At 52.9% G+C, this 56,541-nt stretch carries 55 protein-coding genes and 1 tRNA gene (1 of these 56 running past the window's edge); 25 read left to right on the top strand and 31 right to left on the bottom strand.

What is annotated here, in order from left to right; genetic code table 11:
• The 5 genes from ACMYSO_RS16145 to rpsF all read right to left on the bottom strand — a co-directional run.
• Positions 1 to 859: the 5' portion of a DMT family transporter gene (locus tag ACMYSO_RS16145; RefSeq protein ID WP_434665906.1), read on the bottom strand. 92 nt of this gene lie to the left of the window's left edge; only the first 859 of its 951 coding nucleotides appear in the window; the start codon lies at positions 857 to 859; the stop codon falls past the left edge of the window.
• 152 nt (positions 860 to 1,011) lie between these two features.
• Positions 1,012 to 1,461, bottom strand: coding sequence for a 50S ribosomal protein L9 (rplI, locus tag ACMYSO_RS16140; protein WP_041143727.1), 450 nt, complete (start codon positions 1,459 to 1,461; stop codon positions 1,012 to 1,014).
• Between the two features lie 39 nt (positions 1,462 to 1,500).
• Positions 1,501 to 1,728 (bottom strand): 30S ribosomal protein S18, encoded by a 228-nt coding sequence (rpsR, locus tag ACMYSO_RS16135; protein WP_002210155.1) that lies wholly within the window; start codon positions 1,726 to 1,728, stop codon positions 1,501 to 1,503.
• A 4-nt stretch (positions 1,729 to 1,732) separates the two neighbouring features.
• Positions 1,733 to 2,047 (bottom strand): primosomal replication protein N, encoded by a 315-nt coding sequence (gene priB / locus ACMYSO_RS16130; RefSeq protein WP_041143726.1) that lies wholly within the window; start codon positions 2,045 to 2,047, stop codon positions 1,733 to 1,735.
• Positions 2,048 to 2,052: 5 nt separating this feature from the next.
• Positions 2,053 to 2,448, bottom strand: coding sequence for a 30S ribosomal protein S6 (gene rpsF / locus ACMYSO_RS16125; RefSeq protein ID WP_004098001.1), 396 nt, complete (start codon positions 2,446 to 2,448; stop codon positions 2,053 to 2,055).
• Positions 2,449 to 2,795: 347 nt separating this feature from the next.
• Between rpsF and ACMYSO_RS16120 the strand changes: the two genes are divergently transcribed.
• Positions 2,796 to 3,071, top strand: coding sequence for a DUF1471 domain-containing protein (locus ACMYSO_RS16120; protein WP_123757859.1), 276 nt, complete (start codon positions 2,796 to 2,798; stop codon positions 3,069 to 3,071).
• Positions 3,072 to 3,220: 149 nt separating this feature from the next.
• On the opposite strand, the gene yjfP is transcribed toward ACMYSO_RS16120, so the two are convergent.
• Positions 3,221 to 3,928 (bottom strand): esterase, encoded by a 708-nt coding sequence (gene yjfP / locus ACMYSO_RS16115; RefSeq protein ID WP_434665905.1) that lies wholly within the window; start codon positions 3,926 to 3,928, stop codon positions 3,221 to 3,223.
• A gap of 208 nt (positions 3,929 to 4,136) precedes the next feature.
• Between yjfP and bsmA the strand changes: the two genes are divergently transcribed.
• Entirely contained in the window at positions 4,137 to 4,445 is a 309-nt protein-coding gene (gene bsmA / locus ACMYSO_RS16110; RefSeq protein ID WP_222618205.1) for a biofilm peroxide resistance protein BsmA, read from the top strand.
• 137 nt (positions 4,446 to 4,582) lie between these two features.
• Entirely contained in the window at positions 4,583 to 4,858 is a 276-nt protein-coding gene (yjfN, locus tag ACMYSO_RS16105) for a DUF1471 family protease activator YjfN (RefSeq protein WP_174509889.1), read from the top strand.
• On the opposite strand, the gene ACMYSO_RS16100 is transcribed toward yjfN, so the two are convergent.
• The 6 genes from ACMYSO_RS16100 to ACMYSO_RS16075 form a co-directional block, all read right to left on the bottom strand.
• Positions 4,849 to 6,486 carry an isovaleryl-CoA dehydrogenase gene (locus ACMYSO_RS16100; protein WP_434665904.1) on the bottom strand — a complete coding sequence of 546 codons (1,638 nt, stop codon included), beginning with the start codon at positions 6,484 to 6,486 and terminating at the stop codon, positions 4,849 to 4,851. The two genes, yjfN and ACMYSO_RS16100, sit on opposite strands and share 10 nt — an antisense overlap.
• Positions 6,487 to 6,616: 130 nt before the next feature.
• Positions 6,617 to 7,348 (bottom strand): 23S rRNA (guanosine(2251)-2'-O)-methyltransferase RlmB, encoded by a 732-nt coding sequence (rlmB, locus tag ACMYSO_RS16095; RefSeq protein ID WP_123757853.1) that lies wholly within the window; start codon positions 7,346 to 7,348, stop codon positions 6,617 to 6,619.
• A 78-nt stretch (positions 7,349 to 7,426) separates the two neighbouring features.
• Positions 7,427 to 9,871 carry a ribonuclease R gene (gene rnr, locus ACMYSO_RS16090; RefSeq protein ID WP_434665901.1) on the bottom strand — a complete coding sequence of 815 codons (2,445 nt, stop codon included), beginning with the start codon at positions 9,869 to 9,871 and terminating at the stop codon, positions 7,427 to 7,429.
• Positions 9,872 to 9,909: 38 nt separating this feature from the next.
• Positions 9,910 to 10,335, bottom strand: coding sequence for a nitric oxide-sensing transcriptional repressor NsrR (gene nsrR / locus ACMYSO_RS16085; RefSeq protein WP_123757981.1), 426 nt, complete (start codon positions 10,333 to 10,335; stop codon positions 9,910 to 9,912).
• A gap of 218 nt (positions 10,336 to 10,553) precedes the next feature.
• Entirely contained in the window at positions 10,554 to 11,852 is a 1,299-nt protein-coding gene (locus tag ACMYSO_RS16080) for an adenylosuccinate synthase (protein WP_434665898.1), read from the bottom strand.
• Positions 11,853 to 11,954: 102 nt separating this feature from the next.
• Positions 11,955 to 12,152, bottom strand: coding sequence for a DUF2065 domain-containing protein (locus ACMYSO_RS16075; RefSeq protein ID WP_434586655.1), 198 nt, complete (start codon positions 12,150 to 12,152; stop codon positions 11,955 to 11,957).
• Between the two features lie 230 nt (positions 12,153 to 12,382).
• Between ACMYSO_RS16075 and ACMYSO_RS16070 the strand changes: the two genes are divergently transcribed.
• Positions 12,383 to 12,673, top strand: a complete 291-nt coding sequence (locus ACMYSO_RS16070) for a hypothetical protein (protein WP_434665895.1) — start codon at positions 12,383 to 12,385, stop codon at positions 12,671 to 12,673.
• 61 nt (positions 12,674 to 12,734) lie between these two features.
• On the opposite strand, the gene hflC is transcribed toward ACMYSO_RS16070, so the two are convergent.
• From hflC to nnr, 9 genes are all read right to left on the bottom strand, one after another.
• Complete coding sequence (gene hflC / locus ACMYSO_RS16065; protein WP_434586658.1) at positions 12,735 to 13,739, bottom strand: protease modulator HflC; 1,005 nt, start codon at positions 13,737 to 13,739, stop codon at positions 12,735 to 12,737.
• Positions 13,740 to 13,741: 2 nt separating this feature from the next.
• Positions 13,742 to 14,998, bottom strand: a complete 1,257-nt coding sequence (gene hflK, locus ACMYSO_RS16060) for an FtsH protease activity modulator HflK (RefSeq protein WP_123757848.1) — start codon at positions 14,996 to 14,998, stop codon at positions 13,742 to 13,744.
• 65 nt (positions 14,999 to 15,063) lie between these two features.
• On the bottom strand, positions 15,064 to 16,344 hold the full coding sequence (hflX, locus tag ACMYSO_RS16055) for a ribosome rescue GTPase HflX (protein WP_434665894.1): 1,281 nt from the start codon (positions 16,342 to 16,344) through the stop codon (positions 15,064 to 15,066).
• Positions 16,345 to 16,585: 241 nt separating this feature from the next.
• Positions 16,586 to 16,894: an RNA chaperone Hfq gene (gene hfq / locus ACMYSO_RS16050; RefSeq protein WP_004857035.1), complete on the bottom strand. Its 309-nt coding sequence runs from the start codon at positions 16,892 to 16,894 to the stop codon at positions 16,586 to 16,588.
• Positions 16,895 to 16,986: 92 nt separating this feature from the next.
• On the bottom strand, positions 16,987 to 17,937 hold the full coding sequence (gene miaA, locus ACMYSO_RS16045; protein ID WP_434586661.1) for a tRNA (adenosine(37)-N6)-dimethylallyltransferase MiaA: 951 nt from the start codon (positions 17,935 to 17,937) through the stop codon (positions 16,987 to 16,989).
• A complete protein-coding gene (mutL, locus tag ACMYSO_RS16040; RefSeq protein WP_434665891.1) occupies positions 17,930 to 19,798 on the bottom strand; it encodes a DNA mismatch repair endonuclease MutL in 1,869 nt (622 codons plus the stop codon). Before mutL ends, miaA begins: the two co-directional genes overlap by 8 nt.
• Positions 19,799 to 19,808: 10 nt before the next feature.
• Positions 19,809 to 21,140, bottom strand: coding sequence for an N-acetylmuramoyl-L-alanine amidase AmiB (amiB, locus tag ACMYSO_RS16035; RefSeq protein ID WP_434665889.1), 1,332 nt, complete (start codon positions 21,138 to 21,140; stop codon positions 19,809 to 19,811).
• 11 nt (positions 21,141 to 21,151) lie between these two features.
• Positions 21,152 to 21,610: a tRNA (adenosine(37)-N6)-threonylcarbamoyltransferase complex ATPase subunit type 1 TsaE gene (tsaE, locus tag ACMYSO_RS16030; protein ID WP_434665886.1), complete on the bottom strand. Its 459-nt coding sequence runs from the start codon at positions 21,608 to 21,610 to the stop codon at positions 21,152 to 21,154.
• Positions 21,582 to 23,114: a bifunctional ADP-dependent NAD(P)H-hydrate dehydratase/NAD(P)H-hydrate epimerase gene (gene nnr / locus ACMYSO_RS16025; RefSeq protein WP_434665885.1), complete on the bottom strand. Its 1,533-nt coding sequence runs from the start codon at positions 23,112 to 23,114 to the stop codon at positions 21,582 to 21,584. The genes tsaE and nnr overlap by 29 nt, the downstream gene beginning before the upstream one ends.
• A 13-nt stretch (positions 23,115 to 23,127) precedes the next feature.
• On the opposite strand from nnr, the gene queG reads away from it, so the two are divergent.
• Positions 23,128 to 24,267: a tRNA epoxyqueuosine(34) reductase QueG gene (gene queG, locus ACMYSO_RS16020; RefSeq protein WP_434665882.1), complete on the top strand. Its 1,140-nt coding sequence runs from the start codon at positions 23,128 to 23,130 to the stop codon at positions 24,265 to 24,267.
• Between the two features lie 270 nt (positions 24,268 to 24,537).
• On the opposite strand, the gene ACMYSO_RS16015 is transcribed toward queG, so the two are convergent.
• Positions 24,538 to 24,613 (bottom strand) — tRNA-Gly (locus tag ACMYSO_RS16015).
• 295 nt (positions 24,614 to 24,908) lie between these two features.
• On the opposite strand from ACMYSO_RS16015, the gene ACMYSO_RS16010 reads away from it, so the two are divergent.
• The gene (locus tag ACMYSO_RS16010) at positions 24,909 to 25,640 is read left to right on the top strand and encodes an arginine ABC transporter substrate-binding protein (protein WP_434665879.1); all 732 of its coding nucleotides are present in this window, start codon (positions 24,909 to 24,911) and stop codon (positions 25,638 to 25,640) included.
• A gap of 38 nt (positions 25,641 to 25,678) precedes the next feature.
• Here ACMYSO_RS16010 and orn read toward each other — a convergent pair whose 3' ends face one another.
• Positions 25,679 to 26,224, bottom strand: coding sequence for an oligoribonuclease (orn, locus tag ACMYSO_RS16005; RefSeq protein WP_123757839.1), 546 nt, complete (start codon positions 26,222 to 26,224; stop codon positions 25,679 to 25,681).
• Positions 26,225 to 26,384: 160 nt separating this feature from the next.
• Between orn and rsgA the strand changes: the two genes are divergently transcribed.
• From rsgA to mscM, 3 genes are all read left to right on the top strand, one after another.
• Positions 26,385 to 27,446, top strand: a complete 1,062-nt coding sequence (rsgA, locus tag ACMYSO_RS16000) for a small ribosomal subunit biogenesis GTPase RsgA (protein WP_434586670.1) — start codon at positions 26,385 to 26,387, stop codon at positions 27,444 to 27,446.
• A gap of 96 nt (positions 27,447 to 27,542) precedes the next feature.
• A complete protein-coding gene (asd, locus tag ACMYSO_RS15995) occupies positions 27,543 to 28,469 on the top strand; it encodes an archaetidylserine decarboxylase (RefSeq protein ID WP_434665876.1) in 927 nt (308 codons plus the stop codon).
• A 23-nt stretch (positions 28,470 to 28,492) separates the two neighbouring features.
• On the top strand, positions 28,493 to 31,819 hold the full coding sequence (gene mscM / locus ACMYSO_RS15990) for a miniconductance mechanosensitive channel MscM (protein WP_434665874.1): 3,327 nt from the start codon (positions 28,493 to 28,495) through the stop codon (positions 31,817 to 31,819).
• A gap of 15 nt (positions 31,820 to 31,834) precedes the next feature.
• On the opposite strand, the gene ACMYSO_RS15985 is transcribed toward mscM, so the two are convergent.
• On the bottom strand, positions 31,835 to 32,815 hold the full coding sequence (locus ACMYSO_RS15985) for a LacI family DNA-binding transcriptional regulator (protein ID WP_434665871.1): 981 nt from the start codon (positions 32,813 to 32,815) through the stop codon (positions 31,835 to 31,837).
• Between the two features lie 254 nt (positions 32,816 to 33,069).
• Between ACMYSO_RS15985 and ACMYSO_RS15980 the strand changes: the two genes are divergently transcribed.
• Both ACMYSO_RS15980 and ACMYSO_RS15975 read left to right on the top strand, forming a co-directional pair.
• A complete protein-coding gene (locus ACMYSO_RS15980) occupies positions 33,070 to 34,308 on the top strand; it encodes an oligosaccharide MFS transporter (protein ID WP_434665868.1) in 1,239 nt (412 codons plus the stop codon).
• Between the two features lie 21 nt (positions 34,309 to 34,329).
• The gene (locus ACMYSO_RS15975; protein ID WP_434665865.1) at positions 34,330 to 36,429 is read left to right on the top strand and encodes an alpha-galactosidase; all 2,100 of its coding nucleotides are present in this window, start codon (positions 34,330 to 34,332) and stop codon (positions 36,427 to 36,429) included.
• An 84-nt stretch (positions 36,430 to 36,513) separates the two neighbouring features.
• Here ACMYSO_RS15975 and epmA read toward each other — a convergent pair whose 3' ends face one another.
• Complete coding sequence (gene epmA, locus ACMYSO_RS15970; RefSeq protein ID WP_123757831.1) at positions 36,514 to 37,491, bottom strand: elongation factor P--(R)-beta-lysine ligase; 978 nt, start codon at positions 37,489 to 37,491, stop codon at positions 36,514 to 36,516.
• 276 nt (positions 37,492 to 37,767) lie between these two features.
• Here epmA and frdA point away from each other — a divergent pair, with 276 nt between their 5' ends.
• The 5 genes from frdA (at position 37,768) to ACMYSO_RS15945 (ending at position 41,704) form a co-directional block, all read left to right on the top strand.
• Positions 37,768 to 39,558: a fumarate reductase (quinol) flavoprotein subunit gene (frdA, locus tag ACMYSO_RS15965; RefSeq protein WP_434665863.1), complete on the top strand. Its 1,791-nt coding sequence runs from the start codon at positions 37,768 to 37,770 to the stop codon at positions 39,556 to 39,558.
• Positions 39,551 to 40,285, top strand: coding sequence for a fumarate reductase iron-sulfur protein (gene frdB, locus ACMYSO_RS15960; protein WP_434665860.1), 735 nt, complete (start codon positions 39,551 to 39,553; stop codon positions 40,283 to 40,285). Before frdA ends, frdB begins: the two co-directional genes overlap by 8 nt.
• Before the next feature lie 10 nt (positions 40,286 to 40,295).
• A complete protein-coding gene (frdC, locus tag ACMYSO_RS15955; protein ID WP_174509932.1) occupies positions 40,296 to 40,691 on the top strand; it encodes a fumarate reductase subunit FrdC in 396 nt (131 codons plus the stop codon).
• A 10-nt stretch (positions 40,692 to 40,701) separates the two neighbouring features.
• Positions 40,702 to 41,061: a fumarate reductase subunit FrdD gene (gene frdD, locus ACMYSO_RS15950; RefSeq protein WP_004856982.1), complete on the top strand. Its 360-nt coding sequence runs from the start codon at positions 40,702 to 40,704 to the stop codon at positions 41,059 to 41,061.
• 112 nt (positions 41,062 to 41,173) lie between these two features.
• A complete protein-coding gene (locus ACMYSO_RS15945; protein ID WP_434665857.1) occupies positions 41,174 to 41,704 on the top strand; it encodes a lipocalin family protein in 531 nt (176 codons plus the stop codon).
• Here ACMYSO_RS15945 and sugE read toward each other — a convergent pair whose 3' ends face one another.
• The 4 genes from sugE to efp all read right to left on the bottom strand — a co-directional run bounded on the left by sugE (position 41,705) and on the right by efp (position 43,270).
• Positions 41,705 to 42,022, bottom strand: coding sequence for a quaternary ammonium compound efflux SMR transporter SugE (sugE, locus tag ACMYSO_RS15940; protein WP_434665855.1), 318 nt, complete (start codon positions 42,020 to 42,022; stop codon positions 41,705 to 41,707). It abuts the gene before it with no gap.
• A 140-nt stretch (positions 42,023 to 42,162) separates the two neighbouring features.
• Positions 42,163 to 42,309: a lipoprotein toxin entericidin B gene (gene ecnB, locus ACMYSO_RS15935; RefSeq protein ID WP_004097935.1), complete on the bottom strand. Its 147-nt coding sequence runs from the start codon at positions 42,307 to 42,309 to the stop codon at positions 42,163 to 42,165.
• A 171-nt stretch (positions 42,310 to 42,480) separates the two neighbouring features.
• The gene (locus tag ACMYSO_RS15930; RefSeq protein ID WP_154145071.1) at positions 42,481 to 42,612 is read right to left on the bottom strand and encodes an entericidin A/B family lipoprotein; all 132 of its coding nucleotides are present in this window, start codon (positions 42,610 to 42,612) and stop codon (positions 42,481 to 42,483) included.
• A 91-nt stretch (positions 42,613 to 42,703) separates the two neighbouring features.
• Positions 42,704 to 43,270, bottom strand: a complete 567-nt coding sequence (gene efp / locus ACMYSO_RS15925) for an elongation factor P (RefSeq protein WP_434586684.1) — start codon at positions 43,268 to 43,270, stop codon at positions 42,704 to 42,706.
• Positions 43,271 to 43,310: 40 nt separating this feature from the next.
• On the opposite strand from efp, the gene epmB reads away from it, so the two are divergent.
• Positions 43,311 to 44,339 (top strand): EF-P beta-lysylation protein EpmB, encoded by a 1,029-nt coding sequence (gene epmB / locus ACMYSO_RS15920; RefSeq protein WP_434665853.1) that lies wholly within the window; start codon positions 43,311 to 43,313, stop codon positions 44,337 to 44,339.
• Positions 44,340 to 44,489: 150 nt separating this feature from the next.
• On the opposite strand, the gene ACMYSO_RS15915 is transcribed toward epmB, so the two are convergent.
• Positions 44,490 to 45,071, bottom strand: a complete 582-nt coding sequence (locus ACMYSO_RS15915) for a winged helix-turn-helix domain-containing protein (RefSeq protein WP_434665851.1) — start codon at positions 45,069 to 45,071, stop codon at positions 44,490 to 44,492.
• A 502-nt stretch (positions 45,072 to 45,573) separates the two neighbouring features.
• Here ACMYSO_RS15915 and ACMYSO_RS15910 point away from each other — a divergent pair.
• From ACMYSO_RS15910 to yjeJ, 8 genes are all read left to right on the top strand, one after another.
• Positions 45,574 to 46,134 (top strand): fimbrial protein, encoded by a 561-nt coding sequence (locus ACMYSO_RS15910; RefSeq protein ID WP_434665850.1) that lies wholly within the window; start codon positions 45,574 to 45,576, stop codon positions 46,132 to 46,134.
• 54 nt (positions 46,135 to 46,188) lie between these two features.
• Positions 46,189 to 46,881, top strand: a complete 693-nt coding sequence (locus ACMYSO_RS15905) for a fimbrial biogenesis chaperone (protein WP_434665848.1) — start codon at positions 46,189 to 46,191, stop codon at positions 46,879 to 46,881.
• Between the two features lie 33 nt (positions 46,882 to 46,914).
• Positions 46,915 to 49,461 (top strand): fimbria/pilus outer membrane usher protein, encoded by a 2,547-nt coding sequence (locus tag ACMYSO_RS15900; RefSeq protein WP_434665845.1) that lies wholly within the window; start codon positions 46,915 to 46,917, stop codon positions 49,459 to 49,461.
• A 19-nt stretch (positions 49,462 to 49,480) separates the two neighbouring features.
• Positions 49,481 to 50,509: a fimbrial protein gene (locus ACMYSO_RS15895; protein WP_434665842.1), complete on the top strand. Its 1,029-nt coding sequence runs from the start codon at positions 49,481 to 49,483 to the stop codon at positions 50,507 to 50,509.
• 781 nt (positions 50,510 to 51,290) lie between these two features.
• Positions 51,291 to 51,665 carry a hypothetical protein gene (locus ACMYSO_RS15890; RefSeq protein ID WP_434665839.1) on the top strand — a complete coding sequence of 125 codons (375 nt, stop codon included), beginning with the start codon at positions 51,291 to 51,293 and terminating at the stop codon, positions 51,663 to 51,665.
• Between the two features lie 98 nt (positions 51,666 to 51,763).
• Positions 51,764 to 53,050, top strand: coding sequence for an HlyD family secretion protein (locus ACMYSO_RS15885; RefSeq protein WP_434665837.1), 1,287 nt, complete (start codon positions 51,764 to 51,766; stop codon positions 53,048 to 53,050).
• Positions 53,043 to 55,166, top strand: coding sequence for a peptidase domain-containing ABC transporter (locus ACMYSO_RS15880; RefSeq protein WP_434665834.1), 2,124 nt, complete (start codon positions 53,043 to 53,045; stop codon positions 55,164 to 55,166). The genes ACMYSO_RS15885 and ACMYSO_RS15880 overlap by 8 nt, the downstream gene beginning before the upstream one ends.
• Positions 55,167 to 55,189: 23 nt before the next feature.
• Complete coding sequence (yjeJ, locus tag ACMYSO_RS15875) at positions 55,190 to 56,059, top strand: YjeJ family protein (protein WP_434665832.1); 870 nt, start codon at positions 55,190 to 55,192, stop codon at positions 56,057 to 56,059.
• Between the two features lie 49 nt (positions 56,060 to 56,108).
• Here the strand turns inward: yjeJ and ACMYSO_RS15870 are convergent, their stop codons facing one another.
• Entirely contained in the window at positions 56,109 to 56,462 is a 354-nt protein-coding gene (locus ACMYSO_RS15870; protein ID WP_434665831.1) for a DUF4156 domain-containing protein, read from the bottom strand.
• Positions 56,463 to 56,541: the final 79 nt, after the last annotated feature.

Raw genomic sequence — 56,541 nt, 5'->3', positions numbered from 1 at the left:
ATTTCATCTCAAAGATGTTCTCACCGAGAAATATCGCTGACAGCACGGTTCCGGCAACCGGGATCACAAAGTTAAACGGTGCAATCATACTGACGCGATTGTGCTTGAGTAATACGCTCCATACCGCAAAAGCCACGGATGAGAGTAGTGTCAGATAAGCGAGCACCAGCAGTGCCGTGGTGCTGTGAATCACCAGCTCGCCACCGGTAAAGTAACCCCCTGCCAGCAACACCAGACCGCCAAACGCCAGCTGCCAGCCGGTCATCACCGTAGGATCGACCGTTTGCGAAATACGCTTCCCGTACAGCGTCGCCGCCGACAGAATAAACGCTGCCAGCACCACAAAGCCATCACCCTGCCAGACAAAGCTAAAATCGCTCAGCGAATGGCTAAAGTTCACCAGCATCACGCCGGTAAAGCCGAGAATACAGCCGATGGCTTTGTTGTAGCTCAGTTTGTCGTTCTGATAGATAAAGTGCGCCAGCAAAACGCTAAAGAAGGTCCCGGTGGCGTTCATAATCGAACCCTTCACGCCGGTGGTAAACGCCAGCCCGATGTAGAAGAAAATGTACTGCAGGGAGGTTTGCGTTACGCCAAGTATCGCCAGTTGTGCACATTGCCGGGGATTCAGGCGCGCAACCGGTTTTCGTTGTGCCAGGGCAAAGAGCAATAACAGCAGCCCGGCAAACAGGAAACGGTAGCCTGCAAAGACCAGTTTTGACGGCACATCATCGGTGGCGATATGAAACAGTTCATAGCCGCTTTTTATTGCCGGATAAGAGCTTCCCCACAATAAGCAACACAGGGTTGCACAGGCGTAAGCCACTTTTTTACGGGAAAAAACTGAGGGGGCATCCATTCGCGTCACCAATAATAAAATAGCGTTTTATTTTATTATCCAGAAAGCGCGCAGAATAGCTACCATACAAGGAAAAGATTGTTCAAAGTCGTGATGCAGAAAAGCAAAACGCCGGCACAAGGCCGGCGTCTCGACGCGAACTCAGTAATAAATTACTCAGCTACAACGTTAACAACCAGTTTCGCGAATACTTCGCTGTGAACCTGGAAGTCCACTTCGTGCTCACCGGTGGTGCGCAGAACGCCGTTCGGCAGACGAACTTCGCTCTTAGCGACGGCAACGCCAGCTGCAGTTACAGCGTCAGCGATGTCGCGGGTACCGATGGAACCGAACAGTTTACCTTCGTCGCCTGATTTAGACGCGATGGTAACGTTGCCCAGTGCATTGATTGCTTCAGCACGTGCGTTAGCAGCTGCCAGAACGTCAGCCAGTTTGGCTTCCAGTTCTGCGCGGCGCGCTTCGAAGAATTCAACGTTTTTCTTGGTAGCAGGAACAGCTTTACCCTGCGGTACCAGGAAGTTACGAGCATAACCCGCTTTAACGTTAACCTGATCACCCAGGCTACCCAGGTTTGCTACTTTATCAAGCAGAATAACTTGCATTACCTTATCCTCTTAAAGTCGTTAATAGACAGCGGCCGATTACTGATGACGATCAGTGTATGGCAGCAGGGACAGGTAGCGAGCGCGCTTGATGCAGCGAGCCAGCTGACGCTGGTATTTTGCACGAGTACCGGTGATACGGCTCGGGACAATTTTACCGCTTTCGGTAATGTAGTTTTTCAGCGTAGCGATGTCTTTGTAATCAATCTCTACAACGCCTTCCGCGGTGAAACGGCAGAACTTGCGACGACGGAAATAACGTGCCATTTGGCTAGTCTCCAGAATCTATCAATTCAATCTGCTCGGCATGCAGAACCATTTTGCTCAGGCCGTTCTTTGCCTTGTGGCAAGAAATGAACCCCCGAACGATGACTGCACTACCGACCGTTATACTGTGAGTAATGGCCTGGTTTTGGTGTCCGCTAATAATAACGGGCATTTGGCACCATGCCTGCCGGTGAAAACCGGCTTCCTCCTGCACTGAACGATGCTCAAGCACGAACTGGCAGTGTGGAATTCCTGACGGGCTGACCTTACGAATTGGCGTCCTGCATATTATGCCAGACAGCTCCAGACGATTGGTCATCAGGATTACTCTTCAGAATCCCCAGCTTCGGAATCATCTGCGGTTTCGTTTGCGAAATCTTCGCGACGCTCACGGCGCTCGTCTTTCGCTTTAACCATCGGAGATGCTTCGGTAACAGCGTGCTTAGTACGCATTACCATGCTGCGGATAACGGCGTCGTTGAAGCGGAAGTTTGTTTCCAGCTCATCGATCGCTTCCTGCGGGGCTTCAACGTTCAGCAGAACGTAGTGAGCTTTGTGCAGTTTGTTGATCGGGTAAGCCAGCTGACGGCGGCCCCAGTCTTCCAGACGGTGGATCGTACCTTCTGCTGCAGTGATTGCACCAGTGTAACGTTCGATCATACCCGGAACCTGTTCGCTCTGGTCAGGATGGACCATAAAAACGATTTCGTAATGACGCATCGAATTGCTCCTTACGGATTATTCAGCCTCCTGTCTGGGTCAGCCGCGGCCCATGGAGGCAAGGAACGTGGTTAAAGGGCGGCTGAAAAATTGACGCGTCATAATACGTACGAAAGCCAATTAAGACAAGCAAATTGCGCAAATAATTCGCACTATCCGCAAAGCCGTATTAAGTCAGTGATTTAAAATTAATCAACAACGGTAGCGACGTTTTTTTGAACAACTCCATCAGAAATGGTCGCGATGCCCCGACAGCCAGAGATTACACTTAAGTCAAAGCCATCGATAACCCAAGAGGACCCCGGATTAACGCCAGCATGGCCGACAGAACGTCAGGAGCGTAGAGTATGAAAAACATCATCATTGCTGCATTGGCTGCCGTATTACTGAGCGCAAGCGCGCAGGCAGCCATCAAGATCGATGGGCGCCAGGCACGGAATATGGACGATGTGCAGAGCCTGGGCGTTATCTATATCAACCATAATATGGCGACTGAACAAGAGGCCGATCAGGCACTGAATCAGTTGAGCGATGCGCGAGGCGCAAAATACTTCCAGCCAATCCTGATTCACGAACCGGAAAGCAACGGTCTGATACATGCAGAAGCGGCAATTTACCGCTAACCCCTCTGAATCTTTGACTTCGCCCCGCCACAAGGGCGAAGTCTTAATGCGATTAATAATTATATTATTTATGACTTACCAGCATCACCGTGGCCTGATTTAATCCCCTTTTAATCGCATGATTTCCGGAGTCATTCATGGTTTCGCGCTTACAAATGGCGCTGGAAAAACGCCACCGTTGCCGTTAACGCCTCTGGCGTGATCCGGTGGCCCACGCCTTTCTGCCAGACGCAGGTCAGATCTGCGCTGTGCTGAAGCGCCTGCTGCAAGCGGAACGTCCCTTCAGGGGGGACAATATCGTCCTCCTCACCGTGCCACAGCAGCAGCGGTCTGTCAGCCACCGCGCTGAGATCGTGGTCAACGTCCCATTCAGCTAGCTGCTCAGTATCAAATTCCGGAGACGGAAACAGGCTCTGCGAGAGAGAAGTAAAATAGCCGGAGCCCATCAGACAGGCCACGCTTTTTAGCTCCCGATGATGGGTCATGATCCCCAGCGCCGCCATTCCGCCCATCGACGCCCCACCGACACCCAGCCGTTCACCCTCGACCCAGCCCTGTTCGAAAACCGCCTCGCGCAGCGCCGGAAACTCGCTAAAGCTTTGCAGCAGAATCGGCCAGAAACGCTGCATCCGCCCGCGTTCATCCCCATCGTAACGCGCACCATGATCTGCGGCATCGGGCATGATAACCCGAAAACCAGCTTCCGCCAGCGCTACGGCAAAGTAGCTATATACCCACTTCGAGGAGGTAAAACCATGATAAAATATGATGCAGGGCAACGGTTTATCCAGTGCGTCCTGCGGGCAGGCGTGCAGCACTTCTCCCCCCGCGAGGTGGCGTATTTCGAGAGCAATCATTGACCATCTCCTTTCACTAAGGGGCGATATACCCAAGACAGGTATATTCACCAGGAAACCAGGTTCACGATGATTCATAATGTTGAGAACCAGATTACGCTTTCACGATATTTTCATTCGAAATTCGCGTCCGAGATAACACTTCGGGAACATTCCCCGGAAATGACATTCAGGCTACCACTACACTATGAATATCAGGAAACGAGATATGGTTATGCGTAGGTTTACACCGTGGTTGCTGGTTCTCGCCTTAACTGGCTGTAGTGCCCTACAGGGAACGCCAGAAGCGCCGCCACCCGCAACCGACCATCCGCAAGAGATCCAGCGTAATCAGACGCAGGGTCTACAGAAGATAGGGACAGTGAGCGTATTACTGTATGGCTCACCGATGGATGTAGAAGCTGCGCTAAAAGTCAAAGCAGAGACAGCGAAAGCGGATTACTACGTCATCATTATGATTGATGACACCATGGTTCCCGGCCAGTGGTATTCGCAGGCGATTTTATACCGTAAGTAACGGTTGAAATTTAACCCAGATTTACACTGCTTTGCATCCATTCACGTTCTCCTGTGCATAATAACGTTCAGCCAGCCATACCCTGGCAGAACGTTAGCAACGGACTGCCCTCAGGACTACGTGAAATGGAGCTGACGATGAAACGATCTTTTACCCTACCCAGTCTGCTGCTGAGCGCAGCAACTGCCAATACCACGGCACAATCAGCGGAATTCGCCAGTGCAGATTGCGTCACTGGCCTGAATGAAATTGGCCTGATTTCCGTGAACAATATTGCCGGCAGCCAGCAGGACGTTGAACACGCCATCGCCGTGAAGGCCGATGAGCAAGGCGCGTCGTGGTACCGCATCGTCCAGATGTACGAAGAGCAGCAGCCGGATAACTGGCGGGTACAGGCGATTCTCTACGCCTGAGGTGCCTGGCGCCCTCGTCCCATCGCACGGAGCAATAAATCATCCAGCGTCGGCGCATCCAGACGCATACCGCCGCGCGTGTCGAGCATCATACGGCACCAGGCTTCCGCCAGCGGCGGTGAGGCGTAACGCAGCATCTGCGCCCCGACACCGAGCATATAAACCAGACGGGTAATCTCTCTGCCTTGCTCTTCGGTGGGCCGCCGTAACAGCTGTTGCAGCTGCCGCCAGGCGCGGTCAAAATGACGATTCTGCCCTTTCACTTCCGCACACTCTGCCGCCAGCAGCTCCTGCGCCGCGGGGTGCTTACTCAGCACCCGCATCACGTCCAGGCACATAATATTGCCGGAGCCTTCCCAGATGCTGTTGACCGGCATTTCGCGATACAGGCGCGGTAGCTCACTCTCTTCGCAATAGCCAATACCGCCCAGCACTTCCATCGCCTCCGCAACGAACGGCATCCCGGCTTTACAGATGGCAAACTTCGCCGCCGGCGTCCACAACCGGGCCCACAGCACCTCATTAACGTCATCACGGCCATCCCATGCCCGCGCCAGACGGAACAGAAAGGCGGTTTGCCCCTCCAGACGCAGCGCCATTTGACCCAGCACCTGACGCATCATCGGCTGATCGACCAGGTGTTTCCCGAAGGCCTGACGTTGCAGCGCATGATACAGCGCCACCGAGTACGCCCGGCGCATTAAGGCGTGGCTACCCAGCGCACAGTCAAAACGGGTCAGACCGCCCATTTTCAGGATCTGCCGCACACCATCGCCTTCGTCGCCAACCAGCCAGCCATGAGCCTCAAAAAGCTCCACTTCGCTGCTGGCATTAGAACGATTTCCCAACTTATCTTTTAGCCGTTCAAGGTGCAGCGCATTACGCTGCCCATCGGGAAGCAGGCGGGGCACGAAAAAGCAGGAGAGGCCTTCCGGCGCCTGAGCCAGCACCAGATGCGCATCGCTTTGCGGAACCGAGAAAAACCACTTATGTCCAGTCAGAAGATAAAAACCTTCCGCCGTTTTGTCTGCCCGGGTGGTGTTAACCAGAACATCAGATCCCCCCTGCTTTTCCGTCATTCCCATGCCAATCAACACCCCACGTTTCTGCGGGCCTGGGGCAAGATGCGGATCGTAGCGATCGCTTAACAGCGGTGACAACCAGTCGCTGAACGGTTCAGGCACGGCCCTCTGCAACAGCGGCGTGGCGGCGAACGTCATGGTTATCGGGCACAGCGTTCCCGCTTCCACCTGAGCATGGAGCAAAAAGCGGGCGGCACGCGCGACAAACGCCCCGGTTCGGGCCTCGTCCTGCCAGGCAAGGTTATGGACCTGGTTGGCACACAGCCCCTGCATCAGCAGGTGCCAGGCGGGGTGAAAGCGGACATCATCCAGCCGGTTGCCGCAGGCATCGTAGCGGAGCAACTCCGGCGGGTTGCTGTTCGCCAGTCTCCCCAGCTCCAGCGATTCCGCAGTCCCCAACTGCTGGCCGATGCTGGCCAGTAAATCGCTATCCCATCCCGCCCCTTCGCGGCCTACCGCTTCGCGCAGGGCGGTATCTGACAGGAACAGGTTGCTATTGCACAGCGGCGTGGGTTGGTTAAAGACGGTATGCGTCTGCCAGTGCATGGTGTATCCCTCCCTCAATGGCGTTGCCATTAAGTATGGTCACCCTGGACCAACCTCGCCCGCGAAAGCAGTCACAAAAAAGCCATCCCGAGGGATGGCTTTGCGTTTTGCTGTTAGCAGATCAATGTGTTTAGCTACGTTGACGCACCGCTTCAAACAGGCAAATACCGGTCGCTACCGAGACGTTCAATGAAGAAACGCTGCCGGCCATCGGGATGCTGATCAGCTCATCGCAATGTTCGCGAGTCAGACGACGCATGCCTTCACCTTCTGCGCCCATCACCAGTGCCATCGGGCCGGTCATTTTGCTCTGGAACAGCGTGTGGTCAGCCTCACCAGCGGTCCCGACAATCCAGACGTTCTCTTCTTGCAATAAACGCATAGTACGTGCCAGGTTTGTCACGCGGATAAGTGGAACATTCTCCGCCGCGCCACAGGCAACTTTTTTCGCCGTCGCGTTGAGCTGTGCAGAGCGGTCTCTCGGCACAATCACCGCATGAACGCCGGCAGCATCAGCGCTACGCAGGCAGGCGCCCAGGTTGTGCGGGTCGGTGACGCCATCCAGAATCAGCAGGAACGGCTGATCGAGGGAGGCCAGCAGATCAGGCAGATCGTTCTCCTGATACTGCCGTCCCGGTTTCACGCGGGCGATGATCCCCTGATGTACTGCACCTTCGCTTTTCTCGTCAAGGAACTGACGGTTAGCGACCTGAATCACCACACCCTGCGCTTCCAGGGCGTGAATCAACGGCAGCAGACGTTTATCTTCACGGCCTTTCAGAATATAAACTTCCTGAAAACGCTCTGGAGCGCGTTCAAGCAGGGCCTGCACCGCGTGGATGCCGTAAATCATTTCACTCATTGATGTACTCGTTACGTGTTGGTATTGCCGTTACGGCTTTGCAGACCGGGCGCCCCGGCCTGCAACATTGATCGATGCTTATTCAGCGACTTTTTTCTTTGCCGCGCGTTTCGCCTTGGTCGCCGCCGCGATTTTCTGCGTCTTGGCTGACGGCTTTTTAGCGGCCTTGTCTTTCTTCGCTTTCGCCGGCTTCGGTTTACCCTTATCACCACGGAAAGCGCTGTCTGGCTCGAAGTTCACCTGCTTGCCCGCCTGACGACGACGGCCGGAAGGTTTACCCGTGGTGTTCGCCTTTTTGGTCTTCTCCCGCGCGGTCTTGCCAACGTTGCGCGGACCGCGCTCGCTGGAGATCAGCGAGAAATCGATCTTGCGCTCATCCATATTGACCGCTTCCACGCGGACTTCCACGCGATCGCCCAGACGGTAAGTCTGGCCACCGGATTCGCCGATCAAGCGTTGCCCGACCTGGTCGAAACGATAGTAGTCATTATCAAGGGAAGAAACATGAACCAGACCATCGATAAACAGTTCATCAAGGCGCACGAAGAAACCAAAACCGGTGACGCTAGCAATCACGCCTTTAAAGACGTTGCCCACCTGATCCAGCATGAAATCACACTTCAGCCAGTCAGACACTTCACGGGTGGCCTCATCGGCACGGCGCTCGGTCATCGAGCAGTGCGCGCCAAGCTGCAGCATTTCGTCCATGCTGTAGTGCCAGCCGCCGGTTTCGGTGCTGTTGCCTTTATGACCCTGCTCTTTCGCCAGCAGGTACTTGATCGCCCGGTGCAGCGACAGATCCGGGTAACGACGAATCGGTGAAGTGAAGTGCGCATAGGATTGCAGCGCCAGGCCAAAGTGACCGCGGTTTTCCGGATCGTACACCGCCTGCTTCATGGAACGCAGCAGCATCGTCTGCAGCATTTCATGATCCGGGCGGTCAGCAATCGAAATCAGCAGCTCAGCATAGTCTCGCGGCTCTGGCTTATTGCCACCAGGCAGCTCCAGCCCCAGTTCCGCCAGCACGGAGCGGAACGCGGTAATCGCTTCGGTGCTCGGCTTATCGTGAATACGGAACAGCGCAGGCTCCAGCGCCTTCTCAACAAAGCGCGCGGCGGAGATGTTCGCCAGAATCATGCACTCTTCAATCAGCTTGTGCGCATCGTTGCGCTGCGTCTGCTCAATGCGTTCGATACGACGTTCAGCGTTGAAGATGAACTTCGCTTCTTCACTCTCAAATGAGATCCCACCGCGTTCTTCACGGGCGCTATCCAGCACTTTATAGAGAGTGTGAAGCTCTTCAATATGCTTCACCAGCGGCGCATAGTGCTCACGCAGCTCCTGATCGCCCTGTAGCATATGCCACACTTTGGTATAGGTCAGGCGCGCGTGTGAACTCATCACCGCTTCATAGAATTTATATCCGGTCAGGCGCCCTTTGGAGGAGATAGTCATCTCACATACCATGCACAGGCGATCGACCTGCGGGTTCAGGGAACACAGGCCGTTGGAAAGCACTTCCGGCAGCATCGGGACAACCTGAGATGGGAAGTAGACCGATGTTCCGCGGCTACGTGCTTCCGCATCCAGCGGCGTGCCGGGGCGGACATAGTAGCTGACATCGGCAATGGCAACCCACAGGCGCCAGCCGCCACCGCGTTTTTTCTCGCAGTAGACCGCATCATCGAAATCGCGGGCATCTTCGCCGTCGATCGTTACCAGCGGCAGGTCACGTAAGTCCACGCGACCCACTTTCGCCTCTTCCGGTACCTGCTCTTTCAGCACCGAAACCTGCTTTTCCACCGCCGGCGGCCAGGTGTACGGGATTTCGTGGGTGCGCAGCGCCATATCAACAGCCATGCCGGTGCCCATGTTATCGCCCAGCACTTCAACAATTTTGCCGATGGCTTTGGTACGACGGGTCGGGCGTTGGGTCAGTTCAACCACCACCACAAAGCCCATCCGCGCGCCCATTACCTCTTCCGGCGGAATTAAGATATCAAAGCTCAGACGGCTGTCGTCCGGCACGACGAAACCGACGCCGGCGTCAGTGAAGTAGCGGCCGACAATCTGGCTGGTTTTCGGTACCAGAATGCGCACCACGCGCGCTTCGCGGCGGCCTTTACGATCGGCACCCAACGGCTGCGCCAGGATCTGATCGCCATGAATACACATTTTCATCTGCTCAGAAGAGAGATAAAGGTCGTCTTTGCGTCCTTCGACGCGCAGGAAGCCATAGCCATCACGATGGCCGATAACGGTGCCTTTAAGCAGGTCAAGACGCTCCGGCAGCGCGTAGCACTGGCGGCGGGTAAAGACCAGCTGTCCGTCACGCTCCATCGCGCGCAAACGACGACGCAGCCCTTCGAGCTGCTCTTCTCCTTCGATATTCAGTTCTATCGCCAGCTCTTCACGGCTGGCCGGTTTTTCACGTTTTGTTAAATGATCGAGGATAAATTCCCGGCTTGGGATTGGATTCGCATACTTTTCAGCTTCGCGGTCCTGGAAAGGATCTTGTGACATGTCGGTTCCTCCGTTGTCATCTCTGATGTGAGTTTACGTCACTCCACCAGTAATAATTTATAAAGCGGTTGATTTTCTTCAACCAAATCAGCCAGCGTGTAGTTATCTAGTTCCTTAAGAAAACTTTGCGCAGCTTCAGCAAGCGCCTTTTTCAGGCGGCAGGCGGGAGTAATGTGGCAAAATTCGCTGCTGCAATTGACCAACGATAGCGGCTCCAGATCGCGGACAACATCACCAACACGAATAGCTTGCGCTGGTTTACCCAGGCGAATCCCCCCGTTTTTCCCCCGCACGGCCATAACGTAACCAGCACGGCTTAACTGATTGATTATTTTAACCATATGATTACGGGAAACGCCGTAAACCTCCGTCACTTCGGAGATACTCGTCATTCTTCCATCCGGCAACGACGCCATGTAGATCAGCGCACGTAATCCGTAATCCGTAAAACTCGTTAACTGCACATCAACCTCAGGGTAAGGGGGAACGGTCAGTACTCGGGCTTCAGGTTGCTGCGCGAACGGGCGCATCCTGAATGCTTTAGAGCATTGATCCTCGGGTAAAAACGATATTGATACTGTATTGATGATAAACCAGCCAGCGCTCAGGCCGCTAATTTATTTGAAATGGGGCGGGTGAACAGCAAAAACAAGGGCGCCTGAACGGCGCCCCAGGTCATTGATTATGCGTCGAACGGATCGCGCAGAATCATCGTCTCAGTACGGTCAGGACCGGTAGAGATGATATCAACCGGTACACCGGTCAGCTCTTCAATACGAGCGATATAGTTCAGCGCCGTCTGCGGCAGACCGCTACGTGTTTTCATACCGAAGGTGGTTTCAGACCAGCCCGGCATGATTTCATAGATCGGCTCAATGCCTTCCCAGTTATCAGCCGCCAGCGGCGTAGTGGTCACTTCGCGGCCATCTGGCATACGGTAACCGACGCAGATTTTCACTTCTTTCAGGCCGTCCAGCACGTCCAGCTTGGTCAGGCAGAAGCCAGACAGGGAGTTGATCTGCACCGCGCGACGGATCGCTACGATATCCAGCCAGCCGGTACGACGACGACGGCCAGTGGTGGCACCGAACTCGTTACCCTGCTTGCACAGGAACTCGCCGGTTTCATCGAACAGCTCTGTCGGGAACGGACCTGCACCAACGCGAGTTGAGTAGGCTTTGATGATCCCCAGAACATAATCAACATAACGTGGGCCCAGACCGGAACCTGTCGCCACGCCACCTGCAGTGGTGTTGGACGAGGTGACATACGGATAGGTACCGTGGTCGATATCCAGCAGAGTACCCTGTGCGCCTTCGAACATCACGAAGTCGCCACGCTTGCGCGCCTGGTCCAGCAGATCGGACACATCAACAACCATTGCCGTCAGGATGTCGGCAATCGCCATCACATCATCCAGCACTTTCTGATAGTCAACCGCTTCTGCTTTATAGAAATTCACCAACTGGAAGTTGTGATATTCCATCACTTCTTTCAGTTTGTCAGCAAAGGTGGCTTTATCAAACAGGTCACCCACGCGCAGACCGCGACGTGCGACTTTATCTTCGTAGGCAGGGCCGATACCGCGACCGGTGGTACCGATAGCTTTCGCGCCACGTGCTTTCTCACGAGCAACATCGAGTGCGACGTGATAATCGAGGATAAGCGGGCAAGCTTCAGACAGCAGCAGACGCTCACGAACAGGGATACCACGGTCTTCCAGACCTTTCATCTCTTTCATCAGCGCAGCTGGAGACAGCACAACACCATTACCGATGATGCTGGTAACGTTTTCGCGGAGAATACCTGATGGAATAAGATGGAGGACGGTTTTTTCACCGTTGATTACGAGAGTATGGCCAGCGTTGTGACCACCCTGGTAGCGCACAACATATTTAGCCCGTTCAGTCAGGAGATCGACGATCTTCCCTTTACCTTCGTCACCCCATTGGGTGCCCAGTACGACGACGTTGTTACCCATTTTTCAAAATCACCGTTTGCTTAAAAATGGATTCTACCATCGCTTTTTCAGAGTTACAGCACTTTTTGCAGTCAATATCAGGCAAGTCTGACCACTTTTTGATCAGTTTAACGATTTCGTCAACATGTAGTAGATGACAAACCCGGCGACCACAAGACCACCGCCAAAACGGCGTAATAAATTATCAGGAAGCTGGCTCATCGTCGCAATCATTCGCCGCCAGGCACGTGGATAAAGCAGTGGCCCGAGCCCTTCCAGAACTAAAACCAGCGCCAGTGCCAGCCAGATTGTTGAATTCATTATTGACCCTTATCTGTAAAACGAACCCGCCGCGATGCAGAAGCCCCGCTGCATATCATTGTTGTGTTCACCCTCACTTCATATTGTCTGGTATTTCCTCCGTTTTATGAACTTCTTTTATGAAATAAAATTCATAACTCGTTGTATTGAAGGTTATTTTCAAAATTGCAACTATGCCATCGCGTATCCATGGGGGTGCGCACATACCATAACTAATTAGGATGATTAGCATGAGAGAATTAACTGCGATTGAAATCGATGCCGTAAGCGGCGCTGGATGGCTGCAAAATGGTCTTGCTGCTCTGGGTGAGCAAGCAGGGGCGGCAATATGGTCGCTCGGCGGCAACGTTCTGACTATTGATCTGCCGATTATTGGCTCAATAAATATTGCGGATATTGCACCTGATCTCGGTAAAACCGTAGGCCACACTGCAGGATCGGTCGTTGGTGGTGCTATTGAAAGCACGCTGGCAGGTGTGCCGGTTATAGGTGGTCTGCTGAATAAACTACTCGGCAACTAAAACCATTGTCGCGTTATAAAAAAGGCGCCTGTTAGGGCGCCTTTTTGCTGACATCATCTTATTAGCGAGTGGTCGCTGCAGGTGATTTCATATAGCGGAAGAAATCGCTATCCGGGCTAAGAACCATCACGTCCTGATTGCTCTGGAAGCTGTTCTCATAGGCCCGCAGGCTACGGATAAAGGCGTAGAAGCCCGGATCCTGGCTGAATGCATCAGCAAACAGCTTGGCGGCCTCTGCATCGCCTTCACCACGCATAATACGGCCCTGACGTTCTGACTCAGCCAGCGTCTTGGTGACTTCATAGTCCGCGGTAGCACGCAGTTTCTCAGCCTCTTCCTGACCTTGTGAACGGTGGCGACGAGCAACCGCTTCACGCTCGGCGCGCATACGGTTGTAAATCGCTTCCGACACTTCCGCCGGCAGGTTGATCTGCTTGATACGAACGTCAACGACTTCAATACCCAGTGCCGCCATACTGTTCGGGTTAATCACCGGGACTTTACCGTTGGTTTCTGTCGCCACGCGCTCCGCCGCTTTGGCGATAGCATCGTCGGCAGCCGGAGTGCTGACTTCATCTTCAGTCCCCGCAGAACCGGAGTTCAGGGCATCGCGGACTTCCAGGGTCAGACGACCACGGGAATCGGTCACGATATCTTTCACGTCCAGGCGACCAATTTCAGAACGCAGACGGTCAGAGAACTTACGCTTCAGCAGAACCTCGGCCTGGGAGACGTCGCCGCCGCCGGTTGCCAGGTAGTAGCGGCTGAAGTCACTGATACGCCACTTAATGTAGGAGTCAACGATCAGGTCTTTCTTCTCTTTAGTGACAAAGCGATCGGCCTGGTTGTCCATGGTCTGAATACGCGCATCCAGCGTTTTCACTGATTCAATGAACGGGATCTTGAAGTGCAGACCCGGCGCATAGACCAGCGGTTTGTTTTCACTATCGCGCAGGACTTTACCAAAGCGTAGCGTAATGCCACGCTCGCCTTCTTTGACAACAAAGACAGACATGTAAAGCACTACCAGCACGATAACCACTATCGCAATAACAGGTTTACGCATCGTTATTCCCCCTGACGCTGGTAGTCGTTACGCTGCGCGTTAGCGCGGCGCTGGTCCATGATATTGCCGTCCGTAGTAGTCGACGTCGTACTGGCACTGCTTGAGCTTGATGCAGGCGGCAGGCGCAGCAGATCGCTGGCACCACTACTACTGTTCTTTGCCGCTGGGGTACCAGCGCCTTTCAGCATCTGGTCCAGAGGCAGAACCATCAGGTTGCCGCCTTTATCGTTAACCAGCACTTTGCGAGTGTGGCTCAGCACTTTTTCCATGCTTTCGATATACAGACGTTCACGGGTAATTTCCGGCGCAGCTTTATACTCTGGCAGGATTTTCGCAAAGCGAGCCACTTCACCCTGAGCTTCGAGGACGGTCTGAGTCTTATACGCACGCGCCTCTTCCAGGATACGCTGTGCCTGACCATTAGCTCGCGGCTGCACTTCGTTGGTGTACGCTTCAGCTTCACGGATGTACTGCTGTTCGTTCTCGCGAGCGGCAATAGCATCATCAAACGCGGCTTTCACTTCTTCAGGCGGACGAGCCGTCTGGAAGTTGACGTCCAGCAGAGTGATACCCATGTTGTACGGACGAATTGTCTCTTCCAGCTCACGCTGGGTATCGCTACGAATAACGGTACGACCTTCGGTCAGAATGCGGTCCATCGTGTACTTACCAATAACACCGCGCAGGGCGCTGTCGGTCGCCTGACGCAGGCTGTCGTCTGCGCTGGCTACGCTAAACAGGTAGCGCTCAGGATCGGTCACACGATACTGCACGTTCATCTCAACGCGTACGACGTTTTCATCAGACGTCAGCATGACGCCAGAAGCCGCCAGTTCACGTACCGATTCAACGTTAACGGCCTGCACGTTATCGATAAAGGTCGGTTTCCAGTTAAGACCAGGCTCAACCAGATGACTGAATTTACCAAAGCGTGTTACCACACCACGTTCCGCTTCCTTGATGGTATAGAAACCGCTGGCTGCCCAGATAATTACCGCAGCAGCGGCAACGATGCCGACAATGCGTCCGCCCATTGGGCCGCGTGGTCCTTGAGAGCTGCTACCGCCCCCCTGGCCCCCTTTGCCGCCACCGAGACCGCCAAGTTTTTTACTTAACTTGCGGAAGATATCATCCAGATCGGGCGGCCCCTGCTCGCGACCACCTTTATTGCCATTTCCCCCGGAGTTGCCGCCTTGGTTATTGCTGCTCCCCCACGGGTCGCGGTCCTGTCCGTTATTACCGGGCTGATTCCACGCCATGTATATGCTCCATATTTGTTTTTGATATCCCCACAGGGGTTAATATCTTCAGGCAAGCTGCAAGGTCAAATCACGTAATCAACCAGCGCTGGCTCTTGTTTACAGAGGCGACGCCAGTCAACGATCGGCATGCGCACCTGCAGACTCACGCTGCCGTCATCCTCCATCCACTCTTTTTCTATCGCCTGAAGCTGATAGAACCGACTTCTCAGTCGCCCTTCCTGTGGCGGTAGGCGCAGCGTGTGCTGTGCCACTTCACCGGAAAGCCGTTCCGTCAAAGCCTGAAAAAGCAGTGGTACGCCAATCCCGGTCTGGGCGGAGAGCCAGACCCGAATCGGTTTATTCTCTTCATCCCGATCGATACGCGGTTCAAAATCATCCAACATGTCGATTTTGTTCATCACCAGCAGCATCGGGATCTCATCGGCCTCGATTTCAGCGAGTACCGTATTAACTGCATCAATGTTTTCCTGTACACGGACATCGGCTGCATCAATCACATGCAGCAACAGGGTCGCCTGACGCGTCTCCTGCAAGGTGGCTTTAAACGCGGCAACCAGATCGTGTGGCAGATGGCGAATAAAGCCGACGGTGTCCGCCAGCACGGTCTCGCCAACATCGGCGACATCAATGCGACGTAGCGTCGGATCCAGCGTTGCGAACAGCTGGTTCGCAGCATAGACCTCGGCTTCGGTTATCTGATTGAACAGCGTTGATTTTCCGGCGTTGGTGTAACCCACCAGCGAGACGGTTGGAATATCGGCTTTGGCTCGCGACCGCCGTCCTTGTTCACGCTGTTTTGACACCTTTTCCAGCCGCCCCAGGATCTGCATGATCCGGTTACGCAGCAGTCGACGGTCAGTTTCGAGCTGGGTTTCACCCGGGCCGCGCAAACCAATCCCGCCTTTTTGTCTTTCAAGGTGGGTCCAGCCACGAACCAGGCGCGTGGCCATATGGCGTAGCTGTGCCAGCTCAACCTGCAGTTTCCCTTCATGGGTACGTGCGCGCTGGGCAAAAATATCTAAAATAAGACCTGTGCGATCGATAACCCGGCATTCGCATAAGCGTTCCAGGTTTCGTTCCTGAGCCGGGCTCAGAGCATGATCGAACAGCACGACTGACGCGCCGGTCGCTTTTACGGCTTCCGCAATTTCGACAGCCTTACCTTCACCAACAAAATATTTTGGGTGCGGTGCTTTACGGCTACCGGTAATCACCTGCATTGCTTCGACACCGGCAGAGGAGACCAGGGATTCAAACTCCTGAAGGTCTTCCATATCTTTGTCTTGCGAAAAATAGATGTGTACCAGCACCGCCTGCTCACCGGCATCATAACGGTCAAACAAGCATAAACCCCTTATCAAATACCAGCGGAGAACCCAGTTACCCGTCGTCTTTCAGGTCGCATGCGTTGGTGCTCTGACCCATACGGGTCACCAAACACCTCTTTCAATATGCGTCTGACAAATGTGTTGTACCCAGTCATTCACTAACGTAAATGACTGGGGAGTCACTACATGCCGCTTTCCTGAAACCTGAAATGCATCGGTAAAACCTGGCTCCCCGGCATGGAAAAACAGCTAAACCTTACTCGGTGTCTTCGCTGTCTTGCTGCGGCGCAGAAGAACCCTGCGCGCTACCACCATGGTGATAGTTGCTTGTACCGCCGCCAGCATTATTGCTGTGGTGAGACACCGGGCGAGACGGGACAACAGTAGAAATTGCGTGCTTGTAGACCATCTGGCTGACCGTGTTTTTCAACAGGATCACGAACTGATCGAAAGACTCAATTTGCCCTTGCAGCTTAATACCATTCACCAAATAAATAGAAACCGGAACACGTTCCCGACGCAAAGCGTTCAGGAACGGATCTTGTAAAGATTGCCCCTTAGCCATTCTCTCTTTTCCTTATATGTATGCTTGTTTTGTACTCAGAACCTTACGATTCTTAAAAAAAATTACGCACGATACCGTTTAATTGTACACGTTCAGTCCTGGCTCGCACCAACTACCTGTAATACTTTGTTGAGCGCCTGTTCAGGGTGTTCACTATCTAACCAGTGAATATCTTCCCAGCCACGCAACCAGGTGATCTGACGTTTAGCTAACTGTCTCGTCGCGCAAACACCTCGATAAACCATTTCATCATACGAGATCTCGCCTTCAAGGTATGACCACATCTGGCGGTATCCGACACAACGAATGGAAGGCATGTCCGTATGCAAATCTCCGCGGGCAAAAAGCGCCCGTACTTCTGCTTCAAAACCCGAAGCCAACATCTGATGAAAACGCTGTTCAATGCGCTGATGGAGCAGTTCACGGCTCGCCGGGGCGATGGCGAACTGATGCACCTGGTAAGGCAGAGCGTCTCCTGACGTTTGCGTCAGTTCCGTTAAAGTTTTACCCGAAATGAAAAAAACTTCCAGTGCTCGGGAAAGTCTTTGCGGATCATTTGGATGAATACGCGCGGCCGCAACGGGATCGATCTCCTGTAGCTGCCGATGCAATGCGTGCCACCCCTGCTCTGCTGCCTGCTGCTCAATGTTGGCCCTGACCTGAGGGTCCGCCGACGGTAGCGGCGATAAACCTTCCAACAACGCTTTGAAATACAACATGGTTCCGCCAACCAGTAGCGGAATGCGCCCGGCAGCGACGATATCCGCCATTTCTGCCAGCGCATCACGGCGAAAATCAGCCGCGGAATAAGCCTCTGCCGGATCGCGAATGTCCAGCAACCGATGCGGTGCTGCACTCTGCTCCATGGCATCCGGCTTCGCAGTGCCGATATCCATTCCTCGATAGATAAGGGCGGAATCAACACTAATCAACTCTATCGGTAAAATTTTACGCAATGCAATCGCTAATGCGGTTTTACCAGAGGCCGTTGGGCCCATTAAAAATATTGCCTTAGGCAGGCTCGCCGTCGTGACATCACTCATCTTTCAGGGCATTCATCGCCGAATGTAAATCAACAGGTTGTAACAGACCACCCGGCGGCGCTTTTACCAGTTGCGGGCACAAACGTTCAACATCTGCCAGAACGGTAATCGCCTGCGCCATATTCCACTGCGCATGTTCGCTCGCCAGATTACGCGCGATCCACTGCGCGATGTTGCCGACGTCGAATGCCTTTTGCTGCGCCAGGTAGCCTATCAGTTCAGGAATCAAGATTTGTAAATTTTGTTGTCTTAAGGGTAAAGGCACGGCGCGCACCGTTAAATGTTGCGCGTCCGATTGCACATCGATACCCAGCACTGCCAATGCCGATTGGGCTTTACCCAGCGCCTCTTTTTCCGCTGCGGAAGCTTTCAGACGCAGGGGGATCAACAGAGGCTGCGCGCAAACCGGCTCAACCGCCGGCGTCAGCTGCGCCTGCCGTAACCAGCGTTCCGCAACCGTCAATGACAGCAGCGCCAGCTTACCGTCGCGCTCCAGCAACGCACAGTCGCCCCCGACAATAGTCAGTACGCGGCCAAAGCTCTGGCTGTGGCCAGATAACCCTTCCGCCACCGGCGTCGGCACAGTGTTTTTACGCTCAGCAGCCGGAGTATCCAGCAACTGGCGATAGAGCGCGCCCTGCTGTTTCTGGTAGCCCGGCTGCGCATGCGGCCAGCTGGCAGCCCCCGCGGCTGCAGGGCTGGTAGGCGCGCGTGGCGTATCGCTGGAAAAACGAGGCGCGGCAGGCTCACGAGCCACCGCAGGTTGTGCAAAGTGGTTGCCTCCCGCCGCCACCCGGTTTTCCGGAATCGGTGGCCGCGACGGTACCATCTCGTCATCGTCCTCCACCAGCGGCGCCTGAAGCTGCTGCTGGAGCACGCTCAATACGCCCTGGTAGATAAAATCATGTACCAGACGAGACTGATGGAAACGGACTTCATGCTTCGCCGGATGGACGTTCACATCCACCTGGTGCGGGTCAATCTCGAGATAGAGGACAAACGCCGGTTGCTGATCCGCCCCAAGTTTATCTTCGCAGGCCTGGCGAATCGCGTGATTAATTAACCGATCGCGCATCATACGGCCATTCACATAACAGTACTGAATTTCCGCCAGTGCCGGGTTGGTATGCAGCGGATCGGCCACCCAGCCGCGCAGAGTCAGATCGCCATGCTGCCACTCAATCGCCAGAGCATGCTCCAGAAACGGCATGCCGCAGATCGCACCTAGCCGCCGCTCGCGCTGCCCACCTTCGGGCACAGCACGATACTGACGTACCGCTTTGCCGTTGTGGCTGAGATTAATCGTGACGTCGAAGCGCGCCAGCGCGATGCGTCTGACGATCTCATCAATATGGCCAAACTCGGTCTTTTCGGTGCGCATAAACTTACGTCGCGCCGGGGTGTTATAAAATAGATCCAGCACTTCAAGAGTGGTGCCAACCGGGTGTGCCGCCGGTTTGACCGTCACCTCCTGATCGCGACCTTCGGCATACGCCTGCCACGCTTCCTGCTGCTCCGCGGTACGGGAGGTGAGCGTCAGCCGGGCAACCGAGCTGATACTGGCCAGCGCTTCGCCGCGGAAACCGAGGCTGATAATGGCTTCCAGATCGTCGAGGGTGGTAATTTTACTGGTGGCGTGACGAGCCAGCGCCAGCGCCAGCTCATCCTTTTTGATACCGCAGCCGTTATCACGAATGCGGATAAGTTTTGCGCCGCCGCGTTCGATATCAATATCAATCCGCGTAGCGCCAGCATCGAGACTGTTTTCTACCAGCTCCTTCACTACCGACGCCGGACGTTCCACCACCTCACCTGCGGCAATCTGGTTGGCGAGCTGCGGCGGTAGAACCTGAATCGGCATGACTGACTCCTTAATTGATCAACGTCCTGCCAGGCGACGTGGCGCTGGCGGTTTGCGCTGGCTCACCGTGGGGTGCCGATTGTAGCGGGTGCTGCATAAAGTAGTTACGCAGACCGTTATAAATGGCTTCGGCAATCTGCTGCTGATAATTATCGCTGCCCAACAGACGCTCTTCCCCGTTGTTACTGATAAAGCCGGTTTCCACGAGGATCGACGGGATATCCGGCGAGCGCAGTACGCCCAGGCTGGCGTGTTCCGGACGACGTTTATGCAAATCGCCCACCCGCTGCAGCTGGCTTAATACGTTTGTCGCGACATCATACCCGACGCGCTGAGAATGGCCGAACTGTAAATCCAGTACCGCCTGGCTGAGGTAAGGATCTGACTGGCTGTTTGCCAGCACATCACCCGCCCCACCGAGCAGCTCAGACTGCTTCTCGTGCTGTTCAAGCCAGCCCGCCATTTCGCTGTTCGCGCGGCGGTTAGACAGTACCCACACCGATGCACCGGTAGCATCGCGGTTCGGCGCCGCATCGGCGTGAATCGACACCAGGAAGTTCGCATTCTGCTTACGCGCTACGTCTGAACGGCCCATCACCGAAATAAAATAGTCGCCATCGCGGGTCAGCACCGGCTTAAACAGCGGATCGGCATTGAGCAGCGTGCGCAGCTTGCGGGCAATCGCGATGGTGACATTCTTCTCTTTGGTGCCATTAGGTCCGATGGCGCCAGGATCCTGACCACCGTGGCCGGCATCAATCGCAATAATGACTTTTTCATCCGTGGCCACAGCGCGTGTTACCGGGCGCGTCGTGCTTTGGTTATTAGTCATCGCGGTGGGACGATCGCTCCCCGATGCACTGAATGGGTTACGTGCCGGCGCTGTAGGACGGGCAGGCGCAACCGGTGTTTCCACCCGCTTAGCAACGACCGGGGGCGGTGGCGGAGGTGGCGGCGCATCGGCATTAATGGTGAAGACGACGGTGTAGTTCGAACCATTTTGCTGTTTCACGGCTCGTGTTTTGCCATTTTCGGTCAGATCGACCAGCAGGCGCAGCGTCTGAGGATCCGTCGCCGTCCCCGAACGAATGCTCTTCACCAGATTGTTGCCGCTAAACAGCAGTGGTAACCCCTGAAGGGCGCCGCTCTGCTTAATATCCAGCGCCACAGTACGCTTACCCTGTGCGCTAAACGAGTATTCGGGATCGCCAATAAAGCTGATAGTAATACGGGCCTGTTGATCGCCATTGGAGACCTGGATATCGGACAGACTTGCCGCAGTGGCCTGAATGCTTAACAGCATCAGCGCAGCGGCCAGCCAACTGGTTATACGATGGATCATCCCGCTATCCCTCAGGCTAAACGCGTCAATACAGACTCACCCAATGAGGAGACCGCCGTTACGCGCGCCTCACGCCCTTGTGCCTGATACTCAAGATGGATTTCGACATCTGGCTCAGGCAGAACACCCGCACCTTGTTGAGGCCATTCCACCAGGCAGATGGCATCATTTGCAAAATAATCGCGGATCCCCATAAATTCGAGCTCTTCGGGATCCGCCAGACGATAGAGGTCAAAGTGGTACACCATCAGATTTTCGAGGGTGTAGGGCTCGACCAGCGTATACGTCGGGCTTTTAACATTGCCGCGATGGCCGAGGGCGTGGAGAAAACCGCGACTAAAGGTCGTTTTACCGGCGCCTAAATCACCATACAGGTAGATGACCGTGGCGCCGGAACAAGCCTGCGCAATACGGTCACCCAAGTCTAAAGTTGCCTGCTCGTCAGCTAAAGGAATCACTCGGTTCATCATGGTCCAGGTCAATCACATCCGGGTTAACAACACGCCTGAGCGTGGAAAAGAGATCGGTCGCCAGCATCCCGCGGCTGCCATCACGGGCAGCCAGTCGGTCAGCGGCTTCGCCATGCGCAACACATCCGGCGCAGGCAGCATCATACGGCGTCAGTCGTTGTCCTGATAGCGCGGCGATAATGCCGGTCAGCACATCGCCCATGCCGCCGCTGGCCATGCCTGCGTTGCCCGCATCGATAATACCCATCTCACCTGCTTCGCTGGCCACCACCGTACCCGCGCCTTTCAGCACGACCACGCCACCGTACTGTTTTACCAGACGTTGTGCAGAAAGTAAGCGATCGCTTTCAATTTCTGCCACACTGCAGTTCAACAAACGGGCGGCTTCACCGGGGTGCGGCGTCAGCACACGATTGTGACGTTTATCGGGAGTGATTGCCAGTAGGTTCAACGCATCCGCATCCCAGACCATCGGTTTACGAAAGTGCGCCACCTGACGCAGCGCCTGGGCCCCCCATTCGCGCTGCCCAAGCCCGGGGCCTATTGCTACCACATCGGCCCATTGCAGGCTCTCATCGAGACTCTGGGTTGTCAGTTCGTGGACCATCAGTTCAGGCCGGGCCGCAACAATGGGAATAATATTGTCTTTGTGAGTAAGCACTCGCACCAGACCCGCACCAGCCCGTAGCGCGGCTTCACCGGCCATGCGAATCGCGCCCCCGGTGCCACAATCGCCACCGATAATGACCAGCTTACCGTGATCGCCTTTGTGCGATGTCGGGCGTCTTGGCGGGAGCCAGTGGGCCAGTTGTGACGCATCGAAACGCCGTAGCGGCACCGTCTGCTCCGCCAACCAGGTTTCCAGCCCCAGGGCGTGATAATAAAGCCGGCCAACCACATCCCGGGCTTTCCCGGTCAGTAGCCCGGGCTTGAGACCAATGAACGTGATCGTACAGGCGGCCTTTATCACCGCTCCGGGAGTCGTCCCCGTTTGCGCGTGGAGTCCGGAGGGGATATCCAGCGCCACTATCGGGGCAGGGTGGGCGTTCGCACGCTGGATCAGCGTGGCGACATTATCCCGTGGCGCACTCTGTAACCCGGTGCCGAGAAGCCCGTCGATAATCAGAGCAATATCCTGCGGCCAGGGGATCTCCGCCGCATGAATGGTCCCGCCGGCATCCAGCCACGCTTCACGGGCGGTAGCGGCTTCTTCCGGCAACGGCTTGTCGCTTTCCAGCGCCAGCAGCGTCACACGGATGCCGTCGGCCTGCGCCAGACGCGCCACCACATAGCCGTCACCGCCGTTATTACCGTGGCCACAGAGAATCAGCCAATGCTGGCTGGCAGGATAATTGGCTCGGGCATGTTGATAGGCAGCCTCGCCGGCGCGCTGCATCAGTTCAAACAGCGTCAGGCCGAGGCTGTCCGCCGCCGCTTTTTCTGCGCGTCGCAGCGCATCTGCAGGCCAAATGAAGTGTGGTATACTGACAGGGTTTTTTGTCATTGTATGGTCCATCATGTCTGAGCCCCTCGATCTCAATACGTTAGCGCAGCAAATCAAGCAATGGGGCACTGAACTAGGGTTCCAGCAGGTCGGCATTACCGACACCGATCTCAGCGCCAGCGAACCTAAACTACAGGCATGGCTGGACAAACAATACCACGGCGAGATGGAATGGATGGCGCGTCACGGTATGATGCGCGCCCGCCCCCATGAGCTCCAGCCCGGCACGTTACGCGTGATCAGCGTGCGGATGAATTATCTCCCCGCCAACGCCGCTTTTGCCCGCACCCTGAAAGACCCCTCGCTGGGTTACGTCAGCCGTTATGCCCTTGGGCGTGATTATCATAAGCTGTTACGTAACCGCCTGAAAAAACTCGGTGAGATGATTCAGGAACAGTGTACTTCGCTCAATTTTAGACCGTTTGTCGATTCTGCGCCCATTCTGGAGCGCCCGTTAGCGGAAAAAGCCGGTCTGGGCTGGACAGGTAAGCATTCGCTTATCCTTAATCGCGATGCCGGATCGTTTTTTTTCCTCGGCGAACTGCTGGTCGATATCCCTCTTCCCATCGATAGCCCGGTGGAGGAAGCGTGCGGACGCTGCGTGGCCTGCATGACGATCTGCCCGACCGGGGCGATCGTTGAGCCGTATACCGTCGATGCCCGCCGCTGTATCTCTTATCTGACCATCGAACTGGAAGGGGCAATACCCGAAGAATTTCGTCCGCTCATTGGCAACCGCATTTATGGCTGCGATGACTGCCAGCTCATCTGCCCGTGGAACCGCTTTTCGCAGCTAACAGATGAAGAGGACTTCAGCCCACGTAAAGCGCTACATGCGCCGCCGCTGGTAGAGCTGTTTGCCTGGAGCGAAGCACATTTTCTGAAAGTTACCGAAGGGTCCGCGATTCGCCGCATTGGTCATCTGCGCTGGCTGCGTAATATTGCCGTTGCGCTGGGCAATGCCGCCTGGGATGACGCGCATCTCAGCGCGCTGGAGAGCCGACGGGGTGAGCACCCACTACTTGATGAACACATTGAGTGGGCGGTCGCTCAGCAAATCGAAAAGCGAAATACTGACGTCATTGAAGTGCAACTGCCGAAAAAACAGCGGCTGGTTCGGGTGATTGAAAAAGGGCTACCAAGGGATGCCTGATTCATTCACAGGCTGTGAATAAAAACAAAAACACATTGCGTTTCAACATGCAGACGTTCGTCAAGTGATCGCGATAACACTTTGAAATGAATTTTTATTATTAAATTTCAATACGATGGGCTGATATTATTTACAAAATGAAGTTATTCATCTGGAAATGCACAGACGCTAACCTGTGGATAACTCTGTTTACAGTATTTTTGATGTGACGCTGAAAAGCATCGCAGATGCGATTTGCACTGTGGATAAACTGAAGATGAGAAGAAATTTTGGAGCGGGAAACGAGACTCGAACTCGCGACCCCGACCTTGGCAAGGTCGTGCTCTACCAACTGAGCTATTCCCGCGTACTTCTGGGTATTTCTGGCCATATTTCTACGGCGTCGTGATTTGCATTTCTGCTTCGTCACGGGAGGCGCATTATACGAGAATTCGATGGAGCTGCAACCCCCCTGCGAACACTTTTTTGCGTTTTTTGTTTGAATGGACACTTTATCACCAACCAGCGCGTCAAATTGTACAAATAAGCGACAAACAAGGCAAAATAACTTTTTCCGACCCCGCTAAGGGCGCAAAATCGCTCAGATTTGTGGGTCGTGATACCCGCAGACGGTCAACCACAATGACAAACAGGGAATTAACATGAAAAGAGCGCTTTCGGTCCTGCTGCTGACCACGCTTGCTGCAGGAACAGCATCCGCGACAACGCTGCATTTTGGTACCACCACGGCCAATCCGCCCTTTGAAACCGTCAACGCCAAAAACCAGCCCTCAGGTTTTGATATCGACCTGGCCAAAGCACTCTGTAAGCAAATGCAGGCCGAGTGCACATTCACCCCGCAGCACTTCGACACGCTGATTCCTGCGCTCCGCTTTAAAAAGTTCGACGCCATCATCGCCGGTATCGAAGTGATTCCGATGCGAGAAAAGCAGGTGGCGTTCACCCAGCCCTATCGTCAGGCGCTCTCTGGCGTGGTGGTCACCGCGAAAGGTGCCGCCCATCACTTCACTGATCTGAAGGGCAAAACGCTTGGCGTCGTCAAAGGCAGCATTCACCAGCATTACCTGCAGGACAAACAAAAAGGGGTGAACGTGCAGATTTACGCCAATAGCGATGCCGCCCTCGGAGCCCTGAAAGCAGGAAGTGTGGATGGCGTGATGGGTGACCAGACGACCCTCGACCAGTGGCTACCGGATAATCCTGACTACGCGATGATGGATGAACGAGCCACCGATCCGAACTATTACGGTAAGCAATACGCCATTGCGGTACGTAAAGATGACCCGGAGTTGCTCAATACGATGAATGCCGCGCTGGAGGTGGTGAAAGCCTCGCCAGACTTCCAGGCTATGGAACAGAAGTGGTTTAAATAGAAGATCTGCGCCGGGGCCGTCTGACCCCGGCGTTGCGATTACAGTTGAATAAAGTGTTCGCGATAGTAAGCCAGCTCAGCCACCGACTCGCGGATATCATCCATCGCCTGATGGGTCCCCTGCTTTTTAAAACCATCGAGGATTTCCGGCTTCCAGCGGCGCGCCAGCTCTTTCAGAGTGCTGACGTCAAGGTAGCGGTAGTGGAAATAGGCTTCCAGCTCCGGCATATATTTGAACAGGAAGCGGCGGTCCTGACCAATGCTGTTCCCGCAGATCGGTGATTTACCTGCCGGCACCCACTGTTTAAGAAATTCGATCGTCGCCAGCTCCGCTTCACGGTCACCTTGAGTGCTGGCCTTCACGCGCTCGACCAGGCCGCTCCCGGTATGGGTACGCACGTTCCAGTCATCCATCAGCGCCAGCTGCGCGTCGGACTGGTGTACCGCAATCGTCGGTCCTTCTGCCAGGATGTTAAGGTGTGCATCGGTCACCAGGGTGGCGATTTCAATAATGCGATCGCGCTCTGGATCCAGCCCTGTCATTTCAAGATCAATCCAAATCAGGTTGTTTTCATCTGCACTCATGCTATTTTCCACCCATAATTTTACCATTCTGGCCCGTAAAATTTCAGGATGCAGGCGGAACAATGCACCAGCATCTTGCAAGATGACGGGTCGATATTCATCTTAGATCGCGTGTATCATAGAGGTTTTGCCCACTCAGGGCGACCAGGAGCCAGTTCGATTGAGTAAAAATAAGCTCTCCAAAGGCCAACAGCGCCGCGTGAAGGCCAATCATCAGCGCCGCCTGAAAACGACTTCGGAGAAGGCCGATTACGATGACAACCTGTTTGGCGAAACGTCCGAAGGCATCGTTATCAGCCGGTTTGGTATGCATGCCGATGTCGAATCCGCCGACGGTAGCGTTCACCGCTGTAACATTCGCCGTACCATCCGTTCACTGGTAACCGGCGACCGCGTCGTCTGGAGACCCGGCAAAGATGCCGCTGACGGCGTCAACGTCAAAGGGATTGTTGAGGCGGTACACGACCGAACCTCCGTCCTGACACGCCCGGACTTCTACGACGGCGTCAAACCTATCGCTGCCAACATCGATCAAATCGTGATTGTTTCCGCTATCTTGCCCGAGCTGTCATTAAACATTATTGACCGTTATCTGGTGGCCTGCGAAACGCTGGATGTTGAACCCCTGATTGTGCTCAACAAAACCGATCTGCTGGATGCTGACGGCATGGCCTTCGTGAACGAGCAGATGGATATCTATCGCGGTATCGGCTACCGCGTGCTGATGGTTTCAAGCCGCACGCAAGATGGTCTGAAACCGCTTGAAGACGCCCTCACTGACCGCATCAGTATTTTTGCCGGGCAGTCCGGGGTGGGGAAATCCAGCCTGCTGAACGCATTGTTGGGCCTGCATGAAGATCAGATCCTGACCAACGATGTGTCCGACAACTCAGGACTGGGCCAGCACACCACCACCGCAGCACGCCTCTATCACTTCCCGCACGGGGGCGATGTGATCGACTCCCCTGGCGTACGTGAATTCGGTTTATGGCACCTGGAAGCGGAACAAATTACCCACGGCTTTGTCGAATTCCACGATTATTTAGGCCGTTGCAAATATCGCGACTGCAAGCACGATACCGATCCGGGCTGCGCGCTGCGCGAAGCGGTGGAAAATGGCCAAATCGCTGAGAGCCGTTTTGCAAACTATCACCGCATCCTGGAAAGCATGACGCAGGTACAGGTAAAAACGCGTAAAAGCTTTTCATCATCCGATGACTGACAATTAAGCTGAGCATCGTTAGAATCGTCCCCCCTTTTTTCAGGTCCCCGCGCGTTTGCGGGGTCAGGAACGACAAATCATGGCCTGGAGGCTACCTTGTTAAACGATCTTAAACTTTCACTGCAATACATTCTGCCTAAACTGTGGCTCACCCGCCTCGCAGGCTGGGGTGCGAGCAAGCGAGCGGGCTGGCTGACGAAACTGGTCATCGATCTGTTTGTGAAATGCTACAAGGTCGATATGAAAGAGGCGCAGAAGCCAGATACTGCCAGCTACCGCACCTTTAACGATTTCTTCGTGCGCCCGCTGCGCGAAGAAGTGCGTCCGGTTAACACGGATCCCAACGTGCTGGTCATGCCTGCCGACGGCGCCATCAGTCAGCTTGGCGCCATCGAAGACGATAAAATCCTGCAGGCGAAAGGCCACAACTACACCCTGGAAGCCCTGCTGGCAGGCAACTACCAGATGGCCGACTTGTTCCGTAACGGCTGCTTCGCCACCACCTACCTGTCACCGCGTGACTATCACCGCGTGCACATGCCGTGCAACGGCATCTTGCGTGAAATGATTTATGTCCCTGGCGATCTGTTCTCCGTTAACCACCTGACCGCCCGGAACGTGCCGAATCTGTTCGCCCGTAACGAACGCGTTATCTGCCTGTTTGATACAGAATTTGGCCCAATGGCACAAATTCTGGTGGGTGCAACGATTGTCGGCAGCATTGAAACCGTGTGGTCTGGTACGGTCACCCCACCGCGTGAAGGCATCATTAAACGCTGGACCTGGCCGGCAGGCGACAGCGAAGGCTCTATCGCGCTGCTGAAAGGTCAGGAGATGGGCCGCTTTAAGCTCGGTTCAACCGTTATCAACCTGTTCGCGCCGGGTAAAGTGAAGCTGGTTGAGCAGTTGCAAAGCCTCTCCGTCACGCAGCTCGGTCAGCCGCTGGCGACTGCCGTCGAGACCATGTCCGCGGTCGAAGACGATGCCACCCCACTGAACGACGCCACACAAGACGAAGGTTAATTCCTGACTAAAAGGGTTATGCCGTGCGCCTGATATCTATTTTTCTGCTGGCCTGGAGCCTCAGTTTCGGGGCGTATGCAGCGACAGCTCCCGACGCGAAACAGATCGCTCAGGAACTCGAACAGGCGAAGGCGGCAAAACCCGCCCAGCCTGGAACCGTTGAAGCGTTACAAGCTGCACTGAACGCGCTTGAGGAGCGAAGTGCTTCCCTCGAGCGCGCACGTCAGTATCAGCAGGTTATCGACAACTTCCCCAAGCTTTTCCAGACGCTGCGCTCGCAGCTCAATAATCTGTCCGACGAACCGCGTCAGGTCTCAACCAGTCTCTCCTCCGATGCGCTGAACCAGGAGATCCTGCAGGTCAGCAGCCAGCTGCTCGAAGCCAGTCGTCAGGCACAGCAAGAGCAGGAGCGCGCGCGAGATATCGCCGACTCCCTGAACCAGCTTCCACAGCAGCAAACCGACGCACGCCGCCAGCTCAATGAAGTGGAACGCCGGGTCGGCACGCAGACCAGCAATACGCCGCTGGCACAGGCGCAGAATCTTGGCCTGCAGGCGGAATCCGCGCGCCTCAAAGCCCTGGTAAACGAACTGGATCTGGCGCAGCTCTCGGCGAATAATCGCCAGGAGCTGTCGCGCCTGCGCGGCGAGCTGGCGCAAAAGCAGAGCAAGCTCCTCGACGGCTACCTGCAGGCGCTACGCAATCAGCTCAATAGCCAGCGCCAACGCGAAGCGGAAAAAGCGCTGGAAAGTACCGAACTGCTGGCTGAAAACAGCGAAAACCTGCCGCCGGAGCTTGTAGAGCAGTTTAAGGTTAACCGTGAACTCTCTCAGGCGTTGAATCAGCAGGCCCAGCGGATGGATCTGGTGGCCTCACAGCAACGTCAGGCCACCAATCAGACGCTCCAGGTGCGCCAGGCGCTGAATACACTGCGCGAGCAATCTCAGTGGCTCGGGTCGTCGAACCTGCTGGGTGAAGCCTTACGTGCCCAGGTGGCTCGCCTGCCAGAAATGCCAAAACCGCAGCAGCTGGATACCGAGATGGCGCAGCTGCGAGTACAGCGCCTGCACTTTGAAGACCTGCTTGGCAACCAGCCACAGCTCCGCCTCATTCGCCAGGCCAACGGTGAGCCGCTCACCAGCGAACAAAATCGCATTCTTGAAGCACAGCTACGCACGCAGAACGAACTGCTCAATTCACTGCTGCAGGGTGGCGACACGCTGATTCTGGAACTGACCAAGCTGAAAGTTTCCAATAGTCAGTTGGAAGATGCGCTGAAAGAGATCAATGAAGCGACCCACCGCTATCTGTTCTGGACCTCGGACGTCAGCCCAATCGGTTTCTCATGGCCGCTGGAAATTGTCCACGACCTGCGTCGTCTGGTGTCGCTCGATACCGTCAGCCAGCTTGGCAAAGCCAGCGCCATGATGTTGACCAGCAAAGAGACGCTGCTTCCGTTGTTTGGTGCCTTGATTCTGGTGGGCTTCAGCATCAGCTCCCGTCGCCATTTCACCCGTTTTCTGGAGCGTTCCAGCGCCCGGGTCGGCAAAGTCACTCAGGATCACTTCTGGCTGACGCTACGCACGGTGTTCTGGTCGATTCTGGTGGCGTCTCCCCTGCCGGTGCTGTGGATGACGCTGGGCTTTGGTTTGCAATCCGCCTGGCCCTTTCCACTGGCGGTGGCGATCGGCGATAGCGTCACGGCGACGGTTCCGCTGCTGTGGGTAGTGATGGTTTGCGCCACCTTCGCCCGACCAAACGGCCTGTTTATCGCCCACTTTGGCTGGCCGCGTAGTCGGGTCACCAAAGCCATGCGCTACTACCTGATGAGCATCGGGCTGATCGTGCCGCTGATTATCGCGCTGATTATGTTTGATAATCTTAACGACCGCGAGTTTTCCGCCTCGCTCGGGCGCCTCTGCTTCCTGCTGATTTGCGGGGCGCTGGCGCTGGTGACGTGGAGCCTGAAACACGCCGGGATCCCGCTGTATCTCGATAAATCCGGGAACGGCGACAACATGATCAACCGCATGCTGTGGAACCTGCTGCTTGGCGCGCCGTTAATCGCCATGCTGGCGGCGGCGATCGGTTATCTGGCCACCGCACAGGCGCTGCTGGCGAGGCTGGAAACCTCGGTGGCTATCTGGTTCTTGTTGCTGGTGGTGTACCACATTATCCGCCGCTGGATGCTGATTCAGCGCCGCAGGCTGGCCTTCGACCGTGCGAAACACCGGCGGGCGGAAATTCTCGCTCAACGTGCTCGCGGGGAAGATGACGTGGTTCATACCAGCAGTCCTGAGGGGTCTGCGGAGAACGAAGTCAGCGAGATCGATCTCGACGCCATCAGTACCCAGTCTCTGCGTCTGGTGCGTTCGTTGCTGATGCTCATCGCGCTGGTGTCGGTAATAGTGCTGTGGTCAGAAATTCATTCCGCGTTCGGCTTCCTCGAGAACATCTCGCTATGGGATGTCACCTCTACGGTACAGGGCGTTGAGAGCCTGGAGCCGATTACCCTCGGCGCGGTATTGATCGCCATTCTGGTGATAATCATCACCACTCAGCTGGTGAGAAATTTCCCGGCATTGCTGGAGCTGGCGGTGCTGCAGCACCTCGATCTCACGCCGGGTACCGGCTATGCCATCACCACCATCACCAAGTATCTGCTGATGCTGATCGGGGGCCTGATGGGCTTCTCGATGATTGGGATTGAATGGGCGAAGCTGCAGTGGCTGGTCGCCGCACTGGGTGTCGGGCTTGGTTTTGGCCTTCAGGAAATTTTCGCTAACTTTATCTCTGGCCTGATTATTCTGTTTGAAAAGCCGATACGTATTGGCGATACGGTGACAATCCGCGATCTGACCGGCAGCGTGACGCGAATCAATACCCGCGCCACCACCATCAGTGACTGGGACCGCAAAGAGATTATTGTGCCTAACAAGGCCTTTATCACCGAGCAGTTCATCAACTGGTCGCTCTCCGACTCCGTCACCCGCGTGGTATTAACCATTCCTGCACCGGCGGATGCGAACACCGAAGAGGTTACCCAGATCCTGATCGCCGCAGCGCATCGCTGTTCGCTAGTGATCGACACCCCTGCGCCGGAGGCGTTCCTTGTCGATCTGCAGCAGGGGATTCAGATTTTCGAACTGCGTATTTACGCCGCCGAGATGGGACACCGGATGCCGCTGCGCCATGAGATCCACCAGCTGATTCTGGCGGGCTATCGCGAACACGGTATCGACATGCCGTTCCCGCCGTTCCAGATGCGCCTGGAAAGTATCGACGGTTTAAAAACCAGTAAGTCGTTGACCTCAGCAGGGAAATCCGGCCGGGCGCCGGGAAGTCTGTAACGCCACCCGGGGGAGCTATCCCCCGGTGCTTTCTCTCACCACCAGCGTAACGGGTAGTATTTCATCCGCCTGCGTCACCCCTTCCAGCAAGAGTCCCACGGCGCGATAACCGAGCTGATGTTTGTCGACCGCGATAGTAGTCAGCGCCGGGCGACTCCACGCCGCAGGTGCAATATCATCGAAGCCGATAATGGCAATATCCTGTGGGACACGGACTCCGCGTCGTTCACAAATATTCATGGCCGCAATCGCCGTTACATCGTTATAGGCGAAGATGGCGTCCGGTGGTACCGGTAGCGACAGCAACTCATTCATTGCCGTCACCAGCGACTGGTTGGTATCCACCAGCGGTGAAGCAATCACTTCATATTCCGGCGGCATCATCATCTGCGCTTCATATAACGCCTGACGATAGCCCTTTTCCCGCTGACGAATACTGTAGTGCGCGGCGGTGCTGGCAAGAAAGGCAATACGCTTACGCCCGGCGTCAATCAAATGACGCGTCGCCAGATACCCACCATGTTGGTTATCCAGGTTCACACAGGGCAGATCGGGGGCCCATAAATCGACCAGCACCATCGGCAGCTTCGTTTTCTGGATCGCCATGATCAACGCACTTTCAAAATATCCGGCACAAATCAGGGCATCAGGATGATGCAATGCAATTTGTTCATCGACATTATCGCCAGGCCCGATGGAGAGAAAACTCATGGCGATCCCCTGCTCACGGCAGTGGTCCTCCACGCCGAGCAACAGCAAGGAATAAAATGGCAGTGCACGGGCAATATCATGCTGGCGATGGAGCAAAAACAGGACGCGCTTAATTTTATCTCCCCGCAGACGGGAAAAGTCGTACCCCATTTCCTTCGCCACCGCGATAACTCTCTGCCGGGTGTCTTCCCTGAGCCCCGGCTGCCCTTTGAGGGCCCGGGATACCGCGGCAACGGACAGCCCGCACGCCTCGGCGATACTTCTGATCCTGACCGGCTTTGTCATATCGCTCCCAATAAAAAATAAGAAACAGTAACTCGTTAACTATAGATTTATGCCGTATCCACAGCAACCCTCTATTTTTTAAGCCAAAAATATCGCCGCGATTAATATGGAAATATTAGCTATCACCATGAAATATATTGCTCAATTGGTTTTGAAACATGATCTTATTCACGCTTCGTTGATTACCTTCTTCCCAGAACGATAAGTTAATTTTTAAGGTAACAATATCTTGTTTACTAAAAATGAGGTTTTATATGTTATCGGCAAAAGGTATGAAGCAAGAGAACTACCTGCTCTCGAGCATATGGTTTCTCTTTTTCTTTATCGGCTGGGGTTCTTGCTTTCCCTGGCTGTCATTATGGCTAACGGAAAAAATCGGCGTTCGCTCAACCGAAGTCGGCATGGTGTATACCTGCATCGCTATTGTTGCCGTGGTCTTCCAGCCCGTCTTCGGCATCCTTGCCGATAAACTTAATTTTCGTAAACACCTGATGTGGATGCTGGCAGGGCTGATGATTGCTTTTGCCCCTTGGTGGATCTGGGTGTTCGCCCCATTACTCAAAATCAATATTATTGCCGGGGCCCTGGCGGGCGGCGTCTTCATCGGTCTGACGTTTGGTTGCGGCTGTGGGATCTGTGAGGCGTGGATCGATAAGATTTCTCGTCTCGAGGGGTTTGAATTTGGCCGTGCCAGAATGTGGGGCGGTATCGGGGCGGCGATCGGTACCTTTATTTCCGGTAAGCTTTTCGCGATTAACCCTAACTACATTTTTATCATGGCAAGCTGCGCCGGGCTGATCCTCGCCGTGCTGCTCTGTTTCTTCCGCCCAGGCCTGCATGTACGGGACGATGCGCTCAGTCCGCAGCGGGTAAAAATAGAGCGCGGCGATGTGCTGGCCCTGCTGCAAACAGGACGCTTCTGGTTTCTGGTGCTGTATATGGTGGGCGTTGGCGCCGTTTATGAAACCTATGATCAACAGTTCGCCGTCTACTACAGCAGCTTTTTCGCCACCCGCGAACGGGGAGCGGAAGTGTTTGGCTATCTCTACACCGTACAGATTTTCCTTGATGCGTTAACCATGTTTTTAGCGCCGGCCATCGTCAATCGTATTGGCCCCAAAAACGCCCTGCTGTACTGCGGTTTTATCATGACCTTCCGTATTATCGGCAGCGCAATGGCCACTGGTCCGATCATGATTTCCACTATGAAGCTATTACACGGCTTCGAAAGTTCGATTCTGATTATCGCCACCCTGAAATACATCTCCGCCAATTTCGACTGGCGACTGTCTGCCACCGTGTACTTAATCGGCTTCCAGTTCTCCAAGCAGTTTAGCCAAATCTTTATGAGCACCGCCATCGGCGGTATGTACGATGCGATGGGATTCAAACAGTCCTATACCGTCCTCGGCATTATCGCATTGTGCTTCACCGTTATTTCTGTTTTCACGTTATCGCGCAATCGGGTACTGCACCCCGCGCCAACCGTATAACCCTGCGATTCAGGAGTTGATATGTCAGAGTTTTTATCCGTCATTGAAAACGGTATTACCATGGTTTTCGATTTAGCCGACCGGGCGCGTCTGCTGCATTTTTCCGCCCTGCCGTTTAATGCCGACACCATCGGCCCCAATCGCGATGAGCAATCGCGCTTTAATCTGGTCGAGGTCAATATTTCCGGGCTGGATAAACCGCTTGAACGACATGGCGCCGGATTCACCGCTACGGCACCGGGCTATACGCTGCGCTACCAGCAGCACCAGGACTCACGCAATCATGACGGCCGCAAGCTGGTTTTTACCCTGTATGACACCAACACCGCCGCAGAGGTTGAGGTTCATTATCAGTTTTATACTCATCTGGCGCTGATCTGCAGCTGGAGCGTCATTCGTAATCAAGGCCACCAGGCATTTACCGTAGAGTATCTTTCCAGCTTCGTGATTAACGGCATTGCCAAAGAGAGCGACAAAAACTGGGGTGATAACTTCACATTACATATTCCCCACAACAGCTGGACCCGTGAACTGCAATGGCGGCAGTACCGGTTTGATGAATTAGGGTTCATGCCCTGTATTCAGAAAGGGTTACAGCGTTCATCAAAACCGCTGCATTACAGTAATACCGGCGCGTGGTCGAGCAAAGAATACCTGCCAATGGGCTATCTGGAAGATCGCTGCACCGGCGCCGGCCTGTTCTGGCAAATTGAGCATAACGGTTCATGGCACTGGGAAATCGGCGATCAGGCCAACCAACTCTATCTGCAGTTAGGTGGACCGAATGAGTTTTATCATCACTGGTTTAAACAGCTGCAGCCCGGCGATGCGTTCTGTTCTGTTCCGGTGGCGATAGGCGTTACCCAGGCGGGCTTCACCGATGCCATGGCGACCTTAACCCAGTATCGTCGCCGCATCCGGCGTCTTAATGATGATAACCAGCAGCTAGGCGTTATCTTCAACGACTACATGAACTGCTTGTTTGGCGATCCCACGACGGCAAAATTGCTGCCGCTGATCGATGCCGCTGCTGAAGCGGGAGCCGAATATTTCTGTATCGATTGCGGCTGGTATGACAAAGGTGAATGGTGGAACGGCGTGGGCCAGTGGTTGCCGAGCGAAGAGCGTTTCCCCGAAGGCATTCAGCATGTGATTCACTATATTAGCGAAAAAGGCATGATCCCAGGGCTGTGGCTGGAGCTGGAGGTCATGGGTGTGAAATCACCTAAACTGGAGGAAACCGACGACAGCTGGTTCTTCATGCGCCACGGTAAACGGGTTTTTGACCGCAGCCGTTACCAACTGGACTTTACCAGTCCGTCGGTCATTCGCCATGCCGATGAAGTGATCGACCGGCTGGTCACTGAATATGGTGTCGGCTATATCAAAATGGATTACAACATTGAGCCCGGCATTGGCACCGAGCAGAACGCCGATAGCGCCGGTGATGGTCTGCTGAAACATAACCGGGCCTGGCTGGCGTGGCTGGATCGCGTGTTTGCTCGCTATCCGCAATTGATCATTGAAAACTGCGGCAGCGGCGGCCTGCGGATGGATTATGCCATGCTGAGCCGCTGCTCTATCCAGTCCACCAGCGATCAGGAAGATTACCTGAAGTACGCGACCATTGCCGCCAACGCCCCTACTGCCGTGACGCCAGAGCAGGCAGCTATCTGGTCCTATCCGCTGCGCGATGACGATGAACAGGCGGTCATCTTTAATCAGGTTTCGGCGATGCTGCTACGTATTCACCAGAGCGGCCATCTGGCGGAGCTCTCCGATCGGGGTTTTCTGCAGGTCAAGGAGGCGATTCGCTACTACAAAACGTTGCGCCAGCACATCAACACTGCGCTACCGTTCTGGCCGCTGGGGCTCTCGAACTTTACCGACGAGTGGGTGGCTCTGGGCATGAAGTCCACAGAAGGCAAGGTATGGCTGGCGGTCTGGAGACGAGAGGGATCGCAGGAGAGCTGCACGCTACCGTTGACCGGGCTTAAGGGCAGCGTACGACAGGGCTATCCATCTACCGCACAACATGAAACCGTATGGCACGATGAGCAGGAGGCCCTGACGATCACCTTGCCGCCGCGCTCGGCAGCTATTTTTGAAATATCCCGCTAACCCTCGCACAACCCGACGGCAGCTGCTGTCGGGTTGTCTGCGTGATTCAGTCGCGCAACACTGCGCCAGCGTATTTGACGGGACCTAGGCGCGATCGACGGTAAAGGCAATCACTTCGCTGATACTTTCCGCACCCAGCGCCAGCATCACCACGCGATCGACCCCTAACGCCACGCCGGAGCAGTCCGGCAGACCGGCCTGCAGCGCACCCAGCAGGTTGGTATCAATCGGCTGCTGCGGCAGACCACGGGCCGCACGCTTGCGGTTATCCTGTTCAAAACGCTGCTGCTGTTCCCGCGCATCGGTCAGTTCATGGAAACCATTCGCCAGTTCAATTCCCTTGTAGTAGACCTCAAAGCGCTCAGCGACGCGGTGATCTTCCGTGCTGATCTGCGCCAGAGAAGCCTGGCTTGCCGGGAAGTGATAAACAAAGGTCGGGCGATCTTTACCAATATGCGGCTCAACGCCCATGGTAAACAGCAGCTGCAGTAAGGTGTCCCGGTCTTCTTCCGTATCGGCAATATTGCTCAGATCGAGCTTCGCCGCCGCTTCACGCAGCTGCGTTTTATCTGCTGACAGAGGATCCAGTTCAAGATGGCGCAGGAACGCCTGCTGATAAGAGAGGCTTTCCGCCGGCTGGCACTCCAGCACTTGTTGAAGTAGATCATCGACTTCATTAATCAGTCGGTACATGTCGTAGCACGGACGATACCACTCCAGCATAGTGAATTCAGGATTGTGATGACGCCCCATTTCTTCATTACGGAAGCTACGACACAGCTGGAACACCGGACCACAGCCTGCCGCCAGCAGACGCTTCATGTGGTATTCCGGGCTGGTCATCAGATAAAGATCCATCCCCTGCGAATAGCCAGGGCCAACGAAACGGGTCTGGAACGGGAACAGGTGAATATCTGTCACCGTTGCCTGGCTCATGCAAGGCGTCTCCACCTCCAGCACGCCACGGTCGCTGAAGAAACGGCGAATTTCCGCCATTATCGCCGCACGTTTTAACAGGTTTGGAATGGACGCGCTCGGCTGCCAGGTTGCCGTTTCGCTCATGTTACTTTCTCCGATTTCATACAAGGGCACGAAGTCTACTCGTAACCGTCGGGTGAAACAAATTTTGTGCGAACTGGCCCCTGTAAATCAGTCGAAGGATTTATCTCCACTCAAGAACCATAATTGCAGCTAATAATCCGGCGCACATATTGATAAAAAAATCGAACACATCAATTTTCCCCATCAACCCTACGGCTATACTCCTTTACCTATAAAGGAGCAGTGATACATTTTCGCCAGTCCGGCGGCGAAATAAACAAAAACTGGAGGAATGTCGTGCAAACTTTTCAAGCCGATCTTGCCGTAATTGGCGCTGGCGGAGCAGGTCTTCGCGCAGCCATTGCCGCGGCGCAGGCAAATCCAAATGCCAAAATCGCACTGATTTCAAAAGTCTATCCCATGCGCAGCCATACGGTGGCAGCTGAAGGCGGTTCTGCTGCCGTCGCGCAGGATCATGATAGCTTTGAGTACCATTTTCACGACACCGTCGCCGGTGGCGACTGGCTCTGCGAGCAGGATGTCGTCGATTACTTCGTCCATCATTGTCCGACGGAAATGGCCCAGCTCGAGCAGTGGGGATGTCCGTGGAGCCGCCGTCCGGACGGCAGCGTCAACGTACGCCGCTTCGGGGGGATGAAAATCGAACGCACGTGGTTCGCCGCCGATAAGACCGGCTTCCATATGCTGCATACCCTGTTCCAGACCTCCCTCCAGTTCCCACAAATTCAACGCTTCGACGAACATTTCGTCCTCGATATTTTGGTCGATGATGGCCAGGCTCGTGGTCTGGTGGCGATGAATATGATGGAAGGCACTCTGGTGCAAATCCGCGCCAACGCGGTGGTCATGGCCACCGGTGGCGCAGGACGCGTCTATCGTTATAACACCAACGGCGGCATCGTAACCGGCGACGGCATGGGCATGGCGTTGAGCCACGGCGTACCGCTGCGCGACATGGAGTTTGTACAGTATCACCCCACCGGCCTGCCAGGTTCCGGCATTCTGATGACTGAAGGCTGTCGCGGCGAAGGCGGTATTCTGGTCAACAAAAACGGCTACCGTTATCTGCAGGATTACGGCATGGGCCCGGAAACGCCGCTGGGCGAGCCGAAAAACAAATATATGGAACTCGGCCCGCGCGACAAAGTGTCTCAGGCCTTCTGGCATGAATGGCGTAAAGGTAACACCATCCCCACGCCGCGTGGTGACGTGGTGTATCTCGACCTGCGTCATCTGGGCGAGAAAAAGCTGCTTGAACGCCTGCCGTTTATCTGTGAGCTGGCGAAGGCCTATGTCGGTGTAGACCCGGTCAAAGAACCGATCCCGGTTCGCCCAACCGCCCACTACACCATGGGCGGCATTGATACCGATCAGCAGTGTGAAACCCGCATTAAGGGTCTGTTTGCCGTAGGCGAATGCTCGTCCGTCGGCCTGCATGGCGCGAACCGCCTCGGTTCTAACTCGTTGGCGGAACTGGTGGTATTTGGTCGCCTTGCCGGTGAACAAGCCATGCAGCGCGCCGCTGAAGCCGGGGAAGCTAATGGCACTGCGCTGGATGCCCAGGCTGCCGACGTAGAAAAACGCCTTAAAACGCTCGTGAATCAGGAAGGTAACGAGAACTGGGCGAAAATTCGTGATGAGATGGGACTGTCGATGGAAGAAGGCTGCGGCATCTACCGTACGCCGGAACTGATGCAGAAAACCATCGATAAGCTGGCGGAGCTGCAGGAGCGCTTCAAACGCGTGCGCATCACCGATAACTCCAGCGTCTTCAACACCGATTTGCTCTACACCATCGAACTGGGCCACGGCCTGAACGTCGCTGAATGCATGGCGCATTCCGCCATCGCCCGCAAAGAGTCGCGCGGCGCGCATCAGCGCCTCGACGAAGGCTGCACCGAACGTGATGACGTCAATTTCCTCAAACACACGCTCGCCTTCCGCGATGCCGATGGCAACACACGTCTGGAATATGGCGATGTGAAAATCACCACTCTGCCGCCAGCAAAACGTGTCTATGGTGCAGAAGCGGAAGCAGCCGAGAAGAAGGAGCCGGCAAATGGCTGAGATGAAAAACCTCAAAATTGAAGTGGTGCGCTACAACCCGGAAGTGGACACCGCACCGCACAGCGCGTTTTATGAAGTCCCGTATGATGAGCAAACCTCGCTACTTGATGCGCTGGGCTACATCAAAGACAACCTGGCGCCTGACCTGAGCTACCGCTGGTCCTGCCGCATGGCGATTTGCGGCTCCTGCGGGATGATGGTCAACAAGGTGCCGAAACTGGCGTGCAAGACCTTCCTGCGTGAATACACCAAGGGCATTAAAGTTGAGGCGCTGGCTAACTTCCCGATAGAGCGCGATCTGGTCGTCGATATGACCCACTTTATCGAAAGCCTGGAGGCTATTAAGCCCTATATTATCGGCAACCCACGAACCCCGGACCAGGGACCAAACAAGCAAACCCCGGCGCAGATGGCGAAATACCATCAGTTCTCCGGCTGCATCAACTGCGGCCTGTGCTATGCCGCCTGCCCGCAGTTTGGTCTGAATCCGGAGTTTATCGGCCCGGCGGCGATCACCCTCGCCCATCGCTACAACGAAGACAGCCGCGACCACGGTAAGAAGGAACGTATGGCGCAGCTGAACGGTAAGAATGGCGTCTGGACCTGCACATTCGTGGGCTACTGCTCAGAAGTGTGTCCGAAGCATGTCGACCCGGCGGCCGCCATTCAGCAGGGCAAAGTAGAAAGCTCGAAAGACTTTCTTATCGCCACCCTGAAACCACGCTAAGGAGTGCATGATGACGACGAAACGCAAACCCTATGTGCGGCCGATGACCTCCACCTGGTGGAAAAAGCTGCCGTTTTATCGCTTCTATATGGTGCGTGAAGGCACCGCCGTACCGACGGTATGGTTCAGTATTGTGCTGATTTACGGTCTGTTTGCCCTGAAGCACGGTGCAGAAAGTTGGGCGGGCTATGTGGGTTTTCTACAAAACCCGGTGGTGGTGATCCTGAATCTGATCACCCTGGCTGGCGCGTTGCTGCACACCAAAACCTGGTTTGAGCTGGCGCCGAAAGCCGCCAATATCATTCTTAAAGGTGAAAAAATGGGGCCAGAGCCGGTGATTAAGGGGCTTTGGGTGGTGACCGCGCTGGTGACCGTGGTGATCCTGTTTGTTGCCCTGTTCTGGTAAGGAGACTGAAATGATCAATCCCAACCCGAAACGTTCCGATGAGCCGGTATTCTGGGGGCTGTTTGGTGCCGGTGGCATGTGGGGCGCGATTGTCGCGCCGGTAATGGTGCTGCTGGTCGGTATTCTGCTGCCATTAGGTCTGGCGCCAGGCGATGCCTTCAGCTACGAGCGCGTACTGGGCTTTGCACAGAGCTTTGTCGGACGCGCCTTCATCTTCCTGATGATCGTCCTGCCGCTGTGGTGCGGGTTACACCGGATCCATCACGCCATGCATGACCTGAAAATCCACGTTCCGAACGGTAAATGGGTCTTCTACGGCCTGGCTGCCATTCTGACGGTCGTGACGCTGATCGGCGTGTTATTTATTTAACGTCCCAGATGCCCGGTAGCATTCTGTTACCGGGCTCTCTTTTGCAGAAAATATCCCCGCTTTTTTCCAGGCAGAATCTACACTTAGCTAAAAAGCCAGCAAGGAAAATGCTATGCGTGTGCTGCCCATTATTGCGGTTATTGCCGCGTCGTTTCTGGTTGTCGCCTGTAGCACGCCGACACCGCCGCAAGGCGTGACGGTGGTCAGCCCGTTTGACACTCAGCGCTATCTTGGCACCTGGTATGAGATTGCCCGCCTCGACCACTCGTTTGAAAGCGGTCTCGAAAAAGTTACCGCCACCTACAGCCTGCGTGACGATGGTGGGCTGGACGTCGTGAATAAAGGCTATAACCCCGACCGGGAGATGTGGCAGAAAACCGATGGCGTGGCTTACTTTACCGGCTCGCCGACTCGCGCGGCGTTGAAAGTCTCTTTCTTTGGCCCTTTCTACGGCGGCTATAACGTTATCGCCCTGGATAAAGAGTATCGCCATGCGCTGGTTTGCGGACCAGACCACGATTATCTGTGGCTGCTGGCCCGCTCGCCGCAAATCTCACCGGAGGTTAAACAGCAAATGCTGGACATTGCCACCCGGCAAGGTTTCGACGTCAGTAAACTTATCTGGGTGAATCAGCACTATTAGTCAGTGTGCGCTGATCTTAAGCCCGATAATGCCGATAACGATACATGCCAGGCTGGCAATGCGCATAGCGCTGGCTGATTCGCCCAGCAGGACGATACCGGTGATGGCGGCACCTACCGCGCCAATCCCCGTCCAGACCGCATAGGCGGTGCCGACAGGCAGCGTCTTCATCGCCCATGAAAGCATCGCCATGCTGACCACCATGGCGACAATAGTGATAACGCTTGGCACCAGGCGACTAAAACCGTGGGTATATTTCAGACCAACCGCCCAGACCACTTCCAGCAGACCGGCGATAAACAGAACGAACCAGGACACAGAACCCCCTTGATGGGGCCGTCCCCGGATGCGATACGCTTACGGGTCGTCCCGCAAGGTGTGTGAAAATCGCAGGTATTATAAGCAACTACGTCGCAGAGAGGAAGAACGGTACGGCTGATAAACCGTACCGTCGAGGTCTATTGCTGAGCTTTAGTCGCAGCCCCAGAGATGGCACTACCACCTTCTGAAATATCCTGACCAACACCACGTGTTGTATTACATGCGGTCAACACAGAAGAAAGGGCCAAAACCGTAAAGAACGCTGCAATCGCTTTTTTCACCATAATGTCATCCTTATTACCAGTTTTAGTTATCGTGCCCTATAAGCATAGACAACCTGGCCCAGGATGGCGGGATCTCAGCGTTTTTTAAGAGAAAAGGAGAGATGAAACGGCAGAAGGAAGTGAAACGGTACAACAAATTCGATGATGAATCACGTAGTCTGGCAAAAGCACCTAACTGACAGCACGGGAAATAGCATGCCCTAACCCCTGGATATCTTCACCAAAGCCGCGAGCAGTATTACAGCCGGTCAGCAAAACCGCGCTCAGGGAGAGCAATATCAGAAGCTTAATTGAGTTATTCATCTTCCCCTGTTCGTCCGTTCCTTGCTTACGATATCCTGGCCTGCAATAGCAGGCGCAGCACACTGCTGCGCCAACCATCTCAGAACATGAATTACTTCACGCGGGATACGTATTCGCCAGAGCGAGTATCCACTTTGATGACTTCACCAATCTGAACGAACAGCGGAACTTTAACCACAGCGCCAGTAGACAGCGTTGCTGGTTTACCACCGGTACCTGCGGTGTCGCCTTTCAGACCCGGATCGGTTTCAACGATTTCCAGTTCAACGAAGTTCGGCGGAGTCACGGAGATAGGCTGACCGTTCCACAGGGTCACGATGCACTCAGCCTGATCCAGCAGCCATTTAGCGTTATCGCCAACTGCTTTCGCGTCAGCAGCCAGCTGCTCGAAAGTAGAGTTGTTCATGAAGTGGAAGAACTCACCGTCGTTGTACAGGTAAGTCAGGTTCATATCGACAACGTCTGCGCCTTCAGCGGAATCGGTAGATTTGAAGGTTTTCTCTACGCGGGTACCGGTCAGCAGACGGCGCAGCTTAACGCGCGCAAAAGCCTGACCTTTACCTGGTTTCACGAATTCACTCGCTTCAACCGCATAAGGTTCGCCGTCCATCATGATTTTAAGACCGGCACGAAAATCGTTGCTATAGTAAGTCGCCATAAGGCCCTCTGAAATTGTTAATTGGTAGCTAAGCCACAAAATGGCGCATATTGTAACCCTAAATACCCCATCCAGAGAAGATTGGTTAACGCAACTTGCCGATGTTGTGACCAGTCCTGATGAACTGCTGCATCTTTTAAATGTAGACGCTGACGCAAACTTATTGGCGGGGCGTGATGCGAAGCGCCTGTTTGCACTGCGTGTTCCACGGGCATTTATCGCTCGTATGGAGCCAGGAAACCCCAACGATCCCCTTCTTCGTCAGGTACTTACCTCACAGGAAGAGTTTGTCTCTGCCCCTGGATACTCCACCGATCCCCTGGAAGAACAGCACAGCGTAGTTCCTGGCTTGTTGCATAAATACCGCAACCGGGCGCTGCTTCTGGTGAAAGGCGGCTGCGCGGTAAATTGTCGATATTGTTTCCGTCGGCACTTCCCCTACGCTGAAAACCAGGGCAATAAACGTAACTGGCAGGCCGCACTGGAGTATATTGCCGCCCATCCGCAGCTGGATGAGATCATTTTTTCCGGCGGCGACCCTCTGATGGCAAAAGATCATGAGCTCGACTGGCTGCTAACGCAGCTGGAAGGTATCCCACATATCAAGCGCCTGCGTATCCACAGCCGCCTGCCGATCGTTATTCCGGCGCGTATCACCGCTACGCTGGTGTCGCGTTTTGAACAATCGTCGCTGCAGATCCTGCTGGTGAACCACATTAATCATGCCAATGAGATCGATAACGACTTCCGTGAGGCAATGAAGCGTTTACGCAAAGCAGGCGTCACGCTCCTGAATCAAAGCGTTCTGCTGCGCGGCGTCAACGATAATGCGCACACGTTGGCCGATCTAAGCAATGCACTGTTCGATGCGGGCGTCATCCCCTATTATTTGCACGTGCTGGACAAGGTGCAGGGCGCGGCCCATTTTATGGTCGATGACGAGGAAGCCCGAGTGATTATGCGCGAACTGTTGACCCTGGTGTCAGGCTATATGGTGCCAAAACTGGCGCGTGAAATTGGCGGCGAGCCCAGCAAGACGCCGCTGGATTTAGGCCTTAAACAACGTTAACGGCGAAAGTCTGCCAGGCGTGACCTGGCGGACTATGAAGTCATTGGTAGCAGACACAAAAGAAGACCAATAATTAATCCAGCACATAACGTTCACTGTTTTATCTTTACAGCAGGTCGCCGCATTTTAACGTTAAATTAATTATTAACGTTATTCATTAATAACGACCAACCAAAATAAAGAAAGTGCGTTCGCGGCAATAGTCGCAACCAGAAGTGGTAAAATCCACCCGGGCAATTTAATGACCACCAGTTTCCCATCATGTTTACGATCCTCCTCCTCATAAGCAATTACATCTTTAATGAGGCGATTATCATCAGGAGGAGGATCAACGTCAGTAGTCGCTGGCATATCAACAACCTGACCAAGCGGAACATCATCTGTTTTTAAGGAAGAAGTAACGTACGTATCTGCAGCAAGAACAAAGCCCTGCTGCCTGACGGTAGAAATAATATCTTTCGACAACCCAGCTTTAGCCAGCGATCTCCTGAGCAAAGAGATGTTCTGATAGAATGTATTTTGAGAGACAACAACCCCCCGCGTTTTCCATACCGTATCCAGGAATTCTTCCCGCGAAACAATTTCCCCCTGACTTTCCAGTAAGAGTTGAAGACAACGTGCCGTTGGTGCATTCAAACTGACCCACTCTCCACGTCCACCTAAAGGCCGCAACTCATTAGCATTCACATCAAAAATAATTTCATCATTAATGATATATTCGTTAAATATCATAGTTCCCGATCTTCCTCATCAGCAAAACGATATGACGATGAATTAAATTAAAATTCACCACCCAAAATCAGCCAACTTCCTTGTAACTCTATAAAATACAGATGATTTTATGTGTAAACATGCAAATTCGATTCTGGAGTAAGAATGAGAATAACATGATATTTGAAAAAAATGGAAGTACGGATGCCGCCATAATAGTCTACATTTACACGCATTGATGCGCAGATTGATCATACAAATAGAATGCAAATCGCTTGATTTGAAAAGATGAAATTTAAATTCAGGTAAAATTCACATGCATTTTACCAGCCTCCGATTTAAGTTTGTTTCCGCTTCTGTCAATAAACGCCAAGAAGCATATATATGTATGCTTTGTTTATCCGACAGGGGGAAAACGAACGGTGCCCAGGTATAGATAGCGGCAAGGCTATTAACCATAAATTAAGTAGCAACCGAGCCGGGCATCTATTCAGGACTTATATCTAATAAATGGATTAAACAAATGAAAAAAACAATCATTGCTGCAACAATCGCTGCTTCTGCAGTATTCGGTACTCAGGCTTTCGCAGCAGGGAACAGTGCTTATCTGACGATTCTGGGTAACGTTACCGAAACGGGTGAATCCTGTAACGTAACGCCAGGACTGGCGATTCAGGGCGGTGTTTTGAAACTGTCTGATGTTAAAGCTTCTGCACTGGAAGCTCTGGCAGTAAATACCCCGCACATGGCTCTGGCTGGCGATATCGAGTACAAAATTGAAGATTGCCAGAAAGGTGCAACCGATTATAGCGGTAACCTGAACATTGCCGTAACCGGCGACTACATCAGCGGCATGGATGATGTACTGACCAACACCGCTGCAGGCGGAGCTAAAAATGCATCTGTGGCTGTAATCAAGACCGACGGTTCTCGTATCAGCCTGACTGGTGCAACTCCTGACGTTGTGCCTTTCGTTGCAGGTAAAGCTTCCACTGTATTCTATAAAGCAGCATATGTTAAAACTGCCAATGGCGTAACCCAAGGGCCAGTTAAAGGCGTAGCCACCTTCACCATCAGCTACTAATACGCAATAGGGCTTACTTAGGTAAGCCCTACTATTTCATTCAGGGACTGAATTATGCTGAAATCATTATTGAAAATGGTGGTTGTTTCTTTTCTTTCTACGAGCTTTGTTGCCCACAGTGGGATTGTTATCGATTCAACGCGCCATCTTTATAAAGAAGGAACGCGTGAGATTAGCGCTAACATAGAAAACAAAGATGATATCCCCTATCTGGTCAAATCATGGGTTGAACCTCGGGAAGGAAATAATGCATCATTTTTTATGGTGACCCCGCCTCTTTTCCGTCTGGAAGCGAAACAAAAGAATACCGTTCGTGTTTTTCCGAACGCGCACATCGCTAATGCACCAAAAGACAGAGAAACCGTTTACTTCTTTAGCGTGATGTCTATCCCACCAACCAACGAAGCCGATAACGATAAGAATAAGGTTCAGTTAGCCGTTCGTCATAGAATGCGACTGATTTATCGCCCATTATCCATACAGAGTCTTTCTATAAACGAAGAAGCTAAAAAATTAGAGTGGCGTAGGGTAAACAACAAAATCACGTTGAAAAATGCGACGCCGTTTTTCATCTATTTCAAATCGGTCAAAATCAACGGCAAGGAAGTGGGTGGTACCGTTAATAACATAGAATCATTTTCAACCAGAGAGTTTTCGTTACCTGCTGGTGTTAATGGCTCAGAAATAGTATGGAAAGTAGCAACCGATAATGGTGGTACGGGTTCTGCTTACTCGTCATCGATTTAATTACTGTTCTTTTTGAACGGTCAGGGTGGACGTATGTTTATTTCAATAAGAAAAAGGGATGGTGTTTTTTGGGGTGTTTCCCGCTCGCTTTTTGTCTTTCTTCCTGTATTCACTTTCGGCTTATGCAATCACGCTTTGGCTCGTGATTTCTTTGACCCTGAGTTTATCAAGTCTGTTGACCAATCCACTGATTCTTCTCTCATACCTGACTTATCACAATATGCGACAAAAGACGCACAGGCACCGGGCGAGTATCGTGTTGAAATTTTTTTGAACAATAATCTGCAGGAAACGACCGATATTCGCTTTGTCGAGAAAAGAGATCCGGTTACCGGCGAGCTAAGGCTTGGCCCCTGCCTGAGCATGGCGAGATTATCTGGCTATGGGTTACGTGTCGGGGCATTTCCGACATTAACGGAAGATGAAAACGGGTGTGTAAACACCGCTCGTGTCCCCGACTTTTCGGCTGACTTTAACTTCAATACTCAGCAGCTTTTGATATCCATACCGCAGGCGGCATTGTTAAATGCCGCACAAGGTATGGTTCCTCCAGAAGAGTTCGATGACGGTATTAACGCATTGCTGACCAACTATCAGTTCAGCTCTGGCAAAGATTACGAAGCCAAAAACGAATACTATAATGTTAATCTGCAGTCAGGCCTGAATATCGGTGCATGGCGGCTTCGCAATCTGATGACCTGGAATAAATCAGCAGGGAGTCGCGGTGACTGGGACTCCGTCTATATGTACGCCCAGCGCAGTATTATTCCGTTGAAAAGCACCTTAGTCTTAGGTGAAAGTTCCTCCCTGTCGAGTATTTTTGACAGCGTCCCCTTCACTGGTATCCAGCTCGCAACCGACACGGACATGATCCCCGAAAGCCTTAGAGGCTTCGCGCCTATTGTGCGCGGTATTGCCAGAACCAATGCCCGCGTGGTCATCAAACAGAATGGTTACCAGATTTACCAGGCGTTTGTTGCCCCTGGTGCCTTTGAAATTAACGATCTCTATTCTACCGGGGGCAATGGTGACCTGTATGTCACCGTCGAAGAAGCCGATGGCTCCCGCCAGAACTTTGTCGTTCCTTACGCTTCTTTGCCACTGATGCTCAGAGAAGGTCAGATGGAATATGAAATTACCAGCGGCAAATATCGCCCCTACAATGGCGACATAGAAGACAAACCGTTTACTCAGGCCACTATCGGCTACGGCGTACTGGACAATACGACGCTCTATGGCGGTGTGCAGGCTGCGTCAACCTATCAAGCCCTGGCCTTCGGCGTGGGACAAAATATGGGAGATATTGGGGCGATTTCTGCTGATGTAACCCAAGCCTGGTCCAAAAAGAAAGACGAGGATAAAACAACGGGCCAGTCGTGGCGAATTCGTTACGGTAAAAATATTCTTGAAACCGGCACGAATATTACCGTCGCGGGTTATCGCTATTCAACCTTCGGGTATAATACGCTTTCTGAGGTCATGAATACCTATAACAACCGTTATGGCACCTATTCTCCATATTCTATTCGTAACAGAACAAATATTACCCTAAGCCAAAGCCTGGGCTCTGGCCTTGGAAGCATTTCTGTATCAGGGGTATTCGAAGATTACTGGCATACTCATCGCCGTAATAGCTCATTGAACATCGGGTATAACGGTGGTTTCCGTCAAATCAACTATTATGCAGGTTATAGCTACAGCCGTTATTCCTGGGGTAGTCATGGTGGTAGTCGCTCTGTAGAGGACGATCATGTCTTCACATTGAATGTTTCCATCCCGTTAGCAGACTGGTTACCTAATTCTTATGCAGGCTATAACGTCACCAATAGCAACCCAGGTTCTACCGAACAATCTGTTTCACTGGGCGGCAGCGCGCTGGAAGGCAATGGTCTGGACTGGAACATTCAGCAAGGTTATAGCAACAGAGAAGACGCCAGCGGCGGGTTATACGGTACCTATCGCGGTTCATTCGGCTCAATGACTGGTGGCTATAGTTATAATAAAGAGAGTCAGTACATCAACTATGGTCTTAGCGGTGGCGTGCTGGTTCATGCCGACGGTATAACGTTAGGCCAGGAAATGTCTGATACAAGCGTTCTGGTAAAAGCACCAGGATTAAATGGCGTTGGGCTGGAGAATAACTCGACCATTAAAACCGATTTCCGTGGTTACGCGATTCTTCCCTACGTCACACCATACCACCGTACAAGCGTGGCGTTGGATAGCACCACGCTGGGCGATGATATGGAACTGCCGAATACAGTCCAAAAAGTCGTTCCGACACGTGGCGCTATCGCACGGGCAAACTTCCAGGGCAACATCGGCCGCCGTGCGTTCTTGATCCTGAAGAGACCGTCAGGTGACGCTGTTCCTTATGGCTCGACGGTAACCCTGGTTGCGCGTCCGGATGCCCAGGCCAGTATTGTTTCTGATGGCGGTATGGTGTATCTGTCCGGTCTGCAGGATAGCGGTGAGATACATGCACAGTGGGGAAGCAAAGCCGGGCAGCAGTGTAAAGCCACCTATGACTTAGCTGCGGTAACTGAAGGTATTGTGCAAGCCACTGCGGTTTGTCATTAACAGGGATGGTTGAACAGTGATGAAAAAAATAATTGTTTTTATGAGTTTATTCTTTGTCAGTTTTCCTTTGATGGCGGTCTGCACTAAAACTGGAGGAGCCCTCACAGTCGGAGTTTCATTACAAAAATTACGCGCGGATGCATTCACCGCGCCTGCTGGTACCGTACTTTCGGCAGAGACGTTTGGGGGTAACTTTAGAGGTACCGCGACGTTTAAGGGCTGTGCTGTAAACGACCTTTACGCGGTTACTGCCGTACCTAGCGTAGTTGAGGCTATCGGGGTAAGAGGAGTAAGCGGCGGAAAGGTATATGAAACCGGGATCCCTGGCATTGGCTTTGAATTCACCGATTACCTTACCGGTTCCGCTAGTCGGCCTATACCGGCGGCCGTGGGGACGTCGTATTCAGCCTATGGTTTGAATTCCACTAGCAAACCCGAGTTGATGACCGTCTGGTTTATCAAAACCAAGGATAATATCGAAGCCAGTAGTCTTAGTGGCGGTAGAACGGTGACTGAAATAGTGTTTACAGCAGGAATTCCAGGCTTAATCACCGCCAAAACGGATCTGTTCTATTTACAGATTAAGATCGGGTCGTCGATAACCATCCGTGAGGGGTCGTGTGAAATAACGCCGCAAGGTGGCAGTACCGTAAATTTACAGCCGATAGATCTAACCCTATTAAAGGGTATATCTCAGGGGGCCGTTACCGGCAAGCAAAAGGAGTTTACGCTCGATGTTACCTGCCCTGATTCATCCGTCGGATTTGATTATCGTTACTGGTTCAATCCGATTAGCGATGTTTCAGCAACAAAAGACGGTGTATTACTAAACTCTACTAGCGAGTTGTCCGGTGGAGCCAAAAACGTCGGCTTGATAATTAAGCAGGGAACAACACCTATAACCTTTTTCGATGCATCAAAATACACAATAACAAAGGTAAGTAAGTCTCAGTCCTTAAGTTTTACCGCAGATTACTATAAAGTTAGCAATGACGTCTCCACCGGCTCTGTCAGTGGCATGATGGAAATAGTAATTCAGGAAAAGTAATATTCTTTTCCCTTCTGATGTTGACAGGCATTTAGTTATGTTTGTCAACATTTTTTAATACTGCGAACATCTATTCTCGTCTTCATTCATTTCCTTCATTACATATAATGCAATGCTGACCGTTCTTCTTGATTTGATTCAGTAACGGCAACTATTTCTCATATTATCAATATATCCTCCCATCGCAAGCCATAATGCCGGATGACGACAAGCACCGATCAATTTATGCACTTAACCGTCAGTAAGTTGTTTTATCCAGGAATGAGGCCTTTTATTATCTCTGCCGTCATAACCAAAACACCCTGCCACAGCGCAACCCTGTAACCAAAACCATACGACGCATCCAGCCCCCCTTCATGGATTACTTGTTATATTGTCAGTCAATATCCATTAAAAAATATAGCCATATCGTTGGCATCACGAATCCGTTCGTTTATGACGATCAGCCCTTTAGAAAAATGAATAACATAAGGCAGCACTTCACCTTAGACAAAACTCACTTCACAAACTAAACCCAGAATAATTACCATCATAAAATCATGCGGTTACAAAAATACTAAAAGCACTACAGATGAACCAAATGGCAGAATAGTATGAAGCGTAAAAATTCAACATGAATTCTTCAAGAAAGGATTAAAAAAGTAAATTTTATCATTACAATAGACCACAGAATACATGAGATATTACACACCATGTTATTCTGATGTGAAAAGACAGGGATAATAATATTATTATCAAAAGTACCTATTCCTTTAAGGGATAATATACAAAAGGATGAGTTATGAAGCAATTAACTATTTTTGAAATGGAAGCTATCTCTGGTGGCTATTCCTGGGATTTTTCTTCAATCGCTGGGGCGCTGACTTCAATTGCTACCAATGCCGTTGAAGCAGTAGGTGCAGCCGCTTTGGGCGGAGTCACAGGTGCAATCGCTGGGACTATTATCGGCGGCGTTTGGGGCGGTAATGGCGGCGGTATCCTCGGCGTCGGTTCAATTGGTCAGGGTGTTGGCATGATCTATGGGCTGGTTGTTGGCGGCATTGGCTGCGGCTTTGCCGCCAGCCTGGTTGGCTGGGATAAAACCTATGAAGTCTGCGTCGGCGTTGTTGAAGGTGTGTATGAAGGTAGGTTCTCGCCATGGCCAACGACAGCGTAAGTGCCGTTGATTTAGCATTATGGTTAATTAGCTGATTCTTTCAGCGCAAGGCCTGGGTAACCAGGCCTTTATTGGTTTTAAACAGACAAGTGGTGCATATGCTAAAGAATATCTATCGCAAGGAAGCTATTGAATACAAGAGGCACCATTGGAAAGGAAAGGCGCTATTGTTGGCAGGGATGCCTGCTTGGTTGATTATTTTATTATCCTTCGCTTTTATCATCGTATTAATCTCCACGCTGATTTTTTGTCAGTACACGCAACGGGTTGATGTCCGTGGCGAAGTGATCACCCTGCCGCACTCGATTAACGTCTTCGCTCCCCAGCAGGGCTTCGTGGTTGAACAGCATGTTAATGTAGGCGATATCGTAAAAAAAGGGCAAAAACTCTATGAACTGGATGTTTCCCGCAATACCATCGGCGGCAATGTCAGCGCGACGCAAATTGAAGCTATCAATAAAAAAATCGTCAATGCAGAAGATATTCTGACTAAACTCTCTCATAACAAGTCAGAAACATTAAGCGCACTAGATAAACAGCTTAAAACAACTGAAGATTCGCTGAAAGAAACCAACCAGATGCTGGTAACCACGCAGACGGGGCTTAAAAAGATGCGTGCTAACCTCGCCAGCTATGACAAATATTTAACAGACGGCCTCATCACCAAAGATCAGTACAATTATCAGCATTCATTATACTTCCAGCAGCAGAGTACGTATCAGTCGCTGATCAGCCAAAAAATGCAGCTGGAATCGCAGTTAACACAGACCAACAGCGATAAAGTGACTAAAGCCGCAGATTTTGACAATCAGATTTCCAACCAACACAACCAAATTTATGACTTTAAGAACCAATTGCTGGAATCCAATGCTAACGGTAACATTATTATCAAGGCGACAACGGACGGAAAAATAGAATCACTGGCGGTCACGACCGGTCAGATGGTTGAGAATGGCAGCAGCCTGGCGCAAATAAAGCCGATGGGAAATATCGAGTACTATCTCATACTGTGGCTGCCGAATAATGCGATTCCCTACGTTAAACCCGGTGACACCATCAATATTCGTTATGATGCATTCCCTTCGGATAAATTTGGTCAATTCCCCGGGGAAGTACTCACGATTTCGTCGGTACCAGCGTCACGCCAGGAGATGGCAGAATATACCAATGTGAATACTGGCACCACCCAGCAAGAGCTGGCGCTTTATAAAACCATTATAAAAATAAAGGATAAAACCTTTAGCTATAACGGCAAAACACTCACGCTCTCTAATGGCTTGAAAGCCCAGGCGCTGGTCTTCCTCGAAGAACGACCGCTCTATATGTGGATGTTTACCCCTTTTTATAAGATGACGCAGAGTGTGAGTGGGCCAATCGATGCATAAAGAACTCTTTAAGACCATTACAGATAAACTTAACTTTTCCTTCCGCCATAAAACGCCGGTTATTTTGCAGTCAGAAGCGTCGGAATGCGGTATCGCCTGCCTGGCGATGGTTTGCGGTTTTTACGGGCTCAATATCGATCTGTTTAACTTCCGCCAGCGCTTTGGCAGCCCTTCACAAGGTGCGTCGTTATTATCATTAAGTAAAACGGCGGAGCATGCCGGGTTAAAAAGCCGGGCGCTTTCTCTCGACCTGGATGAGATCAAACAGCTTAAACTGCCGTGCGTGATGCACTGGGGCATGAACCACTATATTGTGCTGACCGGCGTGCGCAAAAACAACTTCGTCGTGCACGATCCGGCATTAGGGCGGCGAATTATTAGTGCCCAGGAGATGTCTAATCATTTTACCGGTGTTGCCCTCGAACTGTGGCCTGAGCAGAATTTTCAGCAAGAGCAGGCAAAATCCCGCCTGCGTCTGCTGGACCTGATGCGCAATATCGTCGGCCTGAAGTCCGTGCTGTTAAAAATATTCGCTTTTTCCGTTGTCGTTGAAGCCATTGGCTTATTGCTGCCTATCGGTACACAGCTGGTGACTGACCACGTCATCATGGCACACGACCAGAGTCTGCTTTCCGTCATCTGTATTGGCCTGGTATTCTTTACCCTGTTCCGTACCTTTATCAGCATGCTGCGCGCATGGACCTCGTTAACGCTGAATACCCTGACCAATATTCAGTGGAAAACCACGTTGTTCGATCATCTGACAAGCCTGCCATTATCTTTCTTTGAGAAACGGCACTTAGGTGATATTCAGTCGCGTTTTTCATCGCTGGATACGATCCGCTCCACATTAACCAATAGCATCGTCAGCGGTATTATCGATTCGATCATGACCATTGGTCTGCTGGTCATGCTGACGTTATATGGCGGCTGGCTGGTCCTGGTGGTCGTAGGATTTACCTTATGCTACGCCATCATGCGTTTTGCCACCTACAGCTTCTACCGCCGCGTTGCAGAGGAGCAGGTGATTAAAGGCGCTCGTTCCGGTTCTCACTTTATGGAGACGCTGTATGGCATTTCCACCATCAAAGCGCTGAATTTAAAAGAGCGCCGCTCCCAGCATTGGTTGAATATTAATATTGACGCCTGTAACGCCGGCATCAAACAAACCCGTTTCGATATGATGTTTGGCGGCATCAATACCTTTATTACGTCCATCGATCAGGTCGCCATACTCTGGTTGGGCGCCATCATGGTCATTGATAACAGCATGACTCTCGGTATGTTTATGGCGTTCAATGCCTATCGCGGGCAGTTTTCTCAGCGGGCATCCAGCCTTATCGATCTCTTTATGCAAGTGCGTATGCTGTCGTTACATAATGAGCGTCTTTCAGAAATCGTCTTCACCGAAGCGGAAAAAGAACTGCCCGCCCGCCGCGTCTTTGCCGAGAATACCGGCGTCAGACTGGAAGTCAGAAATCTCAGTTATCAGTACGATCCGTTCTCGCAACCCATTTTTTCAAATCTCAACCTCACGGTTGCAGCCGGTGAATCGGTAGCGCTGATAGGGCCTTCAGGGGTCGGTAAGACCACCTTACTGAAAGTGATGTGCGGTCTGCTCCCCCCCACCACCGGCGATATCACGGCCGACAATCTCGATATTGAGAAAATTGGCCTCAATAATTTCCGTCTCGGAACCGCCTGTGTGCTGCAGGAAGACAGGCTATTTTCGGGGTCGCTTATCGATAATATCAGCAGCTTTGAAGATAACGCGGATATGGATTTTATTATCGAATGCGCCCGACGCTGCAACATCCATGACGAAATCATGAAAATGCCGATGGGCTATGAAACCATCGTCGGTGAACTGGGTCTCGGTATTTCCGGGGGGCAAAAGCAGCGTATTCTGGTTGCCCGCGCACTTTATCGAAAGCCCAGCATTCTGTTTATGGATGAAGCCACCAGCCATCTCGATCTGCAAAATGAATCCATTATTAACCAGTCTATTTCTGATTTAAGTATTACCCGAATCATTGTTGCCCACCGGCCCTCCACCATTGCCTCAGCCGATCGCATCATTGATTTATCGCAACCCAATACCCTGACGTCAGCATAACGGCTCAGCACAAGGAGAATTCCATGCAAGGACAATTCATTGGCTTTAATACCTCAGGCATTACGCTCGAAGACCGATTTTTTGCGTTAATGTTAAAAACAAAACAGCAAGATCAGCGTTGCCAGACCTATTATCTGCAAGTGAATGCACTGACCGATCTCCTGCTGGTACTGCGCCACCGTATGACTGTCGTCTTTCAGCGTTTGATGACAGAAGGTGATAGCTATCAGGCCGAGCTCAGCGCGTTTAATGAGCAGCTTCTCGCCAATACACCACCTATAGAAGCGTCTGAAATACAGCAGCCTAATCAGGAAAGGCGCATTATGTCGATAACCCTGAAACCAGGCACGACCGCCTCAACACTGATTCTGGTGCTGCAAAATGAGCAGATAGTCACTCTTCATATTGATGATATGCAAGTTGAAGCACTGTTAATTGGTATTTATCAGGCGCTACAGAGTACAGGCGATGAAGCGGTTATCGAGTATTTCGACACCATGTTGGATTTTTTGCTGCTGTATACCATTGACTTAACGCAGAGCCGGAACTTCGATTATCAACAATATACCCAGAGCGAATGGCGGTTGAACCTGTTTTCTCATTATCTGAGTGTGCTGTTCTGTTGCGATACACCGCAGGGCAGGAAAATCATCTCGGGGGCGGTGATCAAAACCAGCGTGTCTCATCACTCTGAAGAAGAAAACAGTATTGTGATGCGTCTGTTAGAAAAAAGTCCAAAACTGAAAGCGCTGCATGGCAGCTATGAGGCCAGCCAGATCTATAGCCAAATCATTCCGTCACAGCCAGGAAAAATGATGACCATGGAAGAGTGCCTGCGCCCATTGCATGCTTTTTACCTTGAAACACAGGCAACGATAGACACACAGTCATAGATAAAGCCGGAAAAGATGCCCCTGTGCACGGCAAGGGGCGTCTGTCACATCAGTTCGGGCACTTATAGACCTGACCGTTCATTTCGCTGTCGGTCGGCACAAAGCTCGACAACAGATTCTGCGTCGGGCTGCTGACGCCATAAATCACGTTGCCACCCATTGCCGCAGCCTGGTTACGCAGCGAGTTAGCTGCGCCACGCATGGAGCCGCCCTCATCACCGTTCTGACCGGACAACCAGTTGCTCTGCTTGCCAGTCGCGGTCCCCAACAGCTGGCAATCCGCACCCGGCTTGTCTTCAACAAAGCGTACGCTCTGTCCGCCTGAGCTCAGTTCGTTGCTGGAACTGCAACCCGCTAACAATAGTGCTGCGCCGACAATCCCTGCTAAATATCTTACCTGCATGTTATTCCCCATGATCAATGAGCTGGACGCGCTGGCCCGGATGTACACCTTATACTAAAAAGAGCAGAAAAAGAAAAAC

Origin of the sequence: Klebsiella sp. B345 (genome assembly GCF_051131735.1) — a bacterium.
In the GTDB taxonomy this organism is placed as follows: domain Bacteria; phylum Pseudomonadota; class Gammaproteobacteria; order Enterobacterales; family Enterobacteriaceae; genus Klebsiella.
This window is presented reverse-complemented; position numbering and strand designations above follow the sequence as displayed.

What these genes read in the sequence shown, in the direction of transcription:
- rplI (WP_041143727.1), bottom strand. Translation starts at nt 1,461, where the DNA reads ATGCAAGTTATTCTGCTTGATAAAGTAGCAAACCTGGGTAGCCTGGGT.
- rpsR (WP_002210155.1), bottom strand. Translation starts at nt 1,728, where the DNA reads ATGGCACGTTATTTCCGTCGTCGCAAGTTCTGCCGTTTCACCGCGGAA.
- priB (WP_041143726.1), bottom strand. Translation starts at nt 2,047, where the DNA reads ATGACCAATCGTCTGGAGCTGTCTGGCATAATATGCAGGACGCCAATT.
- rpsF (WP_004098001.1), bottom strand. Translation starts at nt 2,448, where the DNA reads ATGCGTCATTACGAAATCGTTTTTATGGTCCATCCTGACCAGAGCGAA.
- ACMYSO_RS16120 (WP_123757859.1), top strand. Translation starts at nt 2,796, where the DNA reads ATGAAAAACATCATCATTGCTGCATTGGCTGCCGTATTACTGAGCGCA.
- yjfP (WP_434665905.1), bottom strand. Translation starts at nt 3,928, where the DNA reads ATGATTGCTCTCGAAATACGCCACCTCGCGGGGGGAGAAGTGCTGCAC.
- bsmA (WP_222618205.1), top strand. Translation starts at nt 4,137, where the DNA reads ATGGTTATGCGTAGGTTTACACCGTGGTTGCTGGTTCTCGCCTTAACT.
- yjfN (WP_174509889.1), top strand. Translation starts at nt 4,583, where the DNA reads ATGAAACGATCTTTTACCCTACCCAGTCTGCTGCTGAGCGCAGCAACT.
- ACMYSO_RS16100 (WP_434665904.1), bottom strand. Translation starts at nt 6,486, where the DNA reads ATGCACTGGCAGACGCATACCGTCTTTAACCAACCCACGCCGCTGTGC.
- rlmB (WP_123757853.1), bottom strand. Translation starts at nt 7,348, where the DNA reads ATGAGTGAAATGATTTACGGCATCCACGCGGTGCAGGCCCTGCTTGAA.
- rnr (WP_434665901.1), bottom strand. Translation starts at nt 9,871, where the DNA reads ATGTCACAAGATCCTTTCCAGGACCGCGAAGCTGAAAAGTATGCGAAT.
- ACMYSO_RS16080 (WP_434665898.1), bottom strand. Translation starts at nt 11,852, where the DNA reads ATGGGTAACAACGTCGTCGTACTGGGCACCCAATGGGGTGACGAAGGT.
- ACMYSO_RS16075 (WP_434586655.1), bottom strand. Translation starts at nt 12,152, where the DNA reads ATGAATTCAACAATCTGGCTGGCACTGGCGCTGGTTTTAGTTCTGGAA.
- ACMYSO_RS16070 (WP_434665895.1), top strand. Translation starts at nt 12,383, where the DNA reads ATGAGAGAATTAACTGCGATTGAAATCGATGCCGTAAGCGGCGCTGGA.
- hflC (WP_434586658.1), bottom strand. Translation starts at nt 13,739, where the DNA reads ATGCGTAAACCTGTTATTGCGATAGTGGTTATCGTGCTGGTAGTGCTT.
- hflK (WP_123757848.1), bottom strand. Translation starts at nt 14,998, where the DNA reads ATGGCGTGGAATCAGCCCGGTAATAACGGACAGGACCGCGACCCGTGG.
- hfq (WP_004857035.1), bottom strand. Translation starts at nt 16,894, where the DNA reads ATGGCTAAGGGGCAATCTTTACAAGATCCGTTCCTGAACGCTTTGCGT.
- miaA (WP_434586661.1), bottom strand. Translation starts at nt 17,937, where the DNA reads ATGAGTGATGTCACGACGGCGAGCCTGCCTAAGGCAATATTTTTAATG.
- mutL (WP_434665891.1), bottom strand. Translation starts at nt 19,798, where the DNA reads ATGCCGATTCAGGTTCTACCGCCGCAGCTCGCCAACCAGATTGCCGCA.
- amiB (WP_434665889.1), bottom strand. Translation starts at nt 21,140, where the DNA reads ATGATCCATCGTATAACCAGTTGGCTGGCCGCTGCGCTGATGCTGTTA.
- tsaE (WP_434665886.1), bottom strand. Translation starts at nt 21,610, where the DNA reads ATGATGAACCGAGTGATTCCTTTAGCTGACGAGCAGGCAACTTTAGAC.
- nnr (WP_434665885.1), bottom strand. Translation starts at nt 23,114, where the DNA reads ATGACAAAAAACCCTGTCAGTATACCACACTTCATTTGGCCTGCAGAT.
- queG (WP_434665882.1), top strand. Translation starts at nt 23,128, where the DNA reads ATGTCTGAGCCCCTCGATCTCAATACGTTAGCGCAGCAAATCAAGCAA.
- ACMYSO_RS16010 (WP_434665879.1), top strand. Translation starts at nt 24,909, where the DNA reads ATGAAAAGAGCGCTTTCGGTCCTGCTGCTGACCACGCTTGCTGCAGGA.
- orn (WP_123757839.1), bottom strand. Translation starts at nt 26,224, where the DNA reads ATGAGTGCAGATGAAAACAACCTGATTTGGATTGATCTTGAAATGACA.
- ACMYSO_RS15985 (WP_434665871.1), bottom strand. Translation starts at nt 32,815, where the DNA reads ATGACAAAGCCGGTCAGGATCAGAAGTATCGCCGAGGCGTGCGGGCTG.
- ACMYSO_RS15980 (WP_434665868.1), top strand. Translation starts at nt 33,070, where the DNA reads ATGTTATCGGCAAAAGGTATGAAGCAAGAGAACTACCTGCTCTCGAGC.
- ACMYSO_RS15975 (WP_434665865.1), top strand. Translation starts at nt 34,330, where the DNA reads ATGTCAGAGTTTTTATCCGTCATTGAAAACGGTATTACCATGGTTTTC.
- epmA (WP_123757831.1), bottom strand. Translation starts at nt 37,491, where the DNA reads ATGAGCGAAACGGCAACCTGGCAGCCGAGCGCGTCCATTCCAAACCTG.
- frdB (WP_434665860.1), top strand. Translation starts at nt 39,551, where the DNA reads ATGGCTGAGATGAAAAACCTCAAAATTGAAGTGGTGCGCTACAACCCG.
- frdC (WP_174509932.1), top strand. Translation starts at nt 40,296, where the DNA reads ATGACGACGAAACGCAAACCCTATGTGCGGCCGATGACCTCCACCTGG.
- frdD (WP_004856982.1), top strand. Translation starts at nt 40,702, where the DNA reads ATGATCAATCCCAACCCGAAACGTTCCGATGAGCCGGTATTCTGGGGG.
- ACMYSO_RS15945 (WP_434665857.1), top strand. Translation starts at nt 41,174, where the DNA reads ATGCGTGTGCTGCCCATTATTGCGGTTATTGCCGCGTCGTTTCTGGTT.
- ecnB (WP_004097935.1), bottom strand. Translation starts at nt 42,309, where the DNA reads ATGGTGAAAAAAGCGATTGCAGCGTTCTTTACGGTTTTGGCCCTTTCT.
- ACMYSO_RS15930 (WP_154145071.1), bottom strand. Translation starts at nt 42,612, where the DNA reads ATGAATAACTCAATTAAGCTTCTGATATTGCTCTCCCTGAGCGCGGTT.
- efp (WP_434586684.1), bottom strand. Translation starts at nt 43,270, where the DNA reads ATGGCGACTTACTATAGCAACGATTTTCGTGCCGGTCTTAAAATCATG.
- epmB (WP_434665853.1), top strand. Translation starts at nt 43,311, where the DNA reads ATGGCGCATATTGTAACCCTAAATACCCCATCCAGAGAAGATTGGTTA.
- ACMYSO_RS15915 (WP_434665851.1), bottom strand. Translation starts at nt 45,071, where the DNA reads ATGATATTTAACGAATATATCATTAATGATGAAATTATTTTTGATGTG.
- ACMYSO_RS15910 (WP_434665850.1), top strand. Translation starts at nt 45,574, where the DNA reads ATGAAAAAAACAATCATTGCTGCAACAATCGCTGCTTCTGCAGTATTC.
- ACMYSO_RS15905 (WP_434665848.1), top strand. Translation starts at nt 46,189, where the DNA reads ATGCTGAAATCATTATTGAAAATGGTGGTTGTTTCTTTTCTTTCTACG.
- ACMYSO_RS15900 (WP_434665845.1), top strand. Translation starts at nt 46,915, where the DNA reads ATGTTTATTTCAATAAGAAAAAGGGATGGTGTTTTTTGGGGTGTTTCC.
- ACMYSO_RS15895 (WP_434665842.1), top strand. Translation starts at nt 49,481, where the DNA reads ATGAAAAAAATAATTGTTTTTATGAGTTTATTCTTTGTCAGTTTTCCT.
- ACMYSO_RS15890 (WP_434665839.1), top strand. Translation starts at nt 51,291, where the DNA reads ATGAAGCAATTAACTATTTTTGAAATGGAAGCTATCTCTGGTGGCTAT.
- ACMYSO_RS15885 (WP_434665837.1), top strand. Translation starts at nt 51,764, where the DNA reads ATGCTAAAGAATATCTATCGCAAGGAAGCTATTGAATACAAGAGGCAC.
- ACMYSO_RS15880 (WP_434665834.1), top strand. Translation starts at nt 53,043, where the DNA reads ATGCATAAAGAACTCTTTAAGACCATTACAGATAAACTTAACTTTTCC.
- yjeJ (WP_434665832.1), top strand. Translation starts at nt 55,190, where the DNA reads ATGCAAGGACAATTCATTGGCTTTAATACCTCAGGCATTACGCTCGAA.
- ACMYSO_RS15870 (WP_434665831.1), bottom strand. Translation starts at nt 56,462, where the DNA reads ATGCAGGTAAGATATTTAGCAGGGATTGTCGGCGCAGCACTATTGTTA.